Source organism: Micromonospora sp. 067-2, from assembly GCF_046549295.1.
Taxonomy (GTDB): domain Bacteria; phylum Actinomycetota; class Actinomycetes; order Mycobacteriales; family Micromonosporaceae; genus Micromonospora.
On sequence record NZ_JAJPWB010000011.1, the window covers coordinates 1 to 56,587 of the forward strand.

Here is a 56,587-nt window from a genome sequence, read left to right on the forward strand (position 1 = left end):
TGGCCAGTGGTGAGGAGTTGGCGCGGGCGGAGGATTTTGGTGAGTTTTTCCGGGTGCCGGTTGATGATCGGGATTTGAACTACGCCTTGTATGTGACTGAGGGTGAGATTGGTGGGGGGCCTGTTGACGACTTCAACTCGGCTAATGCTCCGCGTCTTGGTGTGCCGCAGGTCGTGGAGTTGTTGTTGACGTTGCCCGAGGTCCGCGCGGAGTTGGCCTCCCGAGACCCCGCCCTCGCATGAACATCGCGATCACCGGCGCCGATGGTTTCCTCGGCTGGCACACGCGGGTCTTGGCGCGGGCGCTCGGCTGGCCGGAGCCCACCGTTCTCACCCGGGCCGACCTGGTCGATCCGGAGGTCGTCGCCGCGAAGGTGGCCGGCGTCGACCGGGTGCTGCACCTCGCCGGTGTCAACCGCGGGGACCCGGTCGAGGTGGCGACGGGCAACGTCGAGCTCGCCGCAGCCCTCGCCCGCGGTCTGAAACTCTGCGCCGTGCCGCCCCGGACCGTCGCCTTCGCCAACTCGGTCCAGGCCGCTAACGGCACCCCGTACGGCGACGCCAAGGCGGTCGCGGCGGAGACGCTCGCCAGCACCGGCCTGGACGTCGTCGACGTCCGACTACCGAACCTCTACGGCGAGCACGGGCGGCCGTTCTACAACTCGGTGGTGGCGACGTTCTGCCGGCTGCTCGCCGACGGCGGCCGGCCGGAGGTGCACGAGGACCGGGAACTGCGCCTGGTGCACGTCACCGACGCCGCCGCTCACCTGCTGGGGGTGTCCGCCCCGGGCAGTTGGGACGCCGAGATGCCCGAGGTGCGTACCGGGGTGCGCGAGGTGGCCGACCGGCTCGCCGGGTACGCCGCGCTCTACCGGGCCGGTGAGATCCCGTCGTTGCCCGACCGGCACGCGGTACGGATGTTCAACACCTACCGTTCGCACTGCTTCCCCGCGCACTACCCGTTGCCGCTGCCGCGGCACGCCGACGCCCGTGGCGAGCTGACCGAGGTGGTCAAGTCCTACGGCGGGCAGGGGCAGACCTTCTGCTCCACGTCCCACCCCGGCATCACCAGGGGAGAGCACTTTCACCTGGCAAAGGTGGAACGCTTCGCGGTCGTCCGGGGCAGCGCCGAGATCAGTCTTCGACGGGTCGGCCACGACGAGGTGGTCCGCTTCCCGGTCGACGGCGACTCGCCGATGGTGGTGGACATGCCGACGATGTGGGCTCACAAGATCGTGAACACCGGCCCTGGCGAGCTGCTGACCCTCTTCTGGACCAACGAGCTGTACGACCCGCAGCGGCCGGACACGTACGCCGAGCCGGTGGAAAGCGAGCTGCGCGAGCCGGTGGAGTCGGCGGTCATGACGAGTCGGGCGAGCGTCGACACGACGCCCAGGCTGACGGGACGGAGCGGACGATGACCAGGATCATGACGGTGGTCGGCACCCGGCCGGAGATCATCCGGCTGTCCCGGGTGCTGGCCAGGCTGGACGACACGGTCGACCACGTGCTGGTGCACACCGGGCAGAACTGGGACCCGACCCTGTCCGACGTGTTCTTCACCGAGCTGCGGCTGCGCCAGCCGGACCGGTTCCTGGAGGTCGACACGTCCTCGCTCGGCCGGGTCCTCGGCGGGGTGCTGGTCGGCATGGAGGCGGCGATCGCCGACCTCCGGCCGGACGCCCTGCTGGTGCTGGGCGACACGAACAGCTGCATCGCGGCGCTGATGGCACGACGGATGCGGGTGCCGGTCTATCACATGGAGGCCGGCAACCGGTGTTTCGACCTGAACGTGCCGGAGGAGACCAACCGACGGCTGGTCGACCACGTGGCCGACTTCAACCTGGTCTACACCGAACACGCCCGGCGCAACCTGCTGGCCGAGGGCCTGCACCCGCGCCGGATCCTGCACACCGGCTCGCCGATGCGGGAGGTGCTGGAGCACTACCGGGCACCGATCGCCAGCTCCACCATCCTGGGTCAGCTCGAGCTCGACCGGGGCGGTTACTTCCTGGTCAGCGCGCACCGCGAGGAGAACGTGGACCGTCCCGACCGGCTCCGCCGGCTGCTGGACTGTCTGGTCGCGGTACGCGACCGTTGGGGCTTCCCGGTGCTGGTCTCCACCCACCCGCGGACCCGTAAGCGGCTGGAGGCGTCGGCGCCGGACGCCACCGCCCTGGACGGCATCGCCTTCCACGAGCCGTTCGGGCTGCTGGACTACGTGCACCTGCAGACGAAGGCGTACTGCACGCTCTCGGACAGCGGGACGATCAGCGAGGAGGCAGCCATCCTGGGCTTCCCCGCGGTCACCCTGCGCGAGTCGATCGAACGCCCGGAGGCCCTCGACGCCGGCGGAATCATCATGACCGGCCTCGACCCGCAGGGCGTGGTCGAAGCCGTCGAGGTGACGGTGGCTCAGGTCGCCGCCCAGGGTGTGCCCTGCCCGGTCGACTACCAGGTGCCGGACACGTCCCGGCGGGTGGTCGACTTCATCCTGTCCACGGTCCGCCGGCACCACGACTGGGCGGGCATTCGCCGCTGAGACACGGCAAGGGGCCGGCGACCGCGGGAACCCGTGGTCGCCGGCCCTGTTCCTGTCCGCCGGTCAGCGCGACTGCAGAGGTACGCCCAGTGGAGCGTCCACCGCCGGATCGATCGGCTGTGCGCAGAGCAGCGCGAGGTGCTCGACGACCTTCGCCGCGTCGTCGTACGGGTCGAGCCCGCTCGCGTCCATCGGGTCGAGCGCCGGCACGGCCACGTGCGAGACCAGGGGGTGGAACGGCCGCGTGTCGACCTCACCGGTCCCCAGCAGGTCCTCGTGCAGTTTCTCGCCCGGCCGCAGGCCGGTGTAGACGATGGGTACGGCGCTGGATGCCTGGTCGGCCATCTGGCGGGCCAGGTCGACGATCCGGACGGGGTCGCCCATGTCGAGAACCAGCGCCTCCCCGTCCCGGCCGATCTCGGCGGCCTGGAGCACCAGGTGGACGGCCTCCTGGAGGGTCATCACGTAGCGACTGACGTCGGGGTGGGTGACGGTCAGCGGCTTCCCGGTCTCGATCTGCCGTTGGAAGGCGGTCACCACCGAGCCGCGGCTGCTCAACACGTTGCCGAACCGGACGCTCAGGAACGTCCCCGGGAACCGGGACGCGGCGTGCGCTGTCAGCCGTTCCGTGATCCGTTTCGAGTAGCCGAGGACGCTGATCGGGTCTGCCGCCTTGTCCGTCGAGATGTTGACGAACTTCGCCACGTCCTGGCACGCGTCCAGCACCGAGAGGGTGCCCCAGACGTTGGTCTTGACGGCCTCGCCGGGGTGCCGCTGCAGCAGCGTGAGGTGCTTGAGCGCCGCGGCGTGGAAGATGATCTCCGGACGGCGCTCCCGGATGATCCGTCGGATTCCCTCGTCGTCGCGCAGGTCGGCGAGGATCAGCTCGGGGCCGTCCAGCATGGCCCGCCCGGCGAGCGACATCTGGAGACTGTGCAGAGCCGATTCGTCCCGGTCCAGCATCATCAGCTCACCGGGGTTGGCCTTCATCACCTGGCGGCAGAGTTCCGAGCCGATCGACCCGCCGGCGCCGGTGACCAGGATCCGCCGCCCGGTCAGGCTGTTGGTGCTCATCGGCAGGTCGCCGACCACCTGGCGGCGGCCGAGCAGATCGCCGATCTGTACGTCCCGGACGTCGGTGACGGTGATCCGGTGGTCGACCAGGTCTCGCACCGGAGGTAGCACCTTGAACACCGCGCCGGCCCCGAGCGTGGCCTCGCGGATCTGACGGATCAGGGCGGCGTCGGCGTTGGCGACCGAGAAGATGACGGTGCTGGCGCCGGTACGCCGAACCGAGGCGGCGACATCGTGCCGACCGCCCATCACCCGTACCCTGCCGATGCGCAGGTCACGCTTGTCCGGGTCGTCGTCCAGCGCGCCCACCGGCAGGTATCGACCGCGCGGGTCGCCGAGCATGGCACGGAGCAGCCCCTGCCCGGCGTCACCCATTCCGAACAGCAGCACCGGCGTGGACGAACGGACGTCCGGGCGCATCGCGAGGTCGCGTCGGTGCCGGTACGCGAACCGGGCGCCGAGCATGAACAGCAGCGCGAGCGCGCCACCGACCAGAGGGGTGCTCGCCGGAACCGGTCGGTCGACCGACGGCAACAGCCCGAGCAGCACGATGCCGGCCGTCGTGATGGTGGTGCTGGCGACGCCCTGGACTTCCTGGAGGCTGCCCAGTGGATGCCGTCCGGAGTAGAGCCGGCGCAACGCCGCCACCGCCACGTGCACGACCGCGGCGACGACGCCGACCGTCGCCGCCCGGCCCAGTTGGCCCGGAGCGAGCTGAAACTCGAACCGGGTCCATGCGGCCGCGACGAAACCACCGACCCAGGCGGCGGTGTCGGTGGCCAAGAATCCGGCGGTACGCTGGCGGGCCCTCGCCCGCCGCGTCCGCCGGTCCGCGCCCTGCGTGTTCTCGGTGTCCTGCTGCATGAGCTGGCTCCCTGTCCCGTCGCACGACTCATTCCGCCGCCCCTGCGGCAGAGAAAGCTTCGCGGCTTTTTGTCCTTGTTACATGCCAAATTGGCATTTTGGGCGTTTTTCCGGAGACGAGACGAACCAGCTGTCCGTCCCGGTGACCTCAACGAGCCGGAACGCCCTTGACCGTCGTGTGATCAGGCACGTCCCGGACAACGCACGCCCCTGCGCCGACCGTGCTGTCCCGCCCGATCCGCAGACCCTGGAGCACCGCGGCGTTGGTGCCGATCAGCACGCCCTCCGCCAGGTGGCAGTCACCGGACACCGCGGCGAGCGGGTTGACCGAGACGTAGTCGGCCAGGCTGCTGTCGTGCCCGACGGTGACGTTCTGGTTGAGATGCACGTGCCGACCGATGGTCACGTTCGTGGTGACGCGCGCCCCCGCGAAGGCGACGAAACCGGGCCCGTGCTCGGTGTCCGGTCCGACGGTGGCATCCGGGTGGACCAGGCTCGCGGCTGGCACGCCGTGGATCCGACTCGCGACGGCCCGGCGGATCCGCGGGTCTCCGATGCCGACGAGGCACTGCGTGCCCGGCGGTGCGTCGCGCAACCAGGCCACGTTTCCGAGGTACGGCACGTCGAGCCGCTGCAACCGCTTCAGGTTCTCCTCGGTGGGCCGGTCGTCGACGACACCCAGCAGTTGCCAGACCGGTCGTCCAGCAGCCTCGTTCACCGCTCGGGCGATGGCCAGCACCTCCCGGCCGTGCCCGCCGCAGCCGACCACCACCAGTCCGATCGTCACGCCGTCGACCCTCCCGTCCGGACGCTCAGGAACTCGTCGATCGCGGCGAACACCCGGGCGATCTGCGGCTCGGTCAGGGCACTCCCGCTGGGCAGTGTGAGCCCGTCGGCGAAGAGCCGCTCCGACGCGCCGGTGAGCAGGCTCTCCGCGCCGTCGTGCATGGGCTGCAGGTGCATCGGCTTCCACACGGGCCGGGTCTCGATGTCCCGCTCGGCCAGGTGGACCGCCAGGTCGTCGGCCCGCCAGCCGCACCGCTCCCGCTCCACGGTGATGACGGTGAGCCAGCAGTTCGACCCGGTGTCCTCGGCGCCAAGCAGGTGGACGCCCGGCACCGGGGCGAAGAGCTTCGCGTAGTGGTCGCGCAGTCGGCGACGTCGGGCGATCATCCCGTCCAGCCGGAGCAACTGGGCCCGGCCGAGCGCCGCGAGGAGATTGCTGAGTCGGTAGTTGTAGCCGGTCTCGCGGTGCTCGTAGTGCCGCGCCGGTTCGCGGGCCTGCGTGGCGAGGTGACGGGCCCGCGCGAGAAGCGCGTCGTCATCGGACACCAGCATGCCGCCGCCGGACGTTGTCATGATCTTGTTGCCGTTGAACGAGAGCACACCGACGCACCCGAAGGAACCCGCGGCCTGCCCCCCGTGGCTGGCGCCCAGGGCCTCCGCGGCGTCCTCCACGAGGGGGACGTCGGCCTCGGCGCAGACCGGAACCAGGGCGCGGTAGTCGGCGCAGCTCCCGAACATGTCCACCGGTACGACCGCGCCGACGCGCTCGCCGCGTGATCGCAGCCGGCGCAGCAGGTCGGCGGCGAGGCCCACGTCGATGTTTCCGGTCCGCGGGTCGCAGTCGACGAAGACCGGACGCGCGCCGATGTACCGGACCGCGTTGGCGGTGGCGACGAAGGTGAGCGTGGGCACGATGACCACGTCGTCGGGCCCGACACCGACACCCAGCAGGGCCAGGTGCAGGGCGGCGGTGCCGGAGCTGACCGCCACGGCCCCGCTGGTGCCGACCCGCTCGGCGATGTCGCGTTCAAAGGCCTGCAGGTCCGGGCCGGCCGGCGCCACCCAGCCCGAGCGCAGGGCTGCGACCAGGTACGACTCCTCGAGCGGCCCGACGTCGGGTGCTGACAGGTGGATCGTCTGGCTCATCGATCGGCTCCCTGAGGCATCGTCATGCCGGTGTCCGGTCCCGCCGCGCGGGAGTCGGGCGTCGGGGCGTACCGAGGAACTCGGGTGCCGTGGCGGACCCAGCCGCGTTGATGCCCTCGCGGCGCAGCACGGTGCGTGCCGTCGCGATCAGGATCGACAGGTCGAGTCGGATGGTGCGGTTGTCCACGTACCGCACGTCGAGGTCGAGCTTGTCCTCCCAGCTCAGGCTGTTGCGACCGCGGACCTGCGCCAGACCGGTGACGCCGGGCCGTACCTCGTGGCGACGGGCCTGACGGGCGGAGTAACGACCGAGGTATTCCGGCAACAGAGGGCGGGGACCGACCAGGCTCATGTCGCCGCGCAGCACGTTCCAGAGGGTGGGTAGTTCGTCCAGGCTGGTGGCGCGCAGCCAGCGCCCCAGCGGGGTGAGGCGGTGGCCGTCGCCGACCAGACCGCGGCCGTGGTTGGGCGGGCGCATGGTGCGGAACTTGACCACCTCGAAGGGCTGGCCGTGCAGGCCGGCGCGGCACTGGCGGAACAGCACGGGGCGGCCGAGGCCCACCATGACCAGGACCGCCACCACCATCAGCACCGGCGTGACCAGCACCAGCAGCACGGCCGCGAAGACCGCGTCGACGATGCGCTTGCCCGGGTCGGGGCGGGGCAGCAGCAGGGGGTGTTCGGGGGCGTTCGCGAGACCACCAGGCACCGGCACCGTTCCGACCTCCGAGATAAAACGACGTAACAACCAATTAAGTGTTTACCAGCACAAGAAGGGTGGGAGACCCGAATGCCGACACTCGGGCTGCTTCGCCCCGATCAACCCCGAAACACCCCGCCGGGACACGGCCTGTCGGCACGCCCACCTGCGGGGGACGTGCTCATCGGGTCGAGGTGCTAGTGGATCAGCCGATCCTCATCGTCGGGCCACGGTCGTCGGCCCGGAGTCGGGCCCGTCGCCCAACAGTCGGCTGAGCAGGGTCCGCAGCGGGATCGACTCGCCGTCGCGGCCGCCCGCCCCGACGATCAGCGGCGCTGGGGTGGGCTGTGGGTCGACGCCGAACAGTCGAGCACGCAGGCCGCCCTGCACGGTCAGCAGATGGAACCGCCCGGTCACGTCCACCGCCCGCGTTGCGGCCCGGTCGACGTACCAGCCGGTCAGCCGGGTCCGGTAGCGCCCGCGCCCGTCGTACCCCCGGGCGATCAGCCGGGTGGTGGGCAGCCCGCGCCGGGTCGCCTCGGCCACGAACCAGGCCACCACCTGCGCCGCCTCGGCCTGCTCGGCGGCCCGCCGCCGCGCGTCCGCGTCGGCGTGCGCCCACACCGCCTGCCGCTGGCGCTCCCGCCACTCCCGGCCGTCCCGCTCACTCACGACGCCGACGGTACGCCCGCCCGCAACACTCGGGTACGGCACGCTCCGTGGCCTGCCGCCGCTGCCGCCGCTGCCGCTGCTGCCGCTGCTGCCGCTGCTGCTGCTGCCGCTGCCGCTGCTGCTGCTGCTGCCGCTGCTGCTGCTGCTGCCGCTGCTGCCGCTGCTGCTGCCGCTGCTGCCGCTGCTGCTGCTGCTGCTGCCGCTGCTGCCGCTGCCGCTGCCGCTGCTGCCGCTGCTGCCGCTGCTGCCGCTGCCCGGCACGGCCCTGGCCGGCCCGTCCGGCGGTTGGCCACCGGTGCGTGGCTCCTTTGGAGCTGAATCGTCTACGCCATCACCGCTGATTCGTCCACGACATCAGCTCCAAAGGACCGCCGGGGCACCTGACCGTCCGGACCGCCGGGACATCTGAGCTGATTCGTTCACGACATCAGCTCTAAAGGACCGCCGGGGCACCCGACTGTCCGACCGCCGGGCTGATTGTCGGCCCGGCCCCGTCCACAGCGTCGGGGCCGGGCCGCTGATCAGGCCAGACCGGCTCGACGGAGGGCGTCGGCCAGCGCGGTGTCGGCGGCCGGGGGCGCGCCAGCGCCTCTGCCCGACCTCTGCTGTCCGCCGCCACCCGACCTCTGCTGTCCGCCGCCACCCGACCTCTGCTGTCCGCCGCCACCCGACCTCTGCTGTCCGCCGCCACCCTGCCTACCGGCCCCGCTGCGTCCGCCGTCGCCGCCGCGTCCGCCGGCCCCGCCGCGTCCGCCGGCCCCGCCGCGTCCGCCGTCGGCGCCGCCACCGGTGGCGCGGCGCTGGGTGTCGGCGCTCGGCTCGTCCTCCAGGCGCAGGGTCAGCGAGATCCGCTTGCGGGGTACGTCCACGTCGAGCACCCTGACCCGGACCACGTCACCGGACTTCACCACCTCGCGGGGGTCCTTCACGAAGGTCCGGGACATCGCCGAGACGTGCACCAGGCCGTCCTGGTGCACCCCGACGTCGACGAAGGCGCCGAACGCGGCCACGTTGGTGACCACGCCCTCCAGCACCATGCCGGGCGTCAGGTCACCGATCTTCTCCACCCCCTCGACGAAGGTGGCGGTGCGGAACTCCGGCCGAGGGTCCCGGCCGGGCTTCTCCAGCTCCGCGAGGATGTCGGTGACGGTGGGCAGGCCGAACCGGTCGTCGACGAAGTCGGTCGCGCGCAGCCCTCGCAGGATGGCGCTCTGACCGATCACCGAGCGCAGGTCCTGGCCGGTGCTGGAGAGGATCCGGCGCACCACCGGGTACGCCTCGGGGTGCACGCTGGAGGAGTCCAGCGGGTCATCGCCGCCGGGGATGCGCAGGAAGCCCGCGCACTGCTCGAACGCCTTGGGGCCGAGCCGGGCCACCTTCTTCAGCTCGGTACGCGACCGGAACGGACCGTTGGCGTCCCGGTGCAACACGATGTTCTCGGCCAGCCCGGCGCCGATTCCGGAGACCCTGGTCAGCAGTGGCGCGGAGGCGGTGTTGACGTCCACCCCGACCGCGTTCACGCAGTCCTCCACCACCGCGTCCAGTGACCGGGACAGTTTCACCTCGGACAGGTCGTGCTGGTACTGGCCCACCCCGATCGACCGTGGGTCGATCTTGACAAGCTCGGCGAGCGGGTCCTGGAGTCGGCGGGCGATGGAGACGGCGCCGCGCAGCGACACGTCCATCCCGGGCAGTTCCTGCGAGGCGTACGCGCTGGCGGAGTAGACCGACGCGCCGGCCTCGGAGACCACCACCTTGGTGAGGTTGAGCTGCGGGTGCCGGCTGATCAGGTCGCCGGCCAGTCTGTCGGTCTCCCGGGAGGCGGTGCCGTTGCCGATCGCCACGAGTTCGACGCCGTGCGCGCCGGCCAGCCGAGCGAGTGTCTCGATCGACGCGTCCCACTGCCGGCGCGGCTCGTGGGGATAGACGGTGTCGGTGGCGACGACCTTGCCGGTGGCGTCCACCACGGCCACCTTCACCCCGGTACGCAGGCCCGGGTCCAGACCCATGGTGGGCCGGGTGCCGGCCGGCGCGGCGAGCAGCAGGTCCCGCAGGTTCATGGCGAAGACGCGTACCGCCTCCTCCTCGGCTGCCTGCCACAACCGGGTCCGCAGGTCGGCGCCGAGGTGGATGAGGATCCGGGTGCGCCAGGCCCAGCGGACGGTGTCGGCCAGCCAGCGGTCGGCGGGACGGCCCGCGTCGGACACGCCGAAGCGGCCGGCGACGACCGCCTCGTACCGGCTCGGGCCGGTGGGCGCGGCGTCCGACTCGCCGGCCTCCTCCGGGTCCATCGTCAGGTCGAGCACGCCCTCCTTCTCGCCCCGCAACATGGCCAGGATCCGGTGCGAGGGCAGCTTCGGGTACGGCTCGGAGAAGTCGAAGTAGTCGGAGAACTTCGCGCCGGGAGTCTCCTGGCCCTCGCGTACCCGGGAGACCAGCCGGCCCCGCGACCACATCTGCTCACGCAGCGTGCCGATCAGGTCGGCGTCCTCGGCGAAGGTCTCGATCAGGATCGCCCGGGCGCCCTCCAGCGCGGCGGTCGCGTCGGCGACACCCTTGTCCGCGTCGACGAACGCGGCGGCGGTCGTCCGCGGGTCGCGGGTGGGATCGGCCAGCAGCGTCTCGGCCAGCGGCGCCAAGCCGGCCTCGCGGGCGATCTGCGCGCGGGTCCGCCGCTTCGGCTTGTACGGCAGGTAGATGTCCTCCAGCCGGGACTTCGAGTCGGCGGCCAGGATCTGCGCTTGCAGGGCCTCGTCCAGCTTGCCCTGGCCGCGGATCGACTCCAGCACGGCGGCCCGCCGCTCGTCCAGCTCCCGCAGGTAGCGCAGCCGCTCCTCCAGGGTGCGCAGCTGGGTGTCGTCGAGCAGGCCGGTGGCCTCCTTGCGGTAGCGGGCGATGAACGGCACGGTGGCGCCGCCGTCGAGCAGCTCCACGGCCGCCCGTACCTGACGCTCGGCCACGCCGAGCTCGTCGGCGATCCGCTGATGAACAGACTGGGTCACGATCTCGATCCGCCTTCGGGAGTAGTTTCCGCTCAGCATTCTGCCCGGCTAGCGTGGCGATCATGGAAACAGCTGCGGAGCCGCGCGCCCGGCGACTCTTCGGCGGCAGCGCCCGGGCCCTCGGCGACCTGACCGGCAACCCGTTCCGCGCCGACCGGGACCGGATCGTCGGCTCGCCGTTCTTCGCCCGACTCGGCGGTGTCACCCAGGTCATCAGCCCGGTCGGCTCCGGCCTGCTGGTGCACAACCGCCTCACGCACAGCCTCAAGGTCGGCCAGGTGGCCCGGGCGGTCGCCGAGCGGCTGACGGCCGACGAGCGGTGGCGCGACCTGCTCGACAAGCTCGGCGGCTGCGACCCGGACGTGGTGGAGGCCGCGGCGCTCGCCCACGACCTCGGGCACCCGCCGTTCGGGCACCTGGGGGAGCGGGTGCTGGACCGGCTGGCCCGGCAGCGCCTCGGCCTCGCCGACGGCTTCGAGGGCAACGCCCAGTCGTACCGGATCGTCACCAGCACCGAGATCCGGGGCGCCGCCACCACCGGGTTGGACCTGACCGCCGCGGTCCGCGCGGCGATGCTGAAGTACCCGTGGACCCGGCTCGACCACCCCGACCCGCACCCGCGCACGATGGACCCGCCGCCGCGCGGGGCCACCCCACCACCGGACGACCCGGAGAGCGGCTCGTCGAAGTTCGGCGCGTACCGCACCGAGCTGGACGACCTGCGGCAGGCCCGGGAGCCGTTCGCCGGCCGTGTGCCGGACTGGCAGCAGACCGTGGAGGCGTCCGTGATGGACACCGCCGACGACATCGCGTACGCCATCCACGACGTGGAGGACTTCTACCGGGTCGGTGTGCTCCAGCAGGGGTCGGTCTCCGCCGAGCTGATGGCCTGGCAGCGGGAGAGTGGGCACCTGCGGGCGATCACCGACGCGGCGTTGGTGACCGCCGCACGGCGGCCCGGGGCTGCCATCGAGCGGCTACGCCGGCAGTTGCACCGCAAGGACGCCTGGATCGCCGACGACGACGCGTTCGCCGCCGCCGTCGAGCACGTCCGGCAGGAACTGGTCGACGGGCTGCTGGCGATGCCGTTCGACGGGTCGATCGAGGCCGAGCAGTACGTGGCCCGGTTCTCCGCCCGCTGGTCCACCCGCTTCGTCGAGGCGATCACCGTCACCGAGCACCCGTCGGTGCGCTCCGGGCACGTGCTGCTCGGCTGCGCCCAGTGGCACGAGGTGCAGGTGCTCAAGTTCGTCCACCACCGGTTCGTGCTGGCGCGCCCCGATCTCGCCCTGCACCAGCGCGGTCAGGCCCGGCTGCTGGGCACCCTCGTGGAGGCGCTGTGGGAGTGGCTCCTCGACCCGCAGGAGGAGTCCCGGCTACCCCGGCGGCTGCACGACCTGGTCGAGTTGGCCGAGGCGGAACTGCACCCGCGTACCCCGGATCGGATCGGCAGGGCCCGGGGGCGGGCCATCGTGGACTTCGTGGCGCAGCTCACCGACGGTCAGGCGGTGGCCATGCTGGACGCGCTCTCCGGCCGCTCCGGTGCGCTCTGGACCGACGCCTTCGTGCTCTGAAGCACCTAGGCGATCGCCTGCCACCAGCCGTCGACCGCCGGCGGGTCGTCGACCACGACCCGCTCACCCGGACGGGGTACGGCGAGCCGGACGTCGCGGGCCTTCGCCTCGGCCCACAGTCGGTTCACCGGCTCGGACCAGTCGTGCAGGGCCAGGTTGAACGTCCCCCAGTGCACCGGGATGAGCAACCCGCCGCGCAGGTCGAGGTGGGCGGTCACCGCCTCCTCGGGGAACATGTGGATGGTCGGCCAGGCCCGGTCGTACGCGCCGATCTGCATCAGCGTCACGTCGAACGGCCCGTGCTGCTCGCCGATCGCCGCGTAGCCGTCGAAGTAGCCCGAGTCGCCGGTGTAGAAGACCTTGCGGTGGGCTCCGGAGATGACCCAGGAACTCCAGAGCGTGCCGTCCCGGCGCAGCCCACGGCCGGAGAAGTGCTGGGCCGGCGTCGCGGTCACCGCCAGCCCGCCGATCCGGTGGCTCTCCGACCAGTCGAGCTCGATGATCCGGTCGGCCGGGACGCCCCAGTGGTCCAGGTGTGCTCCGACCCCGAGCGGCACCAGGAACGGCGCCGACTGCCGGGCGACCAGCTCCCGCACGGTGGTCATGTCGAGGTGGTCGTAGTGGTCGTGCGAGATGAGGATCGCGTCGATTTTAGGCAGTTCGTCGAGGCGTACCGGGGGCTCGTGCAGCCGACGGGGACCGACCAGGGCCGACGGCGAGCAGCGCTCGCTCCACACCGGGTCGATGAGCACCCGGTACCCCTCGATCTCCACCAGGGCGGAGGCGTGGCCGTACCAGACAACGCCGAGTTCCCGATCGGTGTCGGTGGTGGCCGGCTCCCCGGTCGTCCGCAGCAATGGCACTGCGGTGCTGGGCCGGCGCTTCTGCTTGCCGAAGATCAGCTCCCGGAGCAGGTTGCGGCCCGGGTCGGCGACCATGGTGCGGGTGCCACCCGGGTTGTGGAAGGTGCCGTCGCGGAACTGTGGCGAGCGGGCCGCCCGTTCGGCGCGGGCACCGGTCAGCCGGCCACCCAGTGCCGCCGGCACGTCCCGGGCCACCCAGGCCAGGCCGGCCAGCGCGGCCAGCCCGGCCGCACCCCGCATCCGCCGCCCGAGCGACCGTTCGACGTCCGTGCGTTGCGCTGGTGCCATCGCCGTCCCTCCGCCGTGTCCCGCACTACACGGTAGTTCCCCCGGCCGGGTCGCGCTCGGGCGGTCGCCGCAGCGGGCCGGTCGCCACGACGGTGACCGGCCCGCGCGCGTGCTCAGCCGCCGTTGCTGGGCCGTCGTGCCGTCATCCGGTACGCCGTCCCCGCGCCGGCCAGCCGGTCAACCGCCGCCAGGAAGCGGGGGCCCATGGCGGCGCGGGCCTGCACCGCCGGGTGCGTCGCGCCGAAGTCGTCCGCGTCGGCCTGCCCGTCGGCGAAGAGCGCGTAGGTGAGCACCGCCACACCGGATCGGTCGAAGATCACCCCGGCTTCGTGCCTGGCGTCGGCGAACCAGCCGGCCTTGGTGGCGATCCGTGCCCGCTCGTCGGAGGACATGGTGCGGCGGATGCCGTCGGTGAACGCCACCGGGGAGCGCAGCAGGTTGAGCAGGAACGCCGTCGAGGCGGGGGAGAGCAGGGTGCCGGCGACCAGGGCGCGCAGCAGGTCGTGCGTCTCCCGTGGGGTGCTGGTGCCGAGGAAGAACCGGTTCGGGTTGGCCACCGGCTGGACCTGGGTGTTCGGGAAGCCCTTGCCGACCAGGATGGCGTTCAGCTCGGCGGCCGGGCAGACCGACCCGCACAGCCGCACCGCCGTGTCGTCGGAGACGGTCAGCAGCGTGGCCAGCACGTGGCCGAGGGTCACGCTGCTGGGGTACGCGCCGTCCAGGCTGAAGATGCCGTCACCGCCCGGCACCACGATCGCCGCTGTCACCTCGACCCGCTGGTCCAGGGTCAGCAGCCCTCGGTCGATCTTGTCGAGGACCGCGGTGGCCACCGCGATCTTGTTGACGCTGTACGCCTCGATCCGCCGGTCGGCCTCGGCGGCCACCGCCACCACCGGCGGGCCGGCCGGGTCGGCGACACTGACGTACGCCTGCCAGTTGCCGCCGGCCTCGGTGCTGCGCCGGGTGTAGCTGGCTGCCACCCGTCGGGCCGCCTGGGCCGGCGTGGTCGGAGCCGCCTCGACGCCCTCGGCGGCGCTCGCCGGGGCGGCGCTCGCCGGGGCGGCGGCGCCGAGCACCGTGCCGGCGGCGGCCACCGTGCCCAGTCCGAGTGCGGCCCTGCGGTTCAGTCGGATGGTCAATCGTCTCCCCCATCGTGGTGCGCCGGAGCGCTTGCCGGACCACCACCCTAGGCGAGTTGATCGATAGGAGCTGCCCCGCCGGAGGCTCACCCGAGCCGTCGGCGCAGCGCGGCGCCGACCGGCCCGGGCAGGTTGCGCGCGAGGTTCCGCAGGTCGGGCAGGTGTCCACCACGAACCGCCTCGCCGGCCGGGTTCGGGGCGAACACCGAGCCGTCGTGCGCGTCGACCGGCCGCCCGCTCACACCGGCCAGCCGCATCAACGGCTCGACCAGGACGTCGTACAGGCCCGGCAGCAGGGTGAAGCCGGCCCGCATCACCACGTTCAGCCGACCCACCGAGATCTCCCGGCGGGGTCGGTCCACGCAGTCCACGATGGCCCGGGCCACCCGCTGCGGGCCGCTGATTGGCGGTGGGGGTCGACCGATCCGACCCAGGTAGTTGGCCGCCTGCTGGTACACCGGTGTGTCCACACTGCCCGGGTTGACCAGGCAGAGCCGGATTTCCGGGCTGTCGCGCAGCTCCTGCTGCACCGCCCGGGCCAACCCCCGCAACCCCCACTTACTGGTCACGTAGGCACTCATGTACGGCGCGGTGATGTATCCGAGCACCGATCCGGTGAGGATCAGGGTGCCCGCACCGGTGGCCCGGAAGTGTCGCAACGCCACCCGTGCCGCGCTGGCGGCGGCCAGCAGGTCGGTGCGTACCACCTGGTCGAAGACCCGTTCCGGCAGCTCGTCGAAGCGCCCGTACGCCATCACCGCGGCGGTGTGCACCCAGACGTCGATGTGGCCGAACCGGTCGATGGCCGCGTCCGCGAGCGCGTCCAGCGCGCCCGGTTCGGTGACGTCGGTCGGCACGGTCAGCACGTCGACGGCAGCGCACTCCGTCCGTACCTCGGCGAGCGTCTGTGCGGCGCGGGCGGCGAGGACGAGACGGTCGCCGCGCTCGGCGAACGCCTGGGCCGTCGCCCGGCCGATCCCGCTGGTAGCGCCGACGATCACCACCACCCGACTCATGGTTGGAGCACGACCTTGATGCAGCCGTCCTCCTTCTTCTGGAACATCTCGTACGCCTGGGGCGCCTGGGTCAGCGGCATCCGGTGGGTCCGCAGATCCTCGACGCCCAGCGGGTCGTCGTCACCGCTGAGCAGCGGCAGGATCTCGTCGGTCCACCGGCGGACGTGGCACTGCCCCATCCGCAGTTGGATGCCCCGGTCGAACATCTCCATCAGCGGCATCGGGTCCGCCTCACCGCCGTACACGCCGGAGACCGACACGGTGCCACCGCGGCGGACCGCCTTGACCGCGGCATGCAGGACCGCGAGCCGGTCCGCGCCGACCCGGTCGGTCATCGTCTGGGCCAACTTGTCCGGCAGCAGCCCGACGGCGGCGTGGGCCAGCTTGCCGACCGGCGAGCCGTGCGCCTCCATACCGACGGCGTCGATCACCGCGTCGGGACCGCGCCCGTCGACCAGGTCGATCAGCGCGCCCGGTACGTCGTCCAGCTCACGGACGTCGAGCACCTCGATGCCGTGCCGGCGGGCCATCTCGAGTCGCTCGGGCACCAGGTCCAGACCGATCACCCGGCCCGCGCCGAGGTGGCGGCCGATCCGGGCACAGAACTGGCCCACCGGGCCGAGACCGAACACGGCCAGGGTGCCGCCGGGTGGGGTGTCGGCGTACCTCACCGCCTGCCAGGCCGTCGGCAGGATGTCGGAGAGGTAGAGGTAGCGCTCGTCCGCGCCGGTCTGCGGGATGGTGATCGGGCCGAAGTGGGCCTGCGGGACGCGCAGGTACTCGGCCTGCCCGCCGGGAACCGAACCGTAGAGCGAGGTGTAGCCGAACAGCGCCGCGCCCTTGCCCTCGCTGGTGACCTGGGTGGTCTCGCACTGGGCGTACAGCTGGCGCTGGCACATCCAGCAGCTGCCGCAGGAGATGTTGAACGGCACCACCACCCGGTCGCCGGGCTTGAGCCGGGTCACCTCCGGCCCGACCTCCTGGACGATGCCCATCGCCTCGTGGCCGAGGACGTCGCCGGACTTCAGGTACGGTCCCAGCACCTCGTACAGGTGCAGGTCGGAGCCGCAGATCGCGGTCGACGTGATCTTCACGATCGCGTCGGTCGGCTCCTCGATCCTGGGGTCCGGGATCTCCTCGACCCGTACCTCCCGCTTGCCCTGCCAGGTCAATGCCTTCATGTCCTGTTCCTCCCTGGGTTCCTCCTTGACTGCTACCCGGGGACAGGCGGTTGAACCGACGTCCGGCGCCTGCGCTCGGGCCGACGGCGAATGCCGGACCGCCGCACCCCGAGGTGCGGGGTACGGCGGTCCGGAGTGGCGCTGCCGTCCTCAGGAGCCGGGAGTGTTGTCCGCGCCCTTGGAGGTGGCCACGAGGTAGTCGCGGTTGAGCCGGCCGATGGTGTTCAGCGGGATGCCCTTCGGGCAGGCCGGGGTGCACTCGCCGGCGTTGGTGCAGCCTCCGAAGCCGGCCTCGTCGTGCGCGTCGACCATGCCGATCACCCGGGTGTACCGCTCCGGCTGGCCCTGCGGCAGCAGCGAGAGCTGGGTGAGCTTGGCGGCGGTGAAGAGCATGCCGGAGCCGTTCGGGCAGGCGGCCACGCACGCGCCGCAGCCGATGCAGGCCGCAGACTCGAAGGCGGCATCCGCGTTGGCCTTGGCCACCGGGGTGGAGTGCGCCTCGGGCGCGCTGCCGGTCGGCGCGGTGACGTAGCCACCGGCGGCGATGATCGTGTCGAAGGCGCCCCGGTTGACCACCAGGTCCTTGATGACCGGGAAGGCGCTGGCCCGCCACGGCTCGATGTCGATCGTCTCGCCATCGGAAAACTGCCGCATGTGCAGCTGGCACGCCGTGGTGCCGCGCTGCGGCCCGTGCGCGTCCCCGTTGATCATCAGGCCGCACATGCCGCAGATGCCCTCGCGGCAGTCGTGGTCGAACGCCACCGGGTCGTCGCCGGCGAGGATCAACCGCTCATTGAGTACGTCGAGCATCTCCAGGAACGACATGTCCTCGGACACGTCGTCGACCGGGTAGGTCACCATCCGACCCTTGTCCTCAGGGCCCTTCTGGCGCCAGATGCGCAGGGTCAGGTTCACTTGTAGCTCCGCTGCGTGGGGTGGACGTACTCGAATTCCAGGTCTTCCTTGTGCAGCACCGAGGGTTCGCCGCTGGCGGTGAACTCCCAGGCCGCCACGTACGCGAACCGGTCGTCGTCGCGCTGCGCCTCACCGTCGGAGTCCTGGTACTCGGCCCGGAAGTGGCCGCCGCAGGACTCCTCACGGTGCAGGGCGTCGATGCACATCAGCTCGGCCAGCTCGAAGAAGTCGGCCACCCGGCCGGCCTTCTCCAGCGACTGGTTGAGCTCCTCGCCGGTGCCGGACACCTTGACCCGCTGCCAGAACTGCTCGCGCAGGGCGCGGATCTCGCCGATCGCCTTGCGCAGCCCGGCGTCACTGCGCTCCATGCCGCAGTGCTCCCACATGATCTGACCCAGCTCCCGGTGGAACGAGTCCACGGTCCGGTCGCCGTCGACCGCCAGCAGCCGCTGGATCCGGTCCTCGACGTCGGTGCGCGCCTCGACCGCCGCCGGGTGGCTGGCGTCGACCTTCTCCAACGCACCCGAGGCCAGGTAGTTGGCGAGGGTGGTGGGCAGCACGAAGTAGCCGTCGGCCAGGCCCTGCATCAGCGCCGAGGCGCCGAGCCGGTTCGCGCCGTGGTCGGAGAAGTTGGCCTCACCGATCACGAACAGGCCGGGGATGTTCGACTGGAGGTCGTAGTCGACCCACAGGCCGCCCATCGTGTAGTGCACGGCGGGATAGATCCGCATCGGCACCTCGTACGGGTCCTCGCCGGTGATCCGCTCGTACATCTCGAAGAGGTTGCCGTACTTGGCCTCGATGGCCTTGCGGCCCAGCCGGCCGATCGCGTCGGCGAAGTCGAGGTAGACGCCGAGCTTGGTCGGCCCGACACCCCGGCCCTCGTCGCAGACGTTCTTCGCGGCACGGGAGGCGATGTCGCGGGGGACCAGGTTGCCGAAGGAGGGGTAGATCCGCTCCAGGTAGTAGTCCCGCTCGTCCTCTCCGATGTCCTTCGGGCTGCGGTCGTCGCCCTTGGTCTTCGGCACCCAGACCCGGCCGTCGTTGCGCAGCGACTCGCTCATCAGGGTCAGCTTCGACTGGTGGTCGCCGGAGACCGGGATGCAGGTCGGGTGGATCTGGGTGTAGCAGGGGTTGGCGAAGTACGCGCCCTTGCGGTGCGCCCGCCAGGTGGCGGTGACGTTGCAGCCCTTGGCGTTGGTGGAGAGGTAGAAGACGTTGCCGTAGCCGCCGGAGGCGAGCACCACGGCGTCGGCCATCTCGGTGCTGATCTCGCCGGTGACCAGGTCCCGGACGACGATGCCGCGGGCCCTACCGTCCACGACGACCAGCTCCAGCATCTCGTGCCGGGCGTTCATCTCGACGTTGCCGAGGCCGATCTGCCGCTCCAGGGCCTGGTACGCGCCGAGCAGCAGCTGCTGACCCGTCTGACCCCGGGCGTAGAAGGTGCGCTGCACCTGGGCGCCACCGAACGAGCGGGTGTCCAGTAGGCCGCCGTACTCGCGGGCGAACGGCACGCCCTGGGCGACGCACTGGTCGATGATGTTGACCGAGACCTCGGCGAGCCGGTGCACGTTCGACTCGCGGGAGCGGAAGTCGCCACCCTTGACGGTGTCGTAGAACAGCCGGTGCACGGAGTCACCGTCGTTGCGGTAGTTCTTCGCGGCGTTGATGCCGCCCTGTGCCGCGATGGAGTGCGCCCGGCGCGGGCTGTCCTGGTAGCAGTAGGACTTGACGTGGTAGCCCTGCTCGGCCAGGGTGGCCGCCGCCGAGCCGCCGGCCAGGCCGGTGCCGACCACGATCACCGTCATCTTGCGGCGGTTGGCCGGGTTGACCAGCTTGGCCTCGAAGCGCCGGGTGTCCCACCGCTTCTCGACGGGGCCGTCGGGAGCCCTGGTGTCGGCGATCGGGTCGCCCTCGGTGAAGAGTTCCATGTCAGGACACCAATCCGGTGAGTACGGCGAACGGGACCACCAGGTATCCGGCGCAGAGCGCGACGGCGAAGACCAGTGCGGCGGCACGCGCCCGGCGTTCGCCCCGCGGCGTCTGCTGACCAAGGCTGCGGAACGCGCTGAAGGCACCATGTCGCAGGTGGAAGCCGACCGTGACGATGGCGAGGGTGTAGAAGAGCGTCACGTACCAGCGCTCCGGCGCGAAGTCGGCGACGACGTTGCCGTACGGCTTGCTCTCGTTGCCGACCGGGTTCAGCGTGCCGGTGGTCAGGTCCAGGATGTGGTAGATCACGAACAGCAGGATGATCACCCCGCCCCAGCGCATGGTGCGGGCCGCGTAGCTGCCGTTGACCTTCCTGCGGTGGGCGTACTTCACGGGGCGGGCCGCGCGGGCCCGCCGGGCGAGGACGGTCGCGGCCACGATGTGCGCCACGACGGCCACCGTCAGCACGGTGCGCAGGATCCACAGGAACCAGACGCCGGGCAGCAGCGGCTTGCCGATGTCGCGGAGCCAGTGCGCGTAGTGGTCGAACGAGGTCGCCCCCGTGAACACCTTGAGGTTTCCGAACATGTGCGCGATGAGGAACAGCGCCAGCAGGATGCCCGTCACCGCCATGACGGCCTTGAGGCCGACGTTCGAGCGGATGGGCGACCGAGTTTTCGTGATTACCACATCACCGACGCTAGGAGCACTTGATTCAGTCGTCCAATGCATCAAAGTCGCAGTCTTGATAGCCATAAGCTATGTAGATGCAGCTCCATCAGCTCAGGTACTTCGTCGCGGTGGCCGAAGTACGACATTTCACCCAAGCCGCCGACATCGTGGGGATAACCCAGCCCTCACTCAGTAAGCAAATTCACGCCCTGGAGGCCGACCTCGGGGCGCCGCTGTTCGAACGGCTAAGGGGCAACATCGCCCTCACCGCGGCCGGCGAGGTGCTGCTGCCGTTGGCCACCCGGATCCTCGCCGACGTGGACACCGCGACCCGGGAGGTCCAGGAGTTGGTCGGTCTCCGTCGCGGTCGGGTCCGGCTCGGCGCCACTCCGAGCCTGGCCACCTCACTCGCCCCACCGGTGCTTCGCCGGTTCCGCGACGCCCACCCCACCGTCGACCTCAAGGTCGAGGAGGGGGGATCCCAGGACCTGGTGCGCAACCTGCTGCGCGGCGACCTCGACCTGGCGCTGATCATCATGCCGGCCCGGGGCACCGACCCCGGGCTGCGCGTCGACCCGATCCTGCGGGAGAGCCTGGTGGTCGCCTCGGTGGGCGAGGTGCCGACCGCCTCGCGCGCCGGGGAGTTGCGCATCACCGACCTGCGCGACCAACCGATGGTGATGTTCCGCGAGGGTTACGACCTGCGCGACGCCACCATCCAGGCGTGCCGGGAGGCAGGCTTCGAGCCGACGTTCGCGGTGGACGGCGGCGAGATGGACGCGGTGCTCAGCTTCGTCGAGGCGGGGCTCGGTATCGCGCTGGTGCCCGGCATCGTCCTGGCCCGCCGGCCAGGGGTACGGATCACCCCGCTCGCGCCGCCCGGGGTGCGGCGGACCATCGCGGTGGCCCGCCGCCGGGACGTCGTCCCCACCCACGCCGGCCGCGAACTCCGCCGGATCCTGCTCGACTACGTACAGGCCGCGATCGACCGAAACGACCTCCCGCCCGGCGTCGATCCCCTCTGACCCCACCGTCAGCGGCCTTCGGCGTCGTCCATCGCCCGGTAGATGCGCTGCTCGGAGACGGGGTACGGGGTGCCCAGGGCCTGGGCGAAGACGTTTACCCGCAACTCCTCGATCATCCAGCGGATCTGACGGACGGCCGTTGCCTGACGGCGCGCGGGCGGGAGCGCGGCGAGCAGGTCGGCGTACTCCTTCTGCACCGTTGCGACCCGGTCCTGCTGCTGGCGGTCCCGCTGGGGGTTGCCCGGCAGCCGTTCCAACCGTCGCTCGATGGCCGTGAGGTAGCGCAGCAGGTCGGGCAGCCGGGCGTACCCGGTCTCGGTGATGAACCCGGCGTGCACCAGCCCGGCGAGCTGGTTACGGATGTCGGCCAGCGCGGCCACCACGGCGAGATTGCGGGTGGCGCCGAGCCGCTGCTCCACGGCGTACGCGGCGGCGAGGACCCTGCGCACCCGGTCCATCACCTCGACCACGGTGTCGACGAGGTCGGCGCGGACCTTCTCGCGCAGCGCCGCGAAGCCCTCGGCGTTCCACGCCGGCCCACCGGCGTCGCCGATCAGCCGGTCGATGGCCGCGCCGGCCGCGTCCTCGATCAGCTCCTGCACGCCGCCGTGTGGGTTGCGGCTCAGCGCCAACTTGGCCTCGTTGGTCAGCCGGCCCTGCAGGAACCGCGCCGGCGACGGCACGGTGAGCCGCAGCAACCGGCGGGTGCCGGCCCAGTGCGCCGCCTCCGCCTCGGCGACGGAGTCGAAGACCTTCACGCCGACCGTGGCGCCCTCGTCGACCAGCGCCGGGTACGCGGTCACCGCGTAGCCGGCACGGACCTGCTCGATGGTGCGAGGAAGATCGCCGACGCTCCACTCACGGAGGCCCGTCCGGGCCACCTCCGGCGCGGCGGCGGCCACGACCTGGCGTACCTCCTGGCGTAGTTGACGTTGCAGAGCCGGCAGGTCCTTGCCCTCGGCGACCGGCTTGTCCTCGTCGTCGAGCACCCGGAAGGTGACCCGCAGGTGGGCGGGGAGCTTGCCCGGTTCCCAGGCGTCGCGCGGCACGGTGACCCCGGTCATCCGGCGCAGCTGGCGGGTGAGCGCGTCCAGCAACGGCTCCTCGCCGGGGGTGATCGCCGCGAGCGCGGCGCGGGCGTAGTCCGGCACCGGGACGAAGTTGCGGCGCACCGCCTTGGGCAGCGTTCGGATCAGCGCGATCACCGTCTCCTCGCGCAGCCCCGGCACCTGCCAGTCGAAGCTCTCCGCCGGCACCTGGTTGAGCAGCGGCAGCGGAATGTCCACGGTGACGCCGTCGGTCGGCGTGCCCGGCTCGAACCGGTACGTCAGTGGCAGGGTCACCCCCTCGGTCTGCCACTCGTCCGGGTAGTCGTCCTCGTCGACGCCCGGCCGACCGTCGTTGACCAGCAGGTCGCGGGTGAAGGCGAGCAGGTCCGGCTGCGTCCGGCGGGTCGTCTTCCACCAGCTGTCGAAATGCCGGCCGGAGGACACGTCGGCCGGGATCCGCTGGTCGTAGAAGCCGAAGATGGTCTCGTCGTCGACCAGGATGTCCCGGCGTCGGGCCCGACTCTCCAGCTCCTCGATCTCGGCGAGCAGCCGCTTGTTGTCCGTCCAGAACTGGTGGTGGGTCTGCCAGTCGCCCTCGACGAGGGCGTGCCGGATGAACAGCTCCCGGCTCAGCGCGGGGTCGATCCGCCCGAAATTGACCTTGCGGGAGGTGACCAGCGGAACGCCGTACAGGGTGACCTTCTCGTAGGCCATCACCGCGGCCTGCTTCTTCTCCCAGTGCGGCTCGCTGTAGCTGCGCTTGACCAGGTGCTGCGCGAGCGGTTCGACCCACTCCGGCTCGACGCGGCCGGCGATCCGACCCCACAGCCGGGAGGTCTCCACCAGCTCGGCGGCCATCACCCAGCGCGGCGGCTTCCGGAACAGCGCCGACCCGGGGAAGAGCGCGAACTTCGCGCCCCGCGCACCCAGGTACTCGTGCTTCTGCGCGTCCTTCAGGCCGACGTGCGACAACAGGCCGGGCAGCAGAGACTGGTGCACCTTCGGGGTGTCGATCTCCTCCGGCAGGTCCGCGCCACCCCGGCGACCCGCACCCTGGCCGGCGTCCGCGCCGTCGGAGGTGTCGCGCGCCGGTCGCCCGCCGCGCCGGTCGTCGCTTCCCGGGGTACGCAGCACCTGGCGCAGTTGCCCCACGATGTCCTGCCACTCGCGGACGCGCAGGTAGTTGAGGTACTCCGCCTTGCACATCCGGCGGAACGCGCTGGAGGACAGCTCCCGCTGCTGCTCGCGCAGGTAGCGCCAGAGGTTGAGGAAGGCGACGAAGTCCGATTCCCTGTCGGCGAACCGGGCGTGTGCCTGGTCGGCCTGGGCCTGCTTCTCCGCCGGCCGCTCGCGCGGGTCCTGGATGGAGAGGGCGGCGGCGATCACCAGCACCTCGGTGGCGCAGCCGTTGCGCTCTCCCTCGACGACCATCCGGGCCAGTCGCGGATCGACCGGCAACTGGGCCAGGCGCCGGCCCAACGCGGTGAGCCGCTTCGCCGGGTCGGCCTCGGTCGGGTCCAACGCGCCCAGCTCGTGCAGCAAATTGACGCCGTCGGCGATGTTGCGCTTGTCCGGCGGGTCGATGAACGGGAAAGCGGCGAGGTCGCCGAGCCCGATCGCGGTCATCTGGAGGATGACCGACGCCAGGTTGGTGCGCAGAATCTCCGGATCGGTGAATTCGGGCCGGGATTCGAAGTCCTGCTCGTCGTAGAGACGGATGCAGATGCCGTCCGAGGTGCGGCCGCAGCGGCCCTTGCGTTGGTTGGCCGAGGCCTGGGAGATCGGCTCGATCGGCAGCCGCTGCACCTTGAGCCGGCTGGAGTAGCGGGAGATGCGGGCCGTACCCGGGTCCACGACGTACTTGATGCCGGGCACGGTCAGCGAGGTCTCCGCGACGTTCGTGGCGAGCACCACCCGGCGCGAGGTGTGCGCGGCGAAGACCCGGTGCTGCTCGGCGCTGGAGAGCCGCGCGTAGAGCGGCAGGATCTCGGTGCCGAGCAGCGGGCGTTTCGTCTGCACCAGCTTGCCGAGCGCGTCAGCGGTGTCCCGGATCTCCCGTTCCCCGCTGAGGAAGACCAGGATGTCGCCGGGGCCCTCGGCGGCCAACTCCTCGACGGCGTCGCCGATCGCCTGGATCTGGTCGCGGACGGTCTCCTCGTCGCCGTCGCCGTCCTCCTCGCCCTCGGCGATCTCGAGCAACGGTCGGTAGCGCACCTCCACCGGGTAGGTGCGGCCCGAGACCTCCACCACCGGCGCCGGTACGCCATCCGGCTCCTCCGCCGTGGCCGGCCCGGCGAAGTGCCGGGCGAACCGGTCGGTCTCGATGGTCGCCGAGGTGATGATCACCTTGAGGTCGGGTCGCCGGGGCAGCAGCTCCCGCAGGTACCCGAGGATGAAGTCGATGTTCAGGCTGCGCTCGTGCGCCTCGTCGATGATCAACGTGTCGTACTGGCGCAGCATCCGGTCGGTCTGCAGCTCGGCCAGCAGGATGCCGTCGGTCATCAACTTGACCAGGCTGCGCTCGCCGACCTGGTCGGTGAAGCGCACCTTGTAGCCCACCACGTCGCCCAGCTCGGTGCCCAGCTCGTCGGCGATCCGGTCGGCCACCGTCCGGGCGGCCAGTCGCCGGGGCTGGGTGTGCCCGATCAGCCCGTGGATCCCGCGCCCCAGCTCAAGACAGATCTTGGGGATCTGGGTGGTCTTACCGGAGCCGGTCTCGCCGGCCACGATCACCACCTGGTGGTCCCGGATGGCGGCGGCGATGTCGTCCTTGCGCTCGCTGACCGGCAACCCCGCCGGGTACGTGATCACGGGTACGGCCGCCCGTCGGGCGGCGATCCGCTGCTCGGCCCGGGCCAGCTCGGTGCTGATCTCGGTGAGCGCTGCCTCCCGGCGCTGCGGGTCGCGCAGCTTACGGGCACCGTCCAGTCGCCGCTGGAGCCGGCGCTGGTCGCGGAACATCAGGGGATCGAGGCGGCGGTGCAACTCGCGGACCGGGTCGGTCGCGGCGGAGGCGGCTGGAGTCTGCATGTCGTGCCCAAGGATAGGCAGCCCGGCGTCGCACCGCCTCCGGGTTACCCCGCGGCCAGCCCGTCGACGGCGACACGGGCGTCTAGAGTTGGCGGCCGACGTCGAGCTGGGGGAGCCGGATGGAGCTGCGGGACACCGACCGGGCGTTGGTGCAGGCCGCCACGGCGGTCGCCAAGCTGCGGTGTCGCAGCCAGCACCACACCGTGGCGTCGGCGGCCCGGACCGCCGACGGGCGGGTCTTCACGGGCGTGAACGTCCACCACGTCAGCGAAGGATCCTGCGCTGAGCTGGTCGTGGTCGGCACCGCGGCGACTCAGGGCGTGACCGACCTGGAGACGATCGTCACGGTCGCCGACCGGGGCCGCGAGATCAGCGAGCCGTGCGGCGTCTGCCGGCGGGTGCTGCGGGACTACCTCCCGTCGCTGCGGGTGGTCGTCGGCGATCTGGACGCCCTGCGGGTGGTGTCGATCGGGGATCTGCCCGGCTGACCTCAGTCCCCAGAGGCCGCCTCCAGCATCGACCGAGGCAGCGGCACGCTCTCGAACCGCAGGTTGCCCTCGGGGACCAGCCAGCTCATCACCTGCACGACCAGGCGACCGGCCCGCACGGCCGGGTCGTTGGCGTAGAGGGCGCGGGCCTCGTCCGGTGCGATGGAGAGCACGACGAAGCCGCGCAGCCGGTCGTCGTCGGGGTGCAGGAACGGCCCCGCCGCGAGTACCAGCCCCTGTTCCACGAGCCCCGCCTGGTGGGCAAGGTGCGCGTCCTGCAGCCGGTCGATCGCGTCCTGCGGCAGCTCCGGTGGATCCGACGGTCGGACCAGGAGGACGACCGTGTGCTGGTCGAATCGCATGTCCACACCCTATGGCCCTGCTGTGTCCTGCGCGTCCGACTGTCCCCCTTACGGGTGGGATCCGATGTGTGTCCGCCTTAGTCCCGCACGCGAAACTTATTTCCTTATCGTGGGAAAGGGGAGCAAACGGGAGGTGTCAAGCATGGTCACCAGACGACGACTGCTCGCAGCCGGTGCCGCCGGTGGCGCGTCGGTCCTGGTTCCGGCGGGCTGGGCGGCCGAACGGGCGCTCGCCGCGGCGGCGCCGCTGGATACCGGCGACATTCCGAAGTACGTCGCGCCGCTACGGATCCCCCCGGCCATGCCACCGGTGACGGTCGGCCCGGAGCGGGACACCTACGTCATCGCGGTACGACAGTTCCACCAGCAGATCCTGCCGCTGTCGTGGCCGCGCACCACCGTGTGGGGTTACGGCTCCACCGCCCACCCCGGCAGCTTCGGCTACCCCGCACCCAGCATCGTGGCCCGGGTGGACCGCCCGGTACGCGTGACCTGGCTGAACCAACTCGTCGACCGCCGGGGTGACTACCTCCCGCATCTGCTGCCCGTGGATCCCACCCTGCACTGGGCCAACCCGCCCGGCGGTACGGAGCGTCGGGACCGGCACGGCAGCTGGGACGGTGACCCTCGGGGATACCGCGGGCCGGTGCCCCAGGTGGTGCACCTGCACGGCGGCCACAGCTCGCAGGAGAGCGACGGACACTCCGAGGCGTGGTATCTGCCGGTGGCCCGTGACCTGCCGCCCGACTTCGCCGTGACCGGTAGCGCGTACCGCGAGTTCCGGTCCCGCTTCGCGGAGCGGTCCGGGCTGCGCTGGGCGCCGGGTTCGGCCACCTTCGAGTACGCCAACGACCAGCGGCCCTGCACCCTCTGGTACCACGACCACTCGTTGGGGCTCACCCGGGAGAACGTCTACGCCGGACCGGCCGGGTTCTACCTGCTCGGCGGCGGGGACGACGACCTGCCGGAGGGGGTGCTACCCGGCCCGGCGCCGGCCTGGAACGATCCACCGAACGCCCGCTACCACGACATCCCGCTGCTGATCCAGGATCGCAGCTTCACCGCCGACGGCGACCTCGTCTACCCGGGCGGTCGCCCCGTGGTCGGCGACGAGAACGACGCGCAACCGTCGCACGGCGGCGTGCCGCCGATCTGGATCCCGGGGTTCTCCGGCGCCACCATGGTCGTCAACGGCCGCACCTGGCCCACGCTGACGGTGCAGCGTCGGCGCTACCGGTTCCGGTTGCTCAACGGCTGCAACAGCCGGTTCCTGCTGCTCAGTGTGGTCGCCAACGCCACCGCGCGGCCGGCCCGCCCGGTGCTGCCGGTCTGGCAGATCGGCAGCGACGGCGGTTTCCTGCCCGAGCCGGTCCCGCACGAGCGCGTGACGCTCGGCCCGGCCCAACGGGTCGACGCCATCGTGGACTTCACCGACGTGCCGGACGGAACCGAGCTCTACCTCGTCAACGAGGGGCCCGACGGGGCGTACGGCGGCGGCACGCCCGGGGTCGACTTCGCGCCGGCCGACCCGGGGACCACCGGGCAGGTGTTGCGCTTCGTGGTCACCGAGGCGACCGGCGTCGACCCGAGCGTGCCGCCCGAGCAACTGCGGCTGCCGTCGCACCGTCGGCTCGGGCCGGCCGAGCGGGTGCGGCGGTTGTCGCTCAACGAGCAGATGTCGGCCGGGTCGCGGTCCGGGCCGACAGCCATGCTGCTCGGCGTCCTCGACGAGCGTGGTGGGAATCTGCCGCTGCGCTGGAGCGATCCGGCGACCGAGCGGCCCACCGTCGGCGCGACCGAGGTGTGGGAGCTGCACAACTTCACCGGGCACGTGCATCCGGTCCACCTGCACCAGACCCAGTTCGAGCTGCTCGGTCGGGGGCGGTCCGGCCGGCTGCGTCCCGGCCCGGCGGGCCGGGGGCGGATGGACACGGTGCTCGCGTACCCGGGAGAGGTGACTCGGATCAAGGCGTACTTCGACCTGCCGGGTCGCTACTCCTGGCACTGTCACCTGTTGGAGCACGAGGACAACGAGATGATGCGCCCCCTGCACGTGCTGCCGCGCGGTGGTGTGGCGGCCGGGGACGGTGGCTCGCGGCACGCGCCGGGTGGGTTCGCGACGGGATCGACCGACGCTGGTTAGGCCACTTTCCGCAGGTCGGCTAAGGTAAGGCGAACCTAAGCTCGATCGTGCAGGAGATTCGTGACCGCCCTTGCCAGCCGGCCGACCCGGAGTCGGGCCAGCACCCGCACCGGTCGCCGGGTGGCCGTCACCGTCGGTGCCGCGCTGCTGCTCCTGCTCACCGTGCTGGCGAGTTTCGCGCTGGGCAGCCGGCAACTCGGCGTCGACCAGGTCTGGCACGCCCTCGTCGCACCGGACGGCAGCGACGCCAGCACCATCGTCCGCGAGCTGCGGATGCCGCGCACCGCGCTCGGCCTCGCCGTCGGGCTAGCGCTCGCCGTCGCCGGCGTGCTGTTCCAGGCGCTCACCCGCAATCCGCTGGCCGAACCGCGCATCCTCGGCATCAGCGCCGGCGCATCGTTCGGCGTGGTGCTGGCCATCTCCGTCTTCGGCGTCGGCACGCTCGCCGGGTACGTCTGGTTCGGCATCGCCGGAGCGCTGCTCGCCGGGTTGCTGGTCTTCGCCATCGCCGCCCGGACCCGCGAGGGCGCCAGCCCGGTCACCCTCGCGCTGGTCGGCGCGGCTCTCGACGCCAGCCTCGCCTCCGGGGTGTACGCGCTGCTCAGCATCGACGCCAGCACCTTCGAGGAGTACCGGTTCTGGGTGGTCGGCGGGCTGGCCGGCCGGGATCTGTCGGTCGCCGCTCAGGTGCTGCCGTTCGTCCTCGTCGGGCTGGTGCTGGCCGCCCTGGTGGCGCGCGGCCTGGACGCGCTGGCCCTCGGCGACGAGGTGGCCCGCGGCCTCGGCAATCGCGTCGGACTGGTACGCCTCGGCGGTGGCCTCGCCGCGGTACTGCTCACCGGTGCCGCAGTGGCGGCGGCCGGGCCGATCGCCTTCGTCGGACTGGCCGTGCCGCACCTGGCCCGCGCCCTGGTCGGCGTGGACCACCGCTGGACCCTCGCCGTCTCCGCCCTGCTCGGGCCGGCGCTGCTGCTCGGTGCCGACGTCGTCGGCCGGCTCGTCGCCCCGCCCGGCGAGATACCGGCCGGAATCGTCACCGCTCTCATCGGCGCGCCGCTGCTGGCCGTCCTGGTCCGCCGCGCCCGGGTGGTGACCGCGTGACCACCACCGACCGCCCGTCCGACCCCTCGCCCGTCGACGCGCCGCCTGGTGCCGCCGTCGCGTCCGGTGCCGCCGGTGCCGCGTCCGGTGGCGTCGATGCCGCGTCCGGTGCCGCCGGTCGGCTGCCTGGCCGGTCGCTGCTGCGGATCGGTCCGGTCAGCCTGCAGATCCGCCGCCGCGCGGTGCTGGTGGCCACCGCGCTGACCGTGCTGCTCCTGCTGGCCGTGGTGCTCAGCCTCTCCCTGGGCACCCCGTACGTCGCCCCGGCCGACGTGCTGCGCGCGCTCTCCGGCGCCGGCACTCCGTACGACCTGGTTGTCTTTGATCTGCGGTTGCCCCGGATCGTGCTGGCCGCGGTGGCCGGAGCGGCCTTCGGGGTGGCCGGCACGCTGATCCAGAGCGTGGCGCGCAACCCCCTGGCGAGCCCCGACGTCATCGGCATCACCCAGGGTGCCGGGCTCGCCGCGACCGTGGCGTTGACCACCGGAATGTCCGCGGTGTTGGTGGCACCCACCGCCCTGGTGGGCGGGATGCTCGCCGCGGTGCTGCTGTTCGCCCTCGGCGCCCGGCACGGGCTGGCCGCGCAGCGGTTCGTGCTCGCCGGGGTGGCGGTCGCCTTCGCCTTCCGGGCGCTGACCGAGGTGGTCATGCTCAGCGCCGACCCGATCGACGGGCTGCGCGCCCAGATCTGGCTGATCGGCACCCTGGCCGGCAAAGGTTGGACAGAGGCCGCCTGGATCGCCGGCACCCTGCTGGCGCTGCTGCCGCTACTCGCCTGGGCCGGATGGGCACTGAACAGCACGGCGCTGGACGACGACACCGCCCGGGGCGTCGGGCTGCGCCCGGTCGCCCGCCGGGTCGGGCTCGCCGGCACCGGTGTGCTCGTCGCCGCGATGGTCACCGCGCAGGTCGGTGCCGTCGACTTCGTGGCGCTCGTCGCCCCCCAGGTGGCCCGGCGACTCGTCCGGGCCGAACGACCGCCGCTGGTCTGCTCGGCGCTGCTCGGCGCGCTGCTGCTGGTGCTCGCCGACCTCGTCGGCCGGCGACTGATCGCACCCACCCAACTCCCGGCCGGCGTGCTGACCGCCGCGATCGGCGGACCATACCTGATCTTCCTGCTGCTGCGTGGACCGCGGCGGTCCTCGTGACGCCTCGAAGGAGTCGTGTGATGCTCTCCACCCGCGACCTGGTCGCCGGTTACGACGAGCGAACCGTGCTCGACGGGCTCGACCTGGACCTGCCGGCCGACGCGTTCACCGTGATCGTCGGGCCGAACGCCTGCGGCAAGTCGACCCTGCTGCGGACCATGGCCCGGCTGCTCACCCCCCGGCGGGGCGCGGTGCTGCTGGACGGCAGCGCCATCCGCGACCTGCCGACCCGCGACGTGGCCCGCCGCCTCGGCGTACTGCCGCAGAGCCCGCTGGTGCCCGAGGGCGTCACCGTGGCCGACCTCGTCGGGCGCGGCCGGCAGCCGTACCAGCGGTGGTGGCGGCAGTGGTCGACGGAGGACGGCGCGGCCGTCGACCAGGCGATGGCGTTGGCCGATGTGGCCGGCCTGGCCGACCGACCGGTGGACAGCCTGTCCGGCGGCCAGCGGCAGCGGGTGTGGATCGCGATGACGCTGGCCCAGGACACCGATGCCCTGCTGCTGGACGAGCCGACCACCTTCCTCGACCTGGCTCACCAGGTGGAGGTTCTGGACCTGCTGCACCGACTGCGCGTCGAGCGGGGCCGCACCGTCGTGGCCGTCCTGCACGACCTCAACCAGGCCGCCCGCTACGCCGACCACCTGGTCGCGATGCGCGACGGCGCGGTGGTGGCCGCCGGGCCGCCCCGGGAGATCCTCACCGCCGACCTGGTCAGCGACGTCTTCGGTTTGGCCTGCGTGGTGGTGCCCTGCCCGGTGACCGGCGCGCCACTGGTGGTGCCCGCCCACACCGGCGGCAACGCTGCCCCGGTCGCTCCGTCCGCCTCCGCTCCGGCTGTCGCTGCTGGCGGCGTGGCCGGCCCGGCCACCTCGTCCGCCTCCGTTCCGGCTGTCGCTGCTGACGGCGTGGCCCGCCCGGCCACCTCGTCCGCTGGCGCGGGTGGCCTCGATCCGTCGACGGCGTCCGTGCCGGACGCCCGACCCGCCAACGGCGATGCGGCGACACCGCTCGCCAGCCCGTACCCCTCGAAAGGACTCTGATGCGTCGTCTCGTCGCCGCCCTCACCGCGGCCGTCGCCCTCGGCGTCGGACTCACCGCCTGCGGTGAGAGCGACCCGGTCGCCGGCTCCACCACCGGAGAGACCCGGGAGATCACCCACGCCATGGGCACCACCAAGGTCCCCGCGGAGCCCAAGCGCGTCGTCGTCCTCGACACCGACAAGATCGACACGGCGCTCTCGCTCGGCATCACGCCGGTCGGCGCGGCCACCGCCGGTGAGGCCAAGGGCTGGCCGACCTACTTCGGCGCGGACAAGCTCGCTGCCATCAAGACCGTCGGGGTGCTCACCGAGCCCGACCTGGAGGCGATCAACGCGCTGAAGCCGGACCTCATCCTCGGCAGCAAGTTCCGCCAGGAGAAGTTCTACGACGAGTTGGCCGCCATCGCGCCGACCGTGTTCACCGACAAGGTCGGCATCACCTGGAAGGAGAACCTCCTCCTCGACGGCAAGGCGCTCGGCCGCGAGCAGCAGGCCAAGGACCTGCTCAGCGCGTACGAGAAGCGGGCCAGGGACTTCGGCGCGACGCTCGGCGACGCCGCCGCCCGCAAGGTGTCGATCGTCCGCTTCATGCCCGGCGCCATCCGGGTGTACGGCCCGGACTCGTTCTCCGGCATCGTCATCGGCGACACCGGCCTGGGCCGCCCCGAGCGGCAGCTGCTCGCCGCCAAGGAGGACAAGCGCTTCGACCAGGTGAGCCCCGAGCGGATCAACGAGGTCGACGGCGATGTCATCTTCGTGACCGCGTACGGCGACAAGGCCGCCGCCGAGCAGGCCAAGATGGCCGGCGGCACCCTGTGGAAGGGCCTCGGCGCCGTTCAGGCCGGCAAGGCGTACCCGGTCGCCGACGAGGTCTGGATGACCGGCATCGGCGTCGGCGCCGCCAACAAGATCCTCGACGACCTGAGCAGGTACCTTCCCGCCGCCTAACCCCTGCGCCGCGGCCCAGCGTCCGGCGCGCAACGCGCCCGGCTGGGGCGCCTTGCGCCGCGGGGCAGCGTCCGGGGCGTGGCGCGCCCCGGCTGGGGCGCATGATCACGCTCGATCAAGGAAGTAGTGGTCTCCCCCGGCGGGGAGGCCACTACTTTCATGTTCAAGCACGATCATGGCGTCTTGGGGGAGCGGGATCGCGCCCTCAGGGCGGTCCTGACCTCGGCGACGAAGCCGTCGAAGTCCTCCCGGAGACGCTTGCCGGTCACGTGGAGGACGATCCAGTCACCGCCGAGTAGCCGGTTGAGCCGTCGGCGGTCCCGCTGGAACTGTTCCGGATCGTCATGCCAGAGACCGTCGTACTCCACCGCGACCTTGAACTGCGGCCAGGCCAGGTCCAGCCGGGCCACGAACCGACCCTGGTCGGTGACGACCCACTGGGTCTGCGGTCTGGGCAGGCCGGCGAGCACCAGCCGGACCCGTGTGCGGGACTCCTGGGGTGATTCCGCGCCGGCGTCGGCCAGGTCGACCGCGCGTAGCAGGGCGCGCCAGCCCCGCCGTCCTGCCCGGCTGAGCGCGTATTCGCGCAACGCCGGTATGTCGCTGAGCCGGCGCGCGAGCAGCGCGTCGATGATCACCACCGCGTCGACCACATCGAGCCAGCGGGCGACGTCCCAACAGGTTCGCGCCGGGCCGGTCACCCTGACCCCGGCCCGGTCCACCGTGTCGCCAGGGTCGATCTCCCCATGGTGGACCCGAAGGCCGGCGGTCGGCCCAATTCGGGCGGCTCTGGGCACCAGCACGTCGATCGGCTCACTGGAGGCTTGTGTCACGCTGCCGTACAGGGCTGCCGCGGCGCGCCCGGCGATGGCGGCGCCGGGCGGGATCAACCAGCGTCCGACGGCCGCGCATCTTGTCCGGTGGGTGAGTCTGACCCGTGCGTCGGAGTAGACGTCCCGAAAGAGCGGCCGCCACGCGGAGCTGCGTAGGTCGTTGCGGGTCAGCAGACCGCGCGAGACGGCGATCGAGCCACGGAAGATCTGACCACGCAACTGCGGTGGCCGTCGAGGAGCTTTCGGCATGGGTCCCAGGCTGACCGATCAACCTCGCACCGCGCCGCCCCTGTGGATAACGCCCGACTGTGCTCGGGGCGCCAGTGCACACCGTCGTCCCCATGATCGCGCCCGAACACGGATGTAGTGGCCTCCCGGGAAGGTGAGGCCACTACATCCTGGATCGAGTGTGATCTTGCCGGTGGGTCGGGCGCGGTGAGTGGGGCGCGGTGGGTGGGGCGCGGTGGGTGGGGCGTGGTGGGTGGGGGCGCGGGGACTAGGCGGCGGTGGCCCAGATGGCGCGGAAGGCGGCGGCTTCGCCGGCCAGCCAGCGTTCGATGTGGTCGGGCTTGGCGTCGGTGGGCATGCGGTGGGCCTGGCCGCGTCGGACGTCGACCAGGACCGGCTCGGCGTGCGGTAGCACGGCGTCCATGTGGCGGGCCATCAGGTGCAGGGTGGCGAGCACCGACTCCTCACTCGGTGGAGTCTCGTCGAAGTGCAGCCGGATCGCCTCGGCCCGGCCGTCGGCGTGCCGTACCCCGAAGTGGGGGTTGATCTTGACTGGTAGGTCGCCCAGCATGGCTAGGGCGTCGCGGGTCTGGGCCAGGTCGACGGCGGCCGGCTCGCCGAGGGAGTGCAGCCAGGCGGTGGCGCCGGGCACCAGCGCCTGGTAGAGCGGGCGCCAGCGGGGCTTGACCACGTCGACCACACCGGTCAGATGGGTGCCGCCGGTGTGGAAGGCGATGTCGGCCTTGAGCGCCTTGACGAACTGCCCGTGCGGGTTGAAGCCGGAACGGCTGGCCCGCTGCTTGCGCAGCCCGCCCACGAAGGTCGCCTTGGTGGGCCCGTTGCGGTCGACGTAGCGGGTGAAGCCGAGCAGTGTGGCGTAGGGGGTGAGCGGCGTGGAGGTGGGCGCGGTCACGGGCGTCCTCCCAGGTCAGGAACTTGATTAGTACATACATTCTAATCGACGGGTCTGACATTGCCCAGTGAAATCGGGGGTGCGGAAGCTGTCCCGTCCGCGACGAGATCGGCACGGTCCGGGGATAGTTGGCACGCGATTGGCACCGTCCGGTTGAAGGTGGCATGTCCGGTACGGTGCCGGGGTGCTGCGCGCGGTGCCGGGCCTGGGTGGGTCATTGACTGCTGAGTTCGAGGTTGGATTCGTTGGCGCTGAGGGTTCGGAAATCCGTACTTCCTTGATGGACTCGGCGCAGGTGCGGTTTGAGCTGGTCAAGCCGGTACGCGGGTTCCCGTCGTACAAGCGGCAGCGCAACTTCCCGGGCCTGTGGTGGTCGCCGACGACCGGAGGGCACGTCGGGTACGAGTCGTGGCTGGAGCGCGACCACCTGATGTTTCTCGACTTCGATCCGGCGGTGGTGCCCGCCGGCCACGACCCGCCAGCTCGGCCACCGCCTACACGAGGCGCGCTGGCAAGATCTCGCTCATGCGCGACAGTGACCCGACACCCAGCGAAATGGACTTCTTCCGCAGCCTGTCCGAACTAGTGACCGGCTTGCACGACTGGTATCACGCGGACGACGACGGCACGCCGTGGATGGTCGCGTCCTACGACTTCGTCGCCAATGACGCAATCCACGCCACGCTCCGCGCCGACTACGACGGCCGAAGCCTGCGCGGCGGCTGGAGCCCCGCCTGCCTCAACTGGGATGACGGAGTCCGGGCCGCCGACGCGTTGATCGACACCACCCCACCGGAAGGTCTTCACCTCGACAACATCGCTCCACACGACGCTGCGGCGGCAGCGGCGGCATGGTTCACGATGCACATCTCACGCGGTGGACCGGCGTCGCTTCGGCAGGGCTGAACCCAACTCGATCGACCGGAAGTGCCAGGTAGCTCCGGACACCCCGGCGCCCGCCGTCCGGACGAAGGTGTCCCGTCCCTGGCTACTCGCCTGCGCCGTTGCCAAGCTCGGCTGGACGGCGACCTCCTCGACGCCGCCGATCTCAACCAGGTGCGGGCGGCCGGAGTCATCCTCGCCCAATTGCAGGACGCGCTGGCCGGATACCCGGACGCTGATCGGTTTCTCGCCCCCGCCGTCTCGTCCGAGTCGTTGACGGTCCGGGTCACCGACTGGCTCGACTCCCGCGCCGGCCATCTGCCGATGGCTGCTCGTGACACGCTGCGCTCGCTGGTCACCAGCGCGCCGCCCGACCTACTTCCCCGCCAGCTTGTCCATTTCGATATCCGCTCAGCCAACATCCTGTGGGCCCGCGGCGGGGTCACCGCGATCCTCGACTTCGAGGAGGCCCAGCATGATCATCGAATCGTCGAGCTGGCCCGCGCGGCGGTCCTGCTCGGCACCCGCTACCACAGCTGGGGACCGGTGTCGGCCGAAGCTCGCACAGAATTCCTTACCGGCTATCAGTCCGAGCGACCGCTGACCCCAGCCGAGGCGGGCTGGTTGAACATCGTCCTGCTCTGGCAGGCCCTGGCGATGGTGCCGCCCGGCGACGACCCGACCGGGTGGGGACCATCGGCCCTGGGCCAGCTGAGCCAGGAAACCGCAAGGTAGGTCCGGACGATCGCATCTCGAACCGTCCGGACCTACCTTGCGAGCCGCTGGTCAACACCTTGATCATCTGCAATCTTGGAACGGACGCGACAGGAAGACGCGACAAAGGGGGCCACCCGAGCCGGGCGACCCCCTTCGAAGAAAGCGCGTCAGAGCTGGCCGACGTCGGTGACCCGGATGACCGCGGCGCCGATCTCGTCCGAGGCGGCCAGGTCGATCTCGGCGCTGATGCCCCAGTCGTGGTCGCCGTCGGGGTCGTCGAGGATCTGCCGGACGATCCACCGCTCCCGGCCCTGCTCGATCATGAGCAGCGCCGGGCCGCGGGCGTCCGGACCGATGCCGATCGAGTCGTACGCCTCGAAGTACGGCTTCAGCGCGTCGGCCCACGCGTCGTAGTCCCAGCCGTCGGCGGCGTCGAGTTCGGCGAGCAGGTCCCAGCGGCGCAATGAGGCCACTTCGACCCGGCGGAACAGCGCGTTGCGCACGAGCACCCGGAACGCCCGTGCGTTGCGGGTGACCGCCGGCGGTCGGTCGTCCAGGATCGTCTGCGCCGATGCCACGTCGGACGGGTTGCGCAGCCGCTCCCACTCGTCGATGAGGCTGGAGTCGACCTGGCGGACCAGCTCGCCCAGCCACTCGATGAGGTCGATCAGCTCCTCGGTCTTGGCGTCCTCGGGCACGGTCTGCCGCAGCGTCTTGTACGCGTCGGCCAGGTAGCGCAGGACGAGGCCCTCCGAGCGGGTCAACCCGTAGAACTGCACGTACTCGGTGAAGGTCATGGCCCGCTCGTACATGTCCCGGACGACGGCCTTGGGGGAGAGCTGGTGGTCGGCGACCCAGGGGTGACCCTGCCGGTACATCTCGTACGCGGCCTCCAGCAGCTCCGCGAGGGGCTTCGGGTGGGTCACGTCGTCGAGCAGTTCGAGGCGGGCCTCGTACTCGATACCCTCGGCCTTCATCGCGGCGACGGCCTCACCGCGGGCCTTGAACTGCTGCGCGGAGAGGATCTGCCGGGGGTCGTCGAGGATCGACTCGATCACGCTCAGCACGTCGAGCGCGTACGACGGGGACTCGGCGTCGAGCAGCTCGATGGTGGCCAGGGCGAGCGGGGAGAGCGGCTGGTTGAGCGCGAAGTCGAGCTGGAGGTCGACGGTGAGCCGGATCCGTCGGCCGGTCTCGTCCGGTTCGGGCAGCTCCTCGACCACGCCGCCGGCCCGCAGTGCGCGGTAGATGGCGATGGCCCGCCGGATGTGCCGGCGCCGCGCGGCGGCGTCCTCGTGGTTGTCGGTGAGCAGGTGCCGCATCGCCGTGAACGCGTCCCCCGGCCGGCCGATGACGTTGAGCAGCATCGAGTGGCTGACCTGGAAGCTGGAGGTCAACGGCTCCGGCTCGGCGTCCACCAGCCGGTCGAAGGTGGGCTGACCCCAGCCGATCGAGCCCTCCGGCGGCTTCTTGCGGACCACCTTGCGGCGCTTCTTCGGGTCGTCGCCGGCCTTGGCGAGCGCCTTGACGTTGTCGATCACGTGCTCGGGGGCCTGCACCACGACCCGGCCGATGGTGTCGAAGCCGGCCCGGCCGGCCCGCCCGGCGATCTGGTGGAACTCGCGGTTCTTGAGCAGCCGGGTACGGATTCCGTCGTACTTGGACAGGCCGGTGAACAGCACGGTGCGGATCGGCACGTTGATGCCGACGCCGAGGGTGTCGGTGCCGCAGATGACCTTGAGCAGACCGGCCTGCGCGAGGGTCTCCACGAGCCGGCGGTACTTGGGCAGCATCCCCGCGTGGTGGACGCCGATGCCGTGCCGGACCAGCCGGGTCAGCGTCTTTCCGAAGCCGGAGGTGAACCGGAAGCCCCCGATCGCCTCGGCGATCAGGTCCTTCTCGGCGCGGGTGCAGACGTTGACGCTCATCAGCGCCTGGGCGCGTTCCAGCGCGGCGGCCTGGGTGAAGTGGACCACGTACACCGGGGCCTGCTTGGTCTCCAGCAGCTCTTCCAGGGTCTCGTGCAGCGGCGTCATGGCGTACGAGAAGATCAGCGGGACCGGCCGCTCGGCCGAGCGGACGACGGCGGTCGGCCGCCCGGTGCGCCGGGTCAGGTCGTCGACGAACCGGGTGGTGTCCCCCAGCGTGGCGGACATCAAGATGAACTGGGCCTGCGGCAGCTCGATGATCGGCACCTGCCACGCCCAACCACGGTCGGGCTCGGCGTAGAAGTGGAACTCGTCCATGATCACCTGACCGACGTCGGCCTTCACGCCCTCGCGCAGCGCCAGGTTGGCCAGGATCTCGGCGGTGCAGCAGATGATCGGGGCGTCGGCGTTGACGCTGGCGTCGCCGGTCAGCATGCCGACGTTCTCGGCGCCGAAGACCTCGCAGAGCGCGAAGAACTTCTCCGACACGAGCGCCTTGATGGGCGCGGTGTAGAAGGTCGTCCGGCTGTCGGCGAGTGCCGCGAAGTGCGCGGCGACCGCCACCAGGCTCTTGCCCGAGCCGGTGGGCGTGTTCATGATCAGGTTGGCGCCAGAGACGATCTCGATGACCGCCTCCTCCTGATGGGGGTAGAGGTCGAGGCCGCGCTCCTTCGCCCAGCTGGCGAACGCGTCGAAGAGGGTGTCGGGGTCGGCGCTTGTCGGCAGCGCGGCGGTGAGCGTCATAGCCTGTCCATGGTGCCTGGATCATGCCCCCGCGCGCCAACCCGGCGTCCGCCGGACCCCCGTCCGGGCCGGCTGGTCACCGTCGGCGGTAGATCAGGTCCGCGACCGGCCGGCCGGCCGTGAGGGCACGCCGCTCGAACTTCGTCACCGGGCGGTGCGCGGGGCGCGGCGCGAATCCGCCGTACGCGTCCGCCAACCCCGGGTCGGCATCCAGGGTCTGCCGCATCGCCTCGGCGTACTCGGCCCAGTCGGTCGCGCAGTGCAACGTGCCACCCGAGGTCAGCCGGGAGCGCAGCAGCGCCACGTGCGCCGGCTGGACGATCCGCCGCTTGTGGTGGCGGGCCTTCGGCCACGGGTCCGGAAAGAAGATGTGCACGGCGTCGAGTGAAGCCTCCGGAAGACCGCTGACCAGGTCCAACGCGTCGCCCTGGGCAATCCGTACGTTGCCCAGACCGCCGCCGTCCACCAGGTCGAGCAGGTTCGCGATTCCCGGAGTGTGCACCTCCACCGCCAGATAATCTCGATCCGGGTCAGCGGCGGCCATCGCGGCGGTGCTGTCCCCCATGCCGGAGCCGATCTCCAGCACCACCGGCGCGCGGCGGCCGAACAGGCCGGCCAGATCGACCGGCGGGACCGGCCCGTCCGGCACATCCAGGCCGTACGCGGGCCAGAGGCGCTCCAGCGCGTCGGTCTGCCGGCTGCTCATTCGACCCCGGCGGGGGTGGAAGGTGCGGATCGTCCGGCTCGCGGGCGGGACGGCGGGGTTCTGGTCGGTGGCGGTCACAGCGACCCGAGAGTACGCGACCTCGTCGCTGGATCGGATGTGATGTGCGACCGGGAATGAGAGGATCGATCTGGTACGGCAGGTCGGGCGGTCCGCCGCCCGGCTCGGCCGCACGGCGTCGGGAGGGGGCATCGTGACAGTGACCCGCGGCGGCGTGATCCTGTCGCTGGTGACCGTGTTCGCCGGCTCCCTGCTGGCCGCCGCGCCCGCGTTCGCCGCGCCGCAGCCCGGCCCGCCGGATGGCGCGCCGCAGCCCAGCCCGGTGGTGGACGTCTTCGTCGAGGTGAGCCCGAGCACGGTGCGGCCCGGCTATCTGGTCGGCATCCGCGCCAGTTGCCGGGACAACTCGGTGGGCGCCACCGTGGTCTCCGACGCCTTCGGTGCGGTGGGCGTGCAACCGCAGGGCGGAGTGCTCACCGCCGCTCCGATGGTTCGCGAACGCACCCGCCCCGGCAACTACCGGGTCAAGCTGGAGTGCCGCGACGGCAGGACCGCCTCGACCATGCTGCAGGTGGTCAAGAACGCCCCGGTGCAGCCCAGTCGGGGCCCGGCCACCGGCTTCGGTGGCGGCGCCGGCGGGATGACCGGCAAGCTGCTGCTACCCGGTGGCGTGGCGCTGACCATCACCGGGTTGATCCTCGCCGTGGTGGCCCTGCGTCGGCCGCGTGCCGTCCGTGGCGCCGCCGGCCACTGAGGGTCGCCATGGAGATCTTCAACCCCTCACAGCCGCCCGCCGACGAGCCGTCGGTGGCGTCCCGACCGCCGACCGCCGTCGCGCCTCGGCGCAGCCGTCCACCCGGCCGGAGCCCCTGGTCGGTGCCGGTGGCCGTGGCGCTGGTGCTGGCCGGCGTCTTCGCGACGGGGGCGGGGCTGGGTCGGTCGGTGGGCCCGTTCGACTGGGTCGGGACCGGCGCCGACCGGCCATCCCGCAGTGAGTCGGTCGGGTTGTCGGCCAGCCGCCCGGTGCGCCTCTCGGTCCCGGCGGTCAAGATCGCCGCGCCGGTGGCGCCGGTCGGGCAGGCCCGGGACGGCTCGATCGCCGTCCCGCCGTTGGAGCGGCACAACGAGACCGGCTGGTACGACCGCGGGCCCACGCCCGGCGAACCCGGCCCGGCCGTGATCGTCGGGCACGTGGACACCAAGAACGGCCCGTCGGTCTTCTACGACCTCGGCAAGCTGCACCCCGGGGACCTGATCGAGGTGACCCGGGCGGACAGCTCGGTGGTGGTGTTCCGGGTCGACACCGTCGAGCACTTCCCGAAGGACCAGTTGCCCGGCGATCGCATCTACGGCCACGACGGCCCGCCCGGGCTGCGGCTGATCACCTGCGGCGGGCAGTTCATCGGCGGCCGCACCGGCTACGCCGACAACGTGATCGCGTTCGCCACCCTGCAGAGCTCCCGTAAGCCCTGACCCCGCCCTCGCGGGCCGTCGACGAGATCGGTCAGGGCTGGGGGACGTGCAGGGCCACCTCGAACTCCAGCAGGCTGGCGCCGCTGGCGACCGGCGGGCGCTGCTGTTCCCCGGGAGGGGCGGCGTGCGCCGCGCGGGACGGGCCGGCGGCCCAGGCCTGGTACGCCTCCTCGGTCTCCCAGCGCGTGTACACGAAGTAGCGGGTCTCGCCGGCCACCGGACGGAGCAGCTCGAAGCCCAGGAAACCGGGGGAGTTCTCCACCGTCCCGGCCCGGGCGGCGAACCGCTTCTCCAGCTCCGCGCCGGCACCCGGCGGAACCTCGATAGCGTTGATCTTCACGACTGCCATCTGCCCACCCTAGCCACCGCCGACGGACACGAGCACCGCGACGGGCGCACAGAACGCCTTCACGGGCTCGGAACGCCGCGACGGGCTCAGAACGCCTCGACCACCGGAACCAGGTCCGCGTCGACCACGATCGGAGCGTGGTCGGAGGGGCCCTTGCCCTTGCGGGCCTCCCGGTCCACGTACGCCGAGCGGACCGCCCGGGTGAACGGCGCGGAGGCGTACACCAGGTCGATCCTCATGCCCTTGTTCTGGTGGAACATCCCGGCGCGGTAGTCCCAGTAGGTGAAGGGGTGCGGCCCCTTCATCGGGGTCGGGACCACGTCGCTGAGCCCCAGGTCGCGCAGCGCCGCGAGGGCCGCACGCTCGGCCGGGGTGACGTGCGTGGAGTGCGTGAAGACGGCCGGGTCCCAGACGTCGGCGTCGGTCGGGGCGACGTTGTAGTCGCCGCAGACGGCCAGCGGCAGCCCGCCGGCCAGCTCCGCGTCCAGCGCGTCGCGCAGCGCCGCGAACCAGGCCAGCTTGTAGGCGTAGTGCGGGTCGTCCGGTGCCCGGCCGTTGGGCACGTACACCGACCAGACCCGCACCCCGTCGCAGGTGGCGGCGATGGCCCGGGCCTCCGGCTCGGGAAAGCCCGGCTCTCCGGCGAACCCGACCCGGACGTCGTCCAGCCCGACCCGGGACAGGATGGCCACCCCGTTCCACCGGCCGTCGCTATGGCTGGCCACCGTGTAGCCCAGCTCACCCACCTCGGCCACCGGGAAGGCGCCGTCCGGGCACTTGGTCTCCTGCAGGCAGACCACGTCCGGGCCGGTGCCGGCCAGCCACTCCAGCAGCCGGGGCAGCCGGGCCTTCACCGAGTTCACGTTCCAGGTCGCCAGGCGCATGCCCCCAGCCTGCCGCATCCGCCCCCGCGACGCCCGGTCAGCTGCCCGGGGTGTCGCCGGGACGGGTCTGTTCGGCCAGGAACCGTTCCAGCTCGGCGCCGAGTTCGTCGGCGGTGGGCAGCGGCCCGGCCTCCGGGGCGAGCAGGCTCTTCTCGCCGCGACCCCGGGAGAACGCGTCGTACTGCTCCTCCAGCGCCGAGACCAGGGCGGCGGCGTCCTCGGTCTGGGCGACCTGCCGGTCGATCTCCACGCGGACGACCTCGGCGGACGAGCGCAGCCCGTCGCCGGGCAGCAGCAGCCCGGTGCTGCGGGACACCGAGGTGAGCAGCACCTCGGCGGCGGCGGGGTACTCCGTCTGCGCCACGTAGTGCGGTACGTGGGCGGCGAAGCCGAGCGCGTCACGGCCCTGCTCGCCGAGGCGGAACTCGAGCAGGTGACCGACGCTGCCGGGCACCTGGACCCGTTGCAGCCAGGGCTCGTACCCGGCGATCAGGTCGGGTCGCGTGGCGTGGGCGGTCACCCCGGTCGGCCGGGTGTGCGGCACCGCCATCGGGATCGAGTTGAGCCCCACGGTGAGGCGGACGTCCAGCCGGGCGCCGAGTCCGGCGACGGCGGCCACGAACCGCTCCCACTGCAGGTCGGGCTCGGGGCCGGTGAGCAGCAGGAACGGGGTCTCGTCGTCGTCGCGCAGCAGGTGCAGCTCCAGCTGGGGGGCGTCGACGCTCTCCCAGTGGTCCTCGACGAACGTCATGACGGGTCGCCGTGAGCGGTAGTCGAAGAGCTGGTCCACGTCGAAGGTGGCGATCGGCCGGCCCTCCAGCGAGGTGAGCAACTGCTCGCGAGCCAGCCGGCTGGCGTTGCCGGCGTCCACGAACCCGGTGAGGGCCTGGATCATGACCGGTTGCCCGAGGTCGGGCAGATCGTCGGTGAGCTCGTAGAGCTCGTGTGGGTCGAGCACCGGTGCGGACCTCCCTGAAATGTGCCTACTCGGATGCCGACGCGACGGACGGCACCCGGTTCGGGCAACGTACCCGCCATCCTGATGCATTCCTGCGGCGGGCGATTGGTCGCCCGGCGGATGGGCACGGCCGGACTATTCGCCCGATTACCCCGCTGGGTGCGCCCGGTGGGCCGATCGGTGGATGGGCGCTTCGGCCCAAAGGCCGAGTTTGTCGATCATGTCGGTGCGCGGGGTCGGATGTCCGGCCGTGTCGCCGTCCGTGCCGGCCCGCGTGCCACGCCGGGTCCATCCGGTACGCGAGGTTCGTTCCTCGGGCGGGTCGTGCCACCCCGGTCGTCCACCGGCGAGGCCCCGTTCTGTGGCGATCGCCACGTGATCACCGTGCGTGATCGGCGTGCCGCCCTGCCTAGCCTCGGTTGATGCGTGACGACGGCACCCTTGACGACCCGAACGCCTTGAGCAGCCCCACTGCCGATACGGAGGATGGCACCTCAGCCGAACGGACAACCGCCGCGAGCCGGCTCCTGGCGTACACCAGGGACCTGTTTGGTCGACGCCGGGCCCAGATGGCCCTGGCCAGCGGCGTGGTCTGCTGCCTCGGCCTGGCCGCCGTGGCACAGGTCCGCGACGACTCCGCCGGTTCGACGGCCCGGGCCGACCGGTCCGCCAGCAGTTCGGAGCTGCTCCAGCGCGCCGAGCAACAGCGCGCCTCCCGTGACCTCGACCGTGTCGCGGTCCCCAGCGCCTCCGCCACCCCGTCCGCCGCCGCGCGCTCCGCCGACCCGGACACCACCGCCCGAACCCGCAAGACCGCCGCGGCGCGCCCGACCGACCCGGCGCCGGTCGTCGGACTGGACGAGGACCAGATGGAGAACGCCGAGGCGATCGTCCGCGCCGGCCGCGAGATGGGCGTGCCCCGTCGCGGGTTGGTGATCGCGGTGGCCACCGCCATGCAGGAGAGCAACCTCTACAACGTGGCCAGCGGTGTGCTTCCCGAGTCCCAGGACTACCCGCACCAGGGTGTCGGCTGGGACAACGACTCGGTCGGCCTGTTCCAGCAGCGTTCCAGCAGCGGCTGGGGCCCGGTCGGGCAGTTGATGGACCCCGAGTTCGCCACCCGGCAGTTCCTCACCGCGTTGGAGCAGGTGCCCGGCTGGCAGCAGATGCGGCTCACCGACGCCGCCCAGGCGGTGCAGGTCTCCGCGTATCCCGAGTACTACCAGCAGCACGAGTGGCGAGCCACCAGGGTCGTCGACGCCATCACGCCGAGCGGGCGGTAGCCTTCCGGCCACTGTGGACTGTCGGGGTTGAGCCTGTCGCGTCCCGGGTACATCTATTGCGGCTTCGGGGTACACATGACAGAGCAATCGTCGACAGGAGGACGTTATGTCACTGATGCAGCGGATCAGCGCGTTTCTGAGATCACCGAAGGGGCAGCAGCTGGTCGATCGGGGTCGGCGCGAGATGGCCAAGCCCGCCAACCAGCAGAAGCTCAAGGGGTTGGCGGCCCGGCTGTCCAACCGCCGCCGCTGACCGTCGCACCGGTCGTCCTGCCCGCCGTACCGACCCCTCGGGAGACCCGGTGACCGACCTGCCACCCGTCAGCGGCACGCCCGACGCGCCCACCTCCCAGCCGTCCGCCGGTCTGCCGGCCGGGCCCGTGGACGCGCCCGAAGGACCGCCGGCCCGGCTCTGGGACCGGATGCGCGACGATCCGCAGTACGCCCCGGAGCACCTCGCCCTGGAGGCGGTCCGCCGGCTCGGGCCGGAGGCCGCGCAGTGGGCCGCCCGCGCTCGGGCCGACCACCCCGGTGTCTCGGCCGACGTCCTGGCCGACCAGGCCACCCGCAAGTTCGTCAACCTGGCCCGCCTCTCCGGCGCGGTCTCCGGCGCGGCCGGGCTGCCCGGCGCCGTGCTCGACGTGGGTGTGCTGGCCTGGACGCAGGCGCGGATGGCGCTGCACATCGCCGCCGCGTACGACGTCGACCCGTTGCACCGGGACCGGGCCACCGACCTGCTGGTGCTCCAGCGGGTGCACAAGGTCGCCGAGAGCGCCCGGCTCGCGCTCGGGGTGGCCGCCGGCCGGGAACGCGCCGACGCGCTCTTCGGCCTGGGCGGGCGTCAGCGCCCGCTCGGCCACGTCATGCTGAAGCTCGGCGTCCGGCTGGCCCAGATGGCCGGGGTCCGGGCGGCCAAGCGGATGGTGGCCAAGATCGTGCCCGGTGCCGCAATCGTGCTCGGCACCTGGGCCAACTCGTCGGCGACCAAGGACCTCGCCGAGCGGTCCCGTGCCCTCTACCGCCCGGGCGCCAGCACCGTGCCGGAGCCTCGCCGCGGCTGACGCCGCCCGCGCTCGGGCTGGGGTGCTCAGTCGGCCAGGCCGGAGGCCCGCCAGGTCACCTCGGCGAGCCGGCCCTGCCCGGTCACGTTGGGATGGAACCAGTCCAGTGGGTTGAGCATGTCGAGGGTGAACCGGACCTCGTGGGCCGCGCCGCCGTCGTGCCGGCAGCGCGAGCCGTACGCCCGGCACGCGGCCACCAACTGCGCGTTGTACGCGTCGATCCGGTCCCGGACGGCGGTCCGGCGGGCGCGGTCGGCGAGCGCGGTGGAGGTGGCGTCGGCCAGCAGGGCCGGGCAGACGCCACGGCGCCAGGCACGCACCGCCCGTGAATCTGTGTGCCCGACCTCCCAGAGCCGGTACAGGTCGGGAATGCTCACCACCAGCACCCGGGCCTTCGGCCGGCCGGTCCGCAGCGCCTGCAGCCCCCGGTCGACGTCGGCCCGGAACCGCGCCACCGGCGTCATCGCGTCCACCCCGCCCCGGCAGACGTCGTTGGCGCCGATCAGCACGGTGACGTAGTCGGCGTTGTCGCGTACCGCCGCCTTCGCCTGGCCCTCCAGCGCGTCGGCGCGCGCTCCCGGCCGGGCGTGGTTGTACGTCCGGCCGCGGATCGCGGAGTCCTGGTCGAGGAGCCGCCGGTAGTGGCTGCGCACCCGCAGGCCGTCCCCGGTCGACCAGGAGTTGCGCTCACAGGAGGTGAGCACCAGGCACGAGGCGAAGCCGGTGCTGATCGAGTCGCCGAGGGCGGCGATGCTGCCCGGCCCGCCGGGCTGCGCAGCGCTCTTCGTCGGGCGGGGTGTCGCCGAGGTGCCGCCCTCGCAGGCCAGGGCGACGAGCGCGGCGAGACAGGCCAGGGCGGCGACCCAGCGTCGAGGCATGGCATCCCCCGTCCGGCAGCACAGAGCAACGGCGCGGTAACTCTATGCGTGGGACGCGGTCGGTCGGGAAGTTGCTGTCGGGTATGCGGCAGAGCGCGGGTACGGGTGCCCCGAGGTGCTATGAAGCCCGCCGCCAGGGTGGCGGCTGTCCGTGCAGCCACCAGTGCAGCGCGCCGGTGATCCGGGGCAGCACCAGGTAGGTCATCAGCGGGGTCAGGCAGAGCGTCATCAGCAGCACCCGGGCCGCCAACGGCACCTCGGCGAGGAACCGGCTGGTCAGCAGGGTGGCGGTCAGGCTCAGCGGAAAGAACGCCAGCCAGATGGTCACCGCCTGCTTCCATCTCGGCGGCGACGCCGGTCCGACCGGCTCGACCGGGTCCACCCAGTGCTCCAGCGGCGGGTCGAACCAGCCCTCGATCCCGGTGCGCCGCTCGACCCGGGTGTGCTCGACGATGCCCTGCGCCGAGCTGAGCCACCAGTGCCGCTGCGGTGACTGCTCCCACCGGTGCAGCGTCTCGGCGTCCGCGAAGCGGTAGAGCATGTGCCACTCCGGCGAACCCGGGCCGCTCTGCACCCAACCGGCCCCCAGGAACCCGGGAAACGCCTCGGCCAGCGCCGTGCCGGCCCGCATCCAGGCCACCATCTCGCTGGCCCGGGCCGGATCGGCGCGCCGGGCGATGGCGACGGTCACCGGCACGGTCTGGGTCACGGACATGGACATGCGCCCATCCTGCGTGCGGTGGGGCTTCGATGGCGAACGGATGTAAGCGAGCACACCGTCGCCGCCGCGATCGGGCGGTGCCGGACCCCGACCACCGGGGCGCCCGAGGCTGGTTAACGCCGGCGATCGGGGGTAGGTCGGTGGGTATGACGAGATCGCAGCCCCGGCGCGCCCGTGGCACGGTCGGCCACGCGAACAGCGCGCTGAACCTCCGGCTCACCCTTGCCGGGTTCGGGTTGGTGATCATGGTGCTCTTCGCGGTGCTGGCGTTCTGGGCCGGCATCGCCTGGCTCGGCGTGCTCTGCGCGATCTTCGCCGTGGTGGCCGTGGTCGACCTGGTCGTGATCCAGCGCCGTCGCGCCGCCCGCCACCGCGAGGAGCCGGGCGTCAAGCACTCGCTGTTCGAGTGACAGGAGAACGAGATGTCCATCGCCACCACCAACCCCGCCACCGGACAGGTGCTCAAGACCTACGAGGCGATGTCCACCGAGCAGCTCGACGCCGCCATCGAGCGCACCCACCTCGCGTACCGTCAGCTGCGCGAGACCACCGTCGACCAGCGCGCCGGTTGGATGAACGCCGCGGCCGACCTGTTGGAGGCCGAGCGGGACGAGATCGCCCGGATCATGACCACCGAGATGGGCAAGACCTACGTCGCGGCGCAGGCCGAGGTGACCAAGTGCGCATCCGCCTGCCGGTTCTACGCCGAACGGGCGCCGTCGTTCCTCGCCGACGAACCCGCCGACGCCACCGCGGTCAAGGCGACCCGGGCGTTCATCCGCTACCAGCCGATCGGTGTCGTGCTCGCGGTGATGCCGTGGAACTTCCCGCTCTGGCAGGTCATGCGTTTCGCCGCGCCGGCGCTGATGGCCGGCAACACCGGCCTGCTCAAGCACGCCTCGAACGTGCCGCAGACCGCGCTGCTGCTGGAGGACGTGTTCCGCCGGGCCGGCTTCCCGGAGGGAGCGTTCACCACCGTCCTGGTCGGCTCGGACGCCGTCGATGACATCCTCAGCGACCCCCGGGTACGCGCCGCCACGCTCACCGGCAGCGAGCGCGCTGGCCGCTCCATCGCCCAGGTCGCCGGCCGGGAGCTGAAGAAGACCGTGCTGGAACTGGGCGGCAGCGATCCGTTCGTGGTGATGCCCTCGGCCGACCTGGACCGAGCCGCCGAGGTGGCCACCACCGCCCGCTGCCAGAACAACGGCCAGTCCTGCATCGCCGCCAAGCGGTTCATCGTGCACACCGACGTGTTCGACGCCTTCGCCGAGAAGTTCGCCGCGAACATGGCGGCGCTGCGGGTCGGCGATCCGATGGACCCGGACACCGACGTGGGCCCGCTGGCCAGCGAGGGCGGTCGCGACGAGGTGCATGCCCAGGTACGCGACGCGGTGGACAACGGCGCGACCGTGCTCTGCGGCGGCGAACTGCCGGCCGGAAACGGCTGGTTCTACCCTCCGACCGTGGTCACCGACCTCACCCCGCAGATGCGGATGTGGAGTGAGGAGGTCTTCGGCCCGGTCGCCGGCCTGTACCGGGTCTCGTCGTACGCCGAGGCGATCGAGGTCGCCAACGGCACCGCGTTCGGGCTCGGCTCGAACGCCTGGACCCGGGACGAGGCCGAGCAGGAGCGCTTCGCCACCGACCTGGACGCCGGCAACGTCTTCCTCAACGGGATGACCACCTCCTTTCCGGAGTTGCCGTTCGGCGGTGTGAAGAACTCCGGCTACGGCCGGGAACTGTCCGCGCTGGGTATGCGGGAGTTCTGCAACACCAAGACGGTCTGGGTGGGCGAGGGCGCCGCCTCGGCCGGTGCCGGCGCGCACGCCGAGTAGCCGAGGGAGCGGTTCAGCCGAGCACCGTCGTGGGTAGGAACTGCGCCCATGACGGTGTTCGGATTCCACGCGTCCCACGAGCAGGTCCACCCCCGCGCCCTGCTCGAGGCGGTCATGCACGCCGAGCGGGCCGGCTTCGACGCCGGCATGTGCTCCGACCACTTCTCCCCGTGGAGCGCCCGGCAGGGCGAATCCGCCTTCGCCTGGTCCTGGCTCGGTGCGGCCCTGCAGGCCACCGGCCTGTCGTTCGGGGTGGTCAACGCACCCGGTCAGCGCTACCACCCGGCGATCATCGCGCAGGCGATCGGCACCCTCGGCGCGATGTACCCGGGCCGGTTCTGGGCCGCGCTGGGCACCGGTGAGGCCAGCAACGAGCACATCACCGGCGACCCGTGGCCGCGCAAGGACGTACGCGTGGCCCGGCTGCGCGAGTGCGTGGACGTGATCCGGGCGCTGCTGGCCGGCGAGGAGGTCAGCCACGACGGCCTGGTCCGGGTGGACCGGGCCCGACTGTGGACCCGCCCCGAGGAGCCACCGGCCCTGGTCGGCGCCGCGGTCAGCGTCGCCACCGCCCGCTGGTGCGCCGAGTGGGCGGACGGGCTGATCACCGTCAACGCGCCGGTGGCGCACCTGCGCGAGATGATCGACGCGTACCGGGACGCCGGTGGGCGCGGGCCGCTGCACCTGCAGGTGCACGTCAGCTGGGCGCCGGAACAGGCAGAGGCCGAGGCGATCGCGTACGACCAGTGGCGCAGCAACGTCTTCGCCCCACCCGTCTGCTGGGATCTGGAGACCGTCGAGCACTTCGACGTGGTCTCCGCCGACGTGTCGGCTCAGCGGGTCGCTCGAGTGGTGAACGTCTCGGCCGATCTGGGCCGGCACGTCGGCTGGCTGGAGGAATACCTGGAACTCGGCTTCGACCAGATCGCCCTGCACCACGTCGGGCGGGAGCAGCGCGGGTTCGTCGACGCGTTCGGCGCCGAGGTGCTGCCGAAGCTGCGCACGGCCGGGTGATCGGGGCTCCACCCCAGGCCCCCTAGGCTCGTACCCCATGGAGAGCCTGTTTCCGGTCGTCGTCTTCCTGGCGATCGCCACCCTGGGCGCGGCGCTGGCCCGCCGGCTCGGCCTGCTCGCGCCGATCCTGCTCGTCGTCCTCGGCCTGGCGTTCTCCTTCGTGCCGGGGTTCCCGCAGGTCCGGCTCGACCCGGAGCTGGTGCTGGTGGGCATCCTGCCGCCGCTGCTCTACGTCGCCGCGCTGGAGACGTCGGTGCCGGCGTTCAAGAACAACATCCGGCCGATCCTGCTGCTCGCTGTCGGCCTGGTGCTGTTCACCGCGTTCGTGGTCGGCGTCGTGCTGCATCTGCTGCTGCCGCAGGTGCCGTTCGCGATCTGCCTGGCCCTCGGTGCGGTGGTCGCCCCGCCCGACGCGGTGGCCGCCACCGCGGTCGCCCGCCGGGTCGGTCTGCCCCGCCGGGTGGTCACCATCCTCGAAGGGGAGAGCCTGATCAACGACGCGACCGCCCTGGTGCTGCTGCGGGTCGCGACGCTGGCCACCATCGGCTCGGCGGTCGGCACCGCCGAGGTCGCCGTCGAGGTGTTGCGAGCCACCGGCGGCGGCATCCTGATCGGCGCGCTGGGTGCGCTCGTCTTCGGCTTCCTGCACCGGCGGATCAACGATCCGCTGCTGGACAACGCGCTGTCACTGATCATCCCGTTCGCGGTGGTGTTCGCCGCCGAGGAGGTGCACTCCTCCGGAGTGGTCGCCGTGGTGGTCACCGGGCTGGCGCTCGGCCACAAGCTGCCCCAGCTGCTGTCGGCAGCCTCCCGGCTGCAGGTCGGCGCGTTCTGGCGGCTGGCCCGGTTCCTGTTGGAAGGGCTGGTCTTCCTGCTTGTCGGCCTCCAACTGCGCGAGGTGCTGCGGGACCTCGACGAGCCGATCGGCTCGCTCACCACGATCACCCTCGCAGTGCTGGCCACCGTCTTCCTCACCCGGTTCGTGTGGCTCTTTCCGGCCACCTACCTGGCCCGTCTGGTGCCCCGGATCCGACGCCGGGACCCGGCTCCGCGAGCGAAGTTCCCGATCATCATCGGCTGGGCCGGGATGCGGGGTGTGGTGACGCTGGCCGCCGCGCTGGCCCTGCCGCTGACCCTGGCCGACGACGCGCCGTACCCCCGGGCGCTGTTCATCTGGTTGGCCTTCGCGGTGATCGTGGTCACCCTGGTCGGCCAGGGGGCCACGCTGCCGCTGGTCGCCCGCGCGCTGAGACTGCCGCAGGACGACCCGGTGCAGGACGCGCTGTCGGCGGCCGGTGTGCAGCAGCAGGCCAGCCGCGCCGCCCGGGAGCGTCTCGACGAACTGGCCGACAGCGCACCGGACGCGGTGGTGGACCGTCTGCGCCGGGTGCTGGACGACCGCACCAACCTGGCCTGGGAGCGGCTCGGCGGCGACGAGCGGGAAACACCGTCCCAGGCGTACGGTCGGCTGCGACAAGAGATGATCGACGCCGAGCGGGACGTCTTCCGGGCTGCCCGGGACACCGGTCGGATCCCGGAGGAGGTGCTGGTGCAGGCCTATCGTGACCTGGACCTGGAAGAGTCGTTGCTCCGGCGGGAGGTGGAGAAGTGAGCTGTCAGCACCTGACCGAGGCCGGTGCCGCCGAGGCGCGCACCACCGACGAGTGCCCGGACTGTGTCGCGATCGGCAACGCCGACTGGGTGCACCTGCGGGCCTGCCTGACCTGCGGGCACGTCGGGTGCTGCGACTCGTCGCCGTACCAGCACGCGACGAAGCACTTCGAGTCCACCAGCCACCCCGTCATCCGCTCGATCCAGCCCGGTGAGGCCTGGCGGTGGTGCTACGTCGACGAGGAGATCGGCTGACCGTCCGCACGCCGGGACGGCCCGACGGGCTGATCGGCGGCACGGCTGCCCACCGCACGCCGGGTGAGCGGGGGTACGGCCAGACCGGTGAGGGCGAGCAACCCGGCCAGCGCCCACCAGCCGACCTGGCCCCCGTCCAGGACCAGCCAGGTCAACAGTGCCGGCCCGGCCGCGCGGGCCAGCCCGGCGAGCAGGCCGTCCACCCCCTGGTAGGCGCCGACGACGTCCGGGGCGGCGAGGTCGTAGGCCAGTGCCGCCCCGGCGCTGGCGTGCCACAGGTCGCCGAGGGTGTAGACGACGGTGCCGCCCAGCAGCAGGCCGACCGCGGCCCCGGTCGGCACCACGGCGGTCGTGGCCCACAACACCATCCCGACCGCGAGCACCAGCCCGGCCCGGCGCATCGTGGCCGCCGCCGGTAGGGCGTGTCGGGCGCCTCGGCTGAGTCGTACCGCGAGCAGCACGGTGAGCAACGAGTTGACCAGCAGGACGGCGGACACCGTCGCCCGCGGCGCGTCGGTGCGGGCCACCACCCACAGGGGCAGCACGAGCGTCAGCGCGACCCAGTGCAGGGAGAGCACCGCCGACGCCGCGGCGACCGCGAGGAACGGTCCGTCGCGCAGCGCCCGCGCGGAACCGTGCGGCCGACCGCGGGTCGGCCCGATCGGTGGGTACGCCGGCAGTCGCAGCACGAGCGCCGCAGAGACCAGATAGGTCGCGACGTTGCCGGCGACCAGCAGCCGGTACGCCCACACGCTGTCGGCGGTCAGCGCGAACGCGGCCAGGCCCGCGCCGAGCGCGATGCCCAGGTTGGCGACCGAGCGCAGGGTGGCGAAGGCGTGCACGCGGCCCTGCGGCCCGCCGACCGCGGCGACCAGCGCGGCACGGACCGCCAGGTTGCCGGAGATCAGCAGCGCGTCGAGGGTGGCGACCAGCAGGAAGACCGGTAGCGAATCGACAAGCAGGTACGTTGCGGCGACGACGGCCTGGGCCACCTGCAGAACGGCCCGCAGGGTACGCGGGTCGCGGCGGTCGGCCAGCCCGCCGAGCGGCACGCTGGCGGTGAGCCCGACCAACCCGGTGACGGTCAAGCCCAGCCCGACCGACGTCGGGCTCAGCCCCACGCCGCGCGTGAGGTACAGCGCCGAGCCGGCCGCCCACAACCCGCTGCCGACGGCGTTGGCGAGGGTGGCCAGCGCGAGGGTCCGCAGCCGACCGGGTGGCGGCAGCGGCGACAACGCCGTCGCGCGCGCACGGAGCCGACCGGGCGACGGTGCCCCCGGGGGCGCCTTGCGCTCGCTGGCTCGTGCCGCCGGAACCCCGCCATCCGCCACCGCCCGACTCTAGATCGTCTGTCGGTCCGAGCCTGGTGACGATCGGCACAAGGGGCAATCAATTCGGATCGGCACCGGTGGGCATGGGCGAAGGTCGTCTCTGGCGATTGGCGCCGTACCGGCAGCGGCAGCGGCAGCGGCAGTTGCGGTGGCAGTTGCAGTTGCGGTAGCGGTTGCGGTTGCGGTTGCGGTGGCCGAAAGGGCGGGGATGGCACGACTCTTCGGATGTCGTCTTGCCGACCGTTTCCGGTCCCGGGTCGTTTTGCGGCAGTGTGGACAATCGACGCAGGACGACAGCATCGATTGATGCTACGCAGCCGTCGAGGCCGGGAGAACACATGGGCAGATCGAGGTCGCACGGCAAGCGTCGACGGGCGGCGGCCGTACGAACGCAGCAGACCCTCCGCACCCCATCGGCCAGACGAAATGCGGCCCCGCCGACCCGCGTCGACGGACTCCCATTGGCAAAGGCCGACGTGGATGCGTCGAACACCTCCGGTCCGCTTCGGGCGATGGCCGTTCTGGCCACACTTCTGGTGACGGTGGCGCTGTTGGGCTGCGGGCTGTACGCGGCGTACACCGATCGGGACACGGTCCTGACCATGGTCACCTTCGTCATGGGATTCGTCGGTCTGCTGCTGACCGCCGTGCAGACCTATCCCGGCATCACGCGGCACCTGCGGGGGGCCCGGCGTCAGTTCGTCTACGCGGTGATAGTCATCTTCATGGCGGCCTCGGCGACCGCGACCTCGGTGATCCTGCAACGTCCGGTCATCAAGGTCGCGGTCAGTCTTCCCTTCACCGGCGGCGACAAGCAGGACGCGCTGCCCATCCTGCGCGCGGTCCGCCAGGCGGTCCGTGAGGAGCACGGCCGGATCGGCAACTTCGACATCCAGATCGTCCCGTTCGACGACACCAACGCCGAGGACCGCATCCAGCTGATGTCCTCCGACGGAGAAACCGTCCAGCGCACCGGTTCGCTCGACACGATCACCGGGGACGCCCGCGTCGCGGGGATCATCGGCCCGTTCAAGAGCGGCACCGCCCTGGTGGAGGTGCCGCAGGCCAACGCCAGCGGTATTCCGCTGATCAGCCCGTCGGCCACCCGGGACTGCCTGACCGCCGACAGGTGCGACGGCAAGGACATGGGCACCTCGAAGACCTTCTTCCGGACCTGCGTAGCCGACCGGGTGCGCGCCAAGGTCCTGGCGGACTTCTTCAGCGCGCGCGAGAAGCCCGGTGCGAAGAGCACGGAGGTGGCGATCCTGACCGACGCCTCCATTTTCGGAGACGCTTTCGGCGGCGCTTTCGCCGACGAGTGGCGGGTCAAGCACCCCACTGTGGATAGGCCGATCCTGATTCCACTCACCGACGACTACGACACCCTGCTGAAAGGCCTCAACCCCGCGCCCGGCCTGGTGTTGTTCGCCGGCACCGGACCACAGGGGACGGCTCTCTACCGCACCATGCAGAACGACCCTGTTCTGCGTACCGCCACATTCAGCGGACCGGCCACAATCATGAACGGCGCTCTCAACGACATTCTCGCGAACGGCGCCGGGGGTGAGCTGTACGCGATCGCGCCGATGCCGTACGACAACACCTCCAAGTCGATCGTCGACTTCGAGTCGGCCTACGGAAGCATGTACGGCAACCAGTTGCCGACGCCGTACAGCGCCAGCGCGTACGACGCGGCCCGGTCGCTGCTCATCGCGATCAGGGAGGCGGTGGGATCGACCCGTCCGCCGATCTCCGGATGGAACTGGCTCAGTCAGGGGCAGGCCGACGCGTTCCGGCAGAAGGTCGTGACGAAGCTCCGCGACTTGAACCGCGGAACCGGCGTCCGGTACGCCGGAATCACCGGCACGTTCAACTACGCCGAGAACGGTGACGTCAGCTTCGCGGGGGTCGGCGAGGCGAAGACGGTCGCGATCTACCGCTATCACCAGCGGGGCACCGGAGCGACCGCCGGCGGTTGGAGGTACGAGCGTTTCGAGTAATCCAGCCCCGCCCCGGCGCTGGCGCCGGCATCGGCGCGTCGGCCGCAGGTCGCCGGGCGTGGGGCCCACGGTGGCGTCCAGGTGTAGTCACGGCGGCGGTCAACCACGCAGTGGTGCGTTGGCGGCCGTGGTGCCCGGGCTGCGAGGCTCACGCAGTGGTGCGCTGGCAGCCGCAGCGCCCGGGCTGCGAGGCTCACGCAGTGGTGCGCTGGCAGCCGCAGCGCCCGGGCTGCGAGGAGTGGGCGCGGGGAAGCGTCGGCCCGGACAAATCCGGTGCCGGCTGATTGCGAGTGGTCAGCCCTTCGGCGGTGTTGGCGCGCGTCCTATGTGCGCTGGTGGTAATGGTTGCGGCGGGGTAGCTGCTCCGGGTCGAGCCAGGCGGGTGGAATGAACTGCGGGTAGCCGTCGCCGCCGAGGCACACCTGCCAGTCAGTTCGATGGAGGTGTCGGTGGTGGTGTCCGCAGAGCAGGACGGCGTTGGTCAGGCTGGTGGGGCCGCCGTCGGCCCAGTGGCGGATGTGGTGGGCGTCGCACCAGCGTGGTGGTCGGTCGCAGCCGGGGAAGGCGCAGCCGCGGTCGCGAAGGACGAGGGCGCGGCGTAGCGGGCCGGTGATGAGGCGTCGTTGTCGGCCAAGGTCAAGGACCTGTCCGGCGCCGCCGAGGACGGCGGGCAGAATGGCCGCGTCGCAGGCCAGCCTGCGTACCGTGTCGGCGCTCAGGTGCAGGCCGGTGTCGAGGATGCCCGTGTCGAGTTGCCCAACCAGTGGATCGTAGCTGGTGGTGACGACGATCTGGGCGGGGTCGCCGCCGTGCTCGGGCAGCTCGCCGGTGCGTAGGGCGAGCCGGCAGATGTCGGTGAGGGCGTCGTGACGGCGCTGCCCCGCGGTGCGGGTGTCATCGACGCCGGCAGGCGCGCTCAGCGGGTCGATGGCGGCGCGGAGCACGGCGGCAGCTTCGGCGTCGAGGATGCCGCTCAGGCCTAACCGGCCGTCGGAACGCTCGGAAACCGTGATGTGCCGGTCGCGTTGGGCGCGGCGGGCTTCCGCCTCCAGAGCGGCGCGGGCTGCCGCGTCGGCGACCTCCGGGGCGACGTGGTCCAGGATGCGGGTGGCGAGTGTGCGCAACAGAGTCGGGTCGAACTGCCCGGCCCAGTCGACGAGCACACCGACGGCCTTGTCGGCGGCTTCCGCACCAGCGGTGCTGTGCACGCTCTGCACCGTGTCGGCGATGACGCGGGCCTGATCAAAGTCGATCTGCCCCTCGG

The 56,587-nt window shown here is 71.7% G+C and carries 48 protein-coding genes and 3 pseudogenes (1 of these 51 cut by a window edge); 25 read left to right on the forward strand and 26 right to left on the reverse strand.

All coding sequences use genetic code 11. The features are described from left to right. The 3 genes and pseudogenes from ACLJN9_RS24950 to wecB form a co-directional block, all read left to right on the forward strand. Positions 1 to 242 (forward strand): annotated as a pseudogene (locus tag ACLJN9_RS24950) (UDP-glucose 4-epimerase); the annotation flags it as partial. Continuing rightward, positions 239 to 1,420 carry an NAD-dependent epimerase/dehydratase family protein gene (locus ACLJN9_RS24955; RefSeq protein ID WP_410814008.1) on the forward strand — a complete coding sequence of 394 codons (1,182 nt, stop codon included), beginning with the start codon at positions 239 to 241 and terminating at the stop codon, positions 1,418 to 1,420. The pseudogene ACLJN9_RS24950 and the gene ACLJN9_RS24955, both read left to right, overlap by 4 nt. Next, positions 1,417 to 2,541 (forward strand): non-hydrolyzing UDP-N-acetylglucosamine 2-epimerase, encoded by a 1,125-nt coding sequence (gene wecB / locus ACLJN9_RS24960; RefSeq protein ID WP_410814009.1) that lies wholly within the window; start codon positions 1,417 to 1,419, stop codon positions 2,539 to 2,541. Before ACLJN9_RS24955 ends, wecB begins: the two co-directional genes overlap by 4 nt. 63 nt (positions 2,542 to 2,604) lie before the next feature. Here the strand turns inward: wecB and ACLJN9_RS24965 are convergent, their stop codons facing one another. The 5 genes from ACLJN9_RS24965 to ACLJN9_RS24985 form a co-directional block, all read right to left on the reverse strand. Further along, on the reverse strand, positions 2,605 to 4,479 hold the full coding sequence (locus ACLJN9_RS24965) for a polysaccharide biosynthesis protein (protein WP_410814010.1): 1,875 nt from the start codon (positions 4,477 to 4,479) through the stop codon (positions 2,605 to 2,607). A gap of 148 nt (positions 4,480 to 4,627) precedes the next feature. Then, positions 4,628 to 5,266 (reverse strand): acetyltransferase, encoded by a 639-nt coding sequence (locus ACLJN9_RS24970; RefSeq protein ID WP_410814011.1) that lies wholly within the window; start codon positions 5,264 to 5,266, stop codon positions 4,628 to 4,630. Continuing rightward, positions 5,263 to 6,411, reverse strand: a complete 1,149-nt coding sequence (locus ACLJN9_RS24975) for a DegT/DnrJ/EryC1/StrS family aminotransferase (protein ID WP_410814012.1) — start codon at positions 6,409 to 6,411, stop codon at positions 5,263 to 5,265. Before ACLJN9_RS24975 ends, ACLJN9_RS24970 begins: the two co-directional genes overlap by 4 nt. Before the next feature lie 22 nt (positions 6,412 to 6,433). Then, complete coding sequence (locus ACLJN9_RS24980) at positions 6,434 to 7,126, reverse strand: sugar transferase (protein ID WP_410814013.1); 693 nt, start codon at positions 7,124 to 7,126, stop codon at positions 6,434 to 6,436. A gap of 201 nt (positions 7,127 to 7,327) precedes the next feature. Then, complete coding sequence (locus ACLJN9_RS24985) at positions 7,328 to 7,735, reverse strand: hypothetical protein (protein WP_410814319.1); 408 nt, start codon at positions 7,733 to 7,735, stop codon at positions 7,328 to 7,330. On the opposite strand from ACLJN9_RS24985, the gene ACLJN9_RS24990 reads away from it, so the two are divergent. Continuing rightward, positions 7,626 to 8,192, forward strand: coding sequence for a hypothetical protein (locus ACLJN9_RS24990; RefSeq protein WP_410814337.1), 567 nt, complete (start codon positions 7,626 to 7,628; stop codon positions 8,190 to 8,192). The two genes, ACLJN9_RS24985 and ACLJN9_RS24990, sit on opposite strands and share 110 nt — an antisense overlap. A gap of 112 nt (positions 8,193 to 8,304) precedes the next feature. On the opposite strand, the gene ACLJN9_RS24995 is transcribed toward ACLJN9_RS24990, so the two are convergent. Then, positions 8,305 to 10,785: a Tex family protein gene (locus ACLJN9_RS24995; protein WP_410814014.1), complete on the reverse strand. Its 2,481-nt coding sequence runs from the start codon at positions 10,783 to 10,785 to the stop codon at positions 8,305 to 8,307. A gap of 62 nt (positions 10,786 to 10,847) precedes the next feature. Here ACLJN9_RS24995 and ACLJN9_RS25000 point away from each other — a divergent pair, with 62 nt between their 5' ends. Beyond that, positions 10,848 to 12,359 carry a deoxyguanosinetriphosphate triphosphohydrolase family protein gene (locus tag ACLJN9_RS25000; RefSeq protein WP_410814016.1) on the forward strand — a complete coding sequence of 504 codons (1,512 nt, stop codon included), beginning with the start codon at positions 10,848 to 10,850 and terminating at the stop codon, positions 12,357 to 12,359. 5 nt (positions 12,360 to 12,364) lie between these two features. Here the strand turns inward: ACLJN9_RS25000 and ACLJN9_RS25005 are convergent, their stop codons facing one another. From ACLJN9_RS25005 to ACLJN9_RS25035, 7 genes are all read right to left on the reverse strand, one after another. Continuing rightward, the gene (locus ACLJN9_RS25005) at positions 12,365 to 13,510 is read right to left on the reverse strand and encodes an MBL fold metallo-hydrolase (protein WP_410814017.1); all 1,146 of its coding nucleotides are present in this window, start codon (positions 13,508 to 13,510) and stop codon (positions 12,365 to 12,367) included. 113 nt (positions 13,511 to 13,623) lie between these two features. After that, on the reverse strand, positions 13,624 to 14,649 hold the full coding sequence (locus tag ACLJN9_RS25010; RefSeq protein WP_410814018.1) for a serine hydrolase: 1,026 nt from the start codon (positions 14,647 to 14,649) through the stop codon (positions 13,624 to 13,626). A gap of 86 nt (positions 14,650 to 14,735) precedes the next feature. Next, the gene (locus ACLJN9_RS25015) at positions 14,736 to 15,665 is read right to left on the reverse strand and encodes an SDR family NAD(P)-dependent oxidoreductase (RefSeq protein ID WP_410814019.1); all 930 of its coding nucleotides are present in this window, start codon (positions 15,663 to 15,665) and stop codon (positions 14,736 to 14,738) included. Further along, the gene (locus tag ACLJN9_RS25020; RefSeq protein ID WP_410814020.1) at positions 15,662 to 16,846 is read right to left on the reverse strand and encodes a zinc-dependent alcohol dehydrogenase; all 1,185 of its coding nucleotides are present in this window, start codon (positions 16,844 to 16,846) and stop codon (positions 15,662 to 15,664) included. The genes ACLJN9_RS25015 and ACLJN9_RS25020 overlap by 4 nt, the downstream gene beginning before the upstream one ends. A 150-nt stretch (positions 16,847 to 16,996) precedes the next feature. Continuing rightward, positions 16,997 to 17,761: a succinate dehydrogenase/fumarate reductase iron-sulfur subunit gene (locus ACLJN9_RS25025; protein ID WP_410814022.1), complete on the reverse strand. Its 765-nt coding sequence runs from the start codon at positions 17,759 to 17,761 to the stop codon at positions 16,997 to 16,999. After that, positions 17,758 to 19,695 (reverse strand): fumarate reductase/succinate dehydrogenase flavoprotein subunit, encoded by a 1,938-nt coding sequence (locus ACLJN9_RS25030; protein WP_410814023.1) that lies wholly within the window; start codon positions 19,693 to 19,695, stop codon positions 17,758 to 17,760. The genes ACLJN9_RS25025 and ACLJN9_RS25030 overlap by 4 nt, the downstream gene beginning before the upstream one ends. A gap of 1 nt (position 19,696) precedes the next feature. Beyond that, complete coding sequence (locus tag ACLJN9_RS25035) at positions 19,697 to 20,380, reverse strand: succinate dehydrogenase cytochrome b subunit (protein WP_410814320.1); 684 nt, start codon at positions 20,378 to 20,380, stop codon at positions 19,697 to 19,699. Positions 20,381 to 20,463: 83 nt separating this feature from the next. On the opposite strand from ACLJN9_RS25035, the gene ACLJN9_RS25040 reads away from it, so the two are divergent. Next, complete coding sequence (locus ACLJN9_RS25040) at positions 20,464 to 21,393, forward strand: LysR family transcriptional regulator (protein WP_410814024.1); 930 nt, start codon at positions 20,464 to 20,466, stop codon at positions 21,391 to 21,393. Positions 21,394 to 21,401: 8 nt separating this feature from the next. On the opposite strand, the gene hrpA is transcribed toward ACLJN9_RS25040, so the two are convergent. Next, complete coding sequence (gene hrpA / locus ACLJN9_RS25045) at positions 21,402 to 25,472, reverse strand: ATP-dependent RNA helicase HrpA (protein ID WP_410814025.1); 4,071 nt, start codon at positions 25,470 to 25,472, stop codon at positions 21,402 to 21,404. Positions 25,473 to 25,591: 119 nt separating this feature from the next. Between hrpA and ACLJN9_RS25050 the strand changes: the two genes are divergently transcribed. Further along, positions 25,592 to 25,960: a cytidine deaminase family protein gene (locus ACLJN9_RS25050; protein ID WP_410814026.1), complete on the forward strand. Its 369-nt coding sequence runs from the start codon at positions 25,592 to 25,594 to the stop codon at positions 25,958 to 25,960. Positions 25,961 to 25,962: 2 nt separating this feature from the next. Here ACLJN9_RS25050 and ACLJN9_RS25055 read toward each other — a convergent pair whose 3' ends face one another. Continuing rightward, complete coding sequence (locus tag ACLJN9_RS25055; RefSeq protein WP_410814027.1) at positions 25,963 to 26,322, reverse strand: YciI family protein; 360 nt, start codon at positions 26,320 to 26,322, stop codon at positions 25,963 to 25,965. Positions 26,323 to 26,464: 142 nt separating this feature from the next. Between ACLJN9_RS25055 and ACLJN9_RS25060 the strand changes: the two genes are divergently transcribed. The 5 genes and pseudogenes from ACLJN9_RS25060 to ACLJN9_RS25080 all read left to right on the forward strand — a co-directional run bounded on the left by ACLJN9_RS25060 (position 26,465) and on the right by ACLJN9_RS25080 (position 32,701). Further along, entirely contained in the window at positions 26,465 to 28,465 is a 2,001-nt protein-coding gene (locus ACLJN9_RS25060) for a multicopper oxidase family protein (protein ID WP_410814028.1), read from the forward strand. 60 nt (positions 28,466 to 28,525) lie between these two features. Beyond that, positions 28,526 to 29,566 (forward strand): FecCD family ABC transporter permease, encoded by a 1,041-nt coding sequence (locus ACLJN9_RS25065; RefSeq protein ID WP_410814029.1) that lies wholly within the window; start codon positions 28,526 to 28,528, stop codon positions 29,564 to 29,566. Then, entirely contained in the window at positions 29,563 to 30,714 is a 1,152-nt protein-coding gene (locus tag ACLJN9_RS25070) for a FecCD family ABC transporter permease (RefSeq protein ID WP_410814031.1), read from the forward strand. The genes ACLJN9_RS25065 and ACLJN9_RS25070 overlap by 4 nt, the downstream gene beginning before the upstream one ends. A gap of 20 nt (positions 30,715 to 30,734) precedes the next feature. Then, positions 30,735 to 31,499 (forward strand): annotated as a pseudogene (locus ACLJN9_RS25075) (ABC transporter ATP-binding protein); the annotation flags it as partial. 254 nt (positions 31,500 to 31,753) lie between these two features. Then, entirely contained in the window at positions 31,754 to 32,701 is a 948-nt protein-coding gene (locus ACLJN9_RS25080; RefSeq protein ID WP_410814032.1) for an ABC transporter substrate-binding protein, read from the forward strand. Positions 32,702 to 32,874: 173 nt separating this feature from the next. On the opposite strand, the gene ACLJN9_RS25085 is transcribed toward ACLJN9_RS25080, so the two are convergent. Both ACLJN9_RS25085 and ACLJN9_RS25090 read right to left on the reverse strand, forming a co-directional pair. Continuing rightward, entirely contained in the window at positions 32,875 to 33,783 is a 909-nt protein-coding gene (locus ACLJN9_RS25085) for a hypothetical protein (RefSeq protein WP_410814033.1), read from the reverse strand. Positions 33,784 to 34,030: 247 nt separating this feature from the next. Continuing rightward, a complete protein-coding gene (locus ACLJN9_RS25090) occupies positions 34,031 to 34,675 on the reverse strand; it encodes a hypothetical protein (RefSeq protein ID WP_410814034.1) in 645 nt (214 codons plus the stop codon). Between the two features lie 525 nt (positions 34,676 to 35,200). On the opposite strand from ACLJN9_RS25090, the gene ACLJN9_RS25095 reads away from it, so the two are divergent. Both ACLJN9_RS25095 and ACLJN9_RS25100 read left to right on the forward strand, forming a co-directional pair. Then, a complete protein-coding gene (locus ACLJN9_RS25095; RefSeq protein ID WP_410814035.1) occupies positions 35,201 to 35,581 on the forward strand; it encodes a hypothetical protein in 381 nt (126 codons plus the stop codon). A gap of 102 nt (positions 35,582 to 35,683) precedes the next feature. After that, a pseudogene (locus ACLJN9_RS25100) lies at positions 35,684 to 36,292 on the forward strand (phosphotransferase); the annotation flags it as partial. Between the two features lie 149 nt (positions 36,293 to 36,441). Here ACLJN9_RS25100 and ACLJN9_RS25105 read toward each other — a convergent pair. Beyond that, positions 36,442 to 38,946, reverse strand: a complete 2,505-nt coding sequence (locus tag ACLJN9_RS25105; protein ID WP_410814036.1) for a DEAD/DEAH box helicase — start codon at positions 38,944 to 38,946, stop codon at positions 36,442 to 36,444. A 76-nt stretch (positions 38,947 to 39,022) separates the two neighbouring features. After that, a complete protein-coding gene (trmB, locus tag ACLJN9_RS25110; RefSeq protein WP_410814037.1) occupies positions 39,023 to 39,730 on the reverse strand; it encodes a tRNA (guanosine(46)-N7)-methyltransferase TrmB in 708 nt (235 codons plus the stop codon). A 130-nt stretch (positions 39,731 to 39,860) separates the two neighbouring features. On the opposite strand from trmB, the gene ACLJN9_RS25115 reads away from it, so the two are divergent. Together ACLJN9_RS25115 and ACLJN9_RS25120 are read left to right on the forward strand one after the other, a co-directional pair. Continuing rightward, positions 39,861 to 40,424: a hypothetical protein gene (locus ACLJN9_RS25115; protein WP_410814321.1), complete on the forward strand. Its 564-nt coding sequence runs from the start codon at positions 39,861 to 39,863 to the stop codon at positions 40,422 to 40,424. 8 nt (positions 40,425 to 40,432) lie between these two features. After that, complete coding sequence (locus tag ACLJN9_RS25120) at positions 40,433 to 41,143, forward strand: class F sortase (RefSeq protein WP_410814038.1); 711 nt, start codon at positions 40,433 to 40,435, stop codon at positions 41,141 to 41,143. Positions 41,144 to 41,174: 31 nt separating this feature from the next. Here ACLJN9_RS25120 and ACLJN9_RS25125 read toward each other — a convergent pair whose 3' ends face one another. From ACLJN9_RS25125 to ACLJN9_RS25135, 3 genes are all read right to left on the reverse strand, one after another. Beyond that, complete coding sequence (locus tag ACLJN9_RS25125; protein ID WP_410814039.1) at positions 41,175 to 41,492, reverse strand: antibiotic biosynthesis monooxygenase family protein; 318 nt, start codon at positions 41,490 to 41,492, stop codon at positions 41,175 to 41,177. Between the two features lie 86 nt (positions 41,493 to 41,578). After that, complete coding sequence (locus tag ACLJN9_RS25130; protein WP_410814040.1) at positions 41,579 to 42,376, reverse strand: exodeoxyribonuclease III; 798 nt, start codon at positions 42,374 to 42,376, stop codon at positions 41,579 to 41,581. A gap of 37 nt (positions 42,377 to 42,413) precedes the next feature. After that, positions 42,414 to 43,334, reverse strand: a complete 921-nt coding sequence (locus tag ACLJN9_RS25135) for a proteasome assembly chaperone family protein (RefSeq protein ID WP_410814041.1) — start codon at positions 43,332 to 43,334, stop codon at positions 42,414 to 42,416. Between the two features lie 422 nt (positions 43,335 to 43,756). On the opposite strand from ACLJN9_RS25135, the gene ACLJN9_RS25140 reads away from it, so the two are divergent. From ACLJN9_RS25140 to ACLJN9_RS25150, 3 genes are all read left to right on the forward strand, one after another. Beyond that, a complete protein-coding gene (locus ACLJN9_RS25140) occupies positions 43,757 to 44,617 on the forward strand; it encodes a peptidase M23 (protein WP_410814042.1) in 861 nt (286 codons plus the stop codon). 106 nt (positions 44,618 to 44,723) lie between these two features. Beyond that, positions 44,724 to 44,870 (forward strand): hypothetical protein, encoded by a 147-nt coding sequence (locus tag ACLJN9_RS25145; protein WP_203174824.1) that lies wholly within the window; start codon positions 44,724 to 44,726, stop codon positions 44,868 to 44,870. Positions 44,871 to 44,919: 49 nt separating this feature from the next. Further along, a complete protein-coding gene (locus tag ACLJN9_RS25150) occupies positions 44,920 to 45,678 on the forward strand; it encodes an EcsC family protein (protein WP_410814043.1) in 759 nt (252 codons plus the stop codon). A 26-nt stretch (positions 45,679 to 45,704) separates the two neighbouring features. Here the strand turns inward: ACLJN9_RS25150 and ACLJN9_RS25155 are convergent, their stop codons facing one another. Next, positions 45,705 to 46,556 (reverse strand): SGNH/GDSL hydrolase family protein, encoded by an 852-nt coding sequence (locus ACLJN9_RS25155; protein ID WP_410814044.1) that lies wholly within the window; start codon positions 46,554 to 46,556, stop codon positions 45,705 to 45,707. Between the two features lie 118 nt (positions 46,557 to 46,674). Next, a complete protein-coding gene (locus ACLJN9_RS25160; RefSeq protein ID WP_410814322.1) occupies positions 46,675 to 47,271 on the reverse strand; it encodes an antibiotic biosynthesis monooxygenase in 597 nt (198 codons plus the stop codon). Between the two features lie 152 nt (positions 47,272 to 47,423). Here ACLJN9_RS25160 and ACLJN9_RS25165 point away from each other — a divergent pair, with 152 nt between their 5' ends. Genes ACLJN9_RS25165 through ACLJN9_RS25185 form a run of 5 tightly spaced genes read left to right on the forward strand, consistent with a single transcriptional unit; the run spans position 47,424 to position 51,992 of the window. Further along, positions 47,424 to 47,687, forward strand: coding sequence for a DUF6343 family protein (locus ACLJN9_RS25165; protein ID WP_410814045.1), 264 nt, complete (start codon positions 47,424 to 47,426; stop codon positions 47,685 to 47,687). A 12-nt stretch (positions 47,688 to 47,699) separates the two neighbouring features. Then, positions 47,700 to 49,112, forward strand: coding sequence for an NADP-dependent succinic semialdehyde dehydrogenase (locus ACLJN9_RS25170; RefSeq protein WP_410814046.1), 1,413 nt, complete (start codon positions 47,700 to 47,702; stop codon positions 49,110 to 49,112). Between the two features lie 48 nt (positions 49,113 to 49,160). After that, positions 49,161 to 50,126 (forward strand): TIGR03885 family FMN-dependent LLM class oxidoreductase, encoded by a 966-nt coding sequence (locus ACLJN9_RS25175; protein ID WP_410814047.1) that lies wholly within the window; start codon positions 49,161 to 49,163, stop codon positions 50,124 to 50,126. Positions 50,127 to 50,163: 37 nt separating this feature from the next. Further along, complete coding sequence (locus ACLJN9_RS25180; RefSeq protein WP_410814048.1) at positions 50,164 to 51,738, forward strand: Na+/H+ antiporter; 1,575 nt, start codon at positions 50,164 to 50,166, stop codon at positions 51,736 to 51,738. Continuing rightward, the gene (locus tag ACLJN9_RS25185; protein WP_410814049.1) at positions 51,735 to 51,992 is read left to right on the forward strand and encodes a UBP-type zinc finger domain-containing protein; all 258 of its coding nucleotides are present in this window, start codon (positions 51,735 to 51,737) and stop codon (positions 51,990 to 51,992) included. Before ACLJN9_RS25180 ends, ACLJN9_RS25185 begins: the two co-directional genes overlap by 4 nt. Here the strand turns inward: ACLJN9_RS25185 and ACLJN9_RS25190 are convergent. Further along, entirely contained in the window at positions 51,968 to 53,323 is a 1,356-nt protein-coding gene (locus tag ACLJN9_RS25190) for an MFS transporter (protein ID WP_410814050.1), read from the reverse strand. The two genes, ACLJN9_RS25185 and ACLJN9_RS25190, sit on opposite strands and share 25 nt — an antisense overlap. Before the next feature lie 512 nt (positions 53,324 to 53,835). Here ACLJN9_RS25190 and ACLJN9_RS25195 point away from each other — a divergent pair. After that, entirely contained in the window at positions 53,836 to 55,323 is a 1,488-nt protein-coding gene (locus tag ACLJN9_RS25195; protein WP_410814051.1) for a branched-chain amino acid ABC transporter substrate-binding protein, read from the forward strand. Between the two features lie 323 nt (positions 55,324 to 55,646). Here the strand turns inward: ACLJN9_RS25195 and ACLJN9_RS25200 are convergent, their stop codons facing one another. Then, positions 55,647 to 56,587, reverse strand: partial view of a DUF222 domain-containing protein gene (locus ACLJN9_RS25200; RefSeq protein ID WP_410814053.1) — the 3' portion only. Its footprint extends 310 nt past the window's final position; the window shows 941 of its 1,251 coding nt (coding positions 311-1,251); its start codon lies off the right edge, out of view; its stop codon occupies positions 55,647 to 55,649.

What these genes read in the sequence shown, in the direction of transcription:
- ACLJN9_RS25050 (WP_410814026.1), top strand. Translation starts at nt 25,592, where the DNA reads ATGGAGCTGCGGGACACCGACCGGGCGTTGGTGCAGGCCGCCACGGCG.
- ACLJN9_RS25195 (WP_410814051.1), top strand. Translation starts at nt 53,836, where the DNA reads ATGGCCGTTCTGGCCACACTTCTGGTGACGGTGGCGCTGTTGGGCTGC.
- ACLJN9_RS25000 (WP_410814016.1), top strand. Translation starts at nt 10,848, where the DNA reads ATGGAAACAGCTGCGGAGCCGCGCGCCCGGCGACTCTTCGGCGGCAGC.
- ACLJN9_RS25165 (WP_410814045.1), top strand. Translation starts at nt 47,424, where the DNA reads ATGACGAGATCGCAGCCCCGGCGCGCCCGTGGCACGGTCGGCCACGCG.
- ACLJN9_RS25030 (WP_410814023.1), bottom strand. Translation starts at nt 19,695, where the DNA reads ATGGAACTCTTCACCGAGGGCGACCCGATCGCCGACACCAGGGCTCCC.
- wecB (WP_410814009.1), top strand. Translation starts at nt 1,417, where the DNA reads ATGACCAGGATCATGACGGTGGTCGGCACCCGGCCGGAGATCATCCGG.
- ACLJN9_RS24955 (WP_410814008.1), top strand. Translation starts at nt 239, where the DNA reads ATGAACATCGCGATCACCGGCGCCGATGGTTTCCTCGGCTGGCACACG.
- ACLJN9_RS25140 (WP_410814042.1), top strand. Translation starts at nt 43,757, where the DNA reads ATGCGTGACGACGGCACCCTTGACGACCCGAACGCCTTGAGCAGCCCC.
- ACLJN9_RS25120 (WP_410814038.1), top strand. Translation starts at nt 40,433, where the DNA reads ATGGAGATCTTCAACCCCTCACAGCCGCCCGCCGACGAGCCGTCGGTG.
- hrpA (WP_410814025.1), bottom strand. Translation starts at nt 25,472, where the DNA reads ATGCAGACTCCAGCCGCCTCCGCCGCGACCGACCCGGTCCGCGAGTTG.
- ACLJN9_RS25060 (WP_410814028.1), top strand. Translation starts at nt 26,465, where the DNA reads ATGGTCACCAGACGACGACTGCTCGCAGCCGGTGCCGCCGGTGGCGCG.
- ACLJN9_RS25155 (WP_410814044.1), bottom strand. Translation starts at nt 46,556, where the DNA reads ATGCCTCGACGCTGGGTCGCCGCCCTGGCCTGTCTCGCCGCGCTCGTC.
- ACLJN9_RS24965 (WP_410814010.1), bottom strand. Translation starts at nt 4,479, where the DNA reads ATGCAGCAGGACACCGAGAACACGCAGGGCGCGGACCGGCGGACGCGG.
- ACLJN9_RS25105 (WP_410814036.1), bottom strand. Translation starts at nt 38,946, where the DNA reads ATGACGCTCACCGCCGCGCTGCCGACAAGCGCCGACCCCGACACCCTC.
- ACLJN9_RS25055 (WP_410814027.1), bottom strand. Translation starts at nt 26,322, where the DNA reads ATGCGATTCGACCAGCACACGGTCGTCCTCCTGGTCCGACCGTCGGAT.
- ACLJN9_RS25170 (WP_410814046.1), top strand. Translation starts at nt 47,700, where the DNA reads ATGTCCATCGCCACCACCAACCCCGCCACCGGACAGGTGCTCAAGACC.
- ACLJN9_RS25020 (WP_410814020.1), bottom strand. Translation starts at nt 16,846, where the DNA reads ATGAAGGCATTGACCTGGCAGGGCAAGCGGGAGGTACGGGTCGAGGAG.
- ACLJN9_RS25080 (WP_410814032.1), top strand. Translation starts at nt 31,754, where the DNA reads ATGCGTCGTCTCGTCGCCGCCCTCACCGCGGCCGTCGCCCTCGGCGTC.
- ACLJN9_RS25145 (WP_203174824.1), top strand. Translation starts at nt 44,724, where the DNA reads ATGTCACTGATGCAGCGGATCAGCGCGTTTCTGAGATCACCGAAGGGG.
- ACLJN9_RS25175 (WP_410814047.1), top strand. Translation starts at nt 49,161, where the DNA reads ATGACGGTGTTCGGATTCCACGCGTCCCACGAGCAGGTCCACCCCCGC.
- ACLJN9_RS25130 (WP_410814040.1), bottom strand. Translation starts at nt 42,376, where the DNA reads ATGCGCCTGGCGACCTGGAACGTGAACTCGGTGAAGGCCCGGCTGCCC.
- ACLJN9_RS25085 (WP_410814033.1), bottom strand. Translation starts at nt 33,783, where the DNA reads ATGCCGAAAGCTCCTCGACGGCCACCGCAGTTGCGTGGTCAGATCTTC.
- ACLJN9_RS25160 (WP_410814322.1), bottom strand. Translation starts at nt 47,271, where the DNA reads ATGTCCGTGACCCAGACCGTGCCGGTGACCGTCGCCATCGCCCGGCGC.
- ACLJN9_RS24975 (WP_410814012.1), bottom strand. Translation starts at nt 6,411, where the DNA reads ATGAGCCAGACGATCCACCTGTCAGCACCCGACGTCGGGCCGCTCGAG.
- ACLJN9_RS25015 (WP_410814019.1), bottom strand. Translation starts at nt 15,665, where the DNA reads ATGAGTCGGGTGGTGGTGATCGTCGGCGCTACCAGCGGGATCGGCCGG.
- ACLJN9_RS25040 (WP_410814024.1), top strand. Translation starts at nt 20,464, where the DNA reads ATGCAGCTCCATCAGCTCAGGTACTTCGTCGCGGTGGCCGAAGTACGA.
- ACLJN9_RS25180 (WP_410814048.1), top strand. Translation starts at nt 50,164, where the DNA reads ATGGAGAGCCTGTTTCCGGTCGTCGTCTTCCTGGCGATCGCCACCCTG.
- ACLJN9_RS25125 (WP_410814039.1), bottom strand. Translation starts at nt 41,492, where the DNA reads ATGGCAGTCGTGAAGATCAACGCTATCGAGGTTCCGCCGGGTGCCGGC.
- ACLJN9_RS25005 (WP_410814017.1), bottom strand. Translation starts at nt 13,510, where the DNA reads ATGGCACCAGCGCAACGCACGGACGTCGAACGGTCGCTCGGGCGGCGG.
- ACLJN9_RS25095 (WP_410814035.1), top strand. Translation starts at nt 35,201, where the DNA reads ATGCGCGACAGTGACCCGACACCCAGCGAAATGGACTTCTTCCGCAGC.